The organism is Nocardia sp. NPDC056541 (assembly GCF_042794235.1).
In the GTDB taxonomy this organism is placed as follows: domain Bacteria; phylum Actinomycetota; class Actinomycetes; order Mycobacteriales; family Mycobacteriaceae; genus Nocardia.
Map to the genome: position 1 here is coordinate 176514 of NZ_JBHTUD010000005.1, position 56160 is coordinate 232673.

54 protein-coding genes (1 of these 54 cut by a window edge) are annotated in these 56160 nt (G+C 69.2%); 29 read left to right on the top strand and 25 right to left on the bottom strand.

The genetic code is table 11. From position 1 onward, the window contains the following. Positions 1 to 123 precede the first annotated feature (123 nt). The 4 genes from ACFQ9R_RS10730 to ACFQ9R_RS10745 are packed head-to-tail and all read right to left on the bottom strand — an operon-like array spanning position 124 to position 3607. Positions 124 to 624 (bottom strand): hypothetical protein, encoded by a 501-nt coding sequence (locus ACFQ9R_RS10730; RefSeq protein ID WP_067444912.1) that lies wholly within the window; start codon positions 622 to 624, stop codon positions 124 to 126. Positions 625 to 653: 29 nt separating this feature from the next. Next, positions 654 to 1436 (bottom strand): enoyl-CoA hydratase, encoded by a 783-nt coding sequence (locus ACFQ9R_RS10735; RefSeq protein WP_378990211.1) that lies wholly within the window; start codon positions 1434 to 1436, stop codon positions 654 to 656. 10 nt (positions 1437 to 1446) lie between these two features. Then, a complete protein-coding gene (locus ACFQ9R_RS10740) occupies positions 1447 to 2625 on the bottom strand; it encodes an acyl-CoA dehydrogenase family protein (protein ID WP_378990212.1) in 1179 nt (392 codons plus the stop codon). After that, positions 2609 to 3607: an acyl-CoA dehydrogenase family protein gene (locus ACFQ9R_RS10745; protein ID WP_378990213.1), complete on the bottom strand. Its 999-nt coding sequence runs from the start codon at positions 3605 to 3607 to the stop codon at positions 2609 to 2611. Before ACFQ9R_RS10745 ends, ACFQ9R_RS10740 begins: the two co-directional genes overlap by 17 nt. A gap of 175 nt (positions 3608 to 3782) precedes the next feature. Between ACFQ9R_RS10745 and ACFQ9R_RS10750 the strand changes: the two genes are divergently transcribed. Continuing rightward, the gene (locus ACFQ9R_RS10750) at positions 3783 to 4436 is read left to right on the top strand and encodes a TetR/AcrR family transcriptional regulator (RefSeq protein WP_174551036.1); all 654 of its coding nucleotides are present in this window, start codon (positions 3783 to 3785) and stop codon (positions 4434 to 4436) included. Between the two features lie 36 nt (positions 4437 to 4472). On the opposite strand, the gene ACFQ9R_RS10755 is transcribed toward ACFQ9R_RS10750, so the two are convergent. Next, complete coding sequence (locus ACFQ9R_RS10755) at positions 4473 to 5618, bottom strand: thiolase family protein (RefSeq protein WP_378990214.1); 1146 nt, start codon at positions 5616 to 5618, stop codon at positions 4473 to 4475. Next, the gene (locus ACFQ9R_RS10760) at positions 5611 to 7047 is read right to left on the bottom strand and encodes a class I adenylate-forming enzyme family protein (RefSeq protein ID WP_378990216.1); all 1437 of its coding nucleotides are present in this window, start codon (positions 7045 to 7047) and stop codon (positions 5611 to 5613) included. The genes ACFQ9R_RS10755 and ACFQ9R_RS10760 overlap by 8 nt, the downstream gene beginning before the upstream one ends. Positions 7048 to 7100: 53 nt before the next feature. On the opposite strand from ACFQ9R_RS10760, the gene ACFQ9R_RS10765 reads away from it, so the two are divergent. Next, positions 7101 to 7865, top strand: coding sequence for an SDR family NAD(P)-dependent oxidoreductase (locus ACFQ9R_RS10765; RefSeq protein ID WP_378990217.1), 765 nt, complete (start codon positions 7101 to 7103; stop codon positions 7863 to 7865). Positions 7866 to 8031: 166 nt separating this feature from the next. Here the strand turns inward: ACFQ9R_RS10765 and ACFQ9R_RS10770 are convergent, their stop codons facing one another. Genes ACFQ9R_RS10770 through ACFQ9R_RS10785 form a run of 4 tightly spaced genes read right to left on the bottom strand, consistent with a single transcriptional unit; the run spans position 8032 to position 12141 of the window. Then, on the bottom strand, positions 8032 to 8799 hold the full coding sequence (locus ACFQ9R_RS10770; RefSeq protein WP_067444890.1) for an enoyl-CoA hydratase-related protein: 768 nt from the start codon (positions 8797 to 8799) through the stop codon (positions 8032 to 8034). Continuing rightward, a complete protein-coding gene (locus ACFQ9R_RS10775) occupies positions 8799 to 10070 on the bottom strand; it encodes an acetyl-CoA hydrolase/transferase family protein (protein ID WP_378990218.1) in 1272 nt (423 codons plus the stop codon). The genes ACFQ9R_RS10770 and ACFQ9R_RS10775 overlap by 1 nt, the downstream gene beginning before the upstream one ends. Continuing rightward, on the bottom strand, positions 10067 to 10957 hold the full coding sequence (locus tag ACFQ9R_RS10780; RefSeq protein ID WP_378990219.1) for an HpcH/HpaI aldolase/citrate lyase family protein: 891 nt from the start codon (positions 10955 to 10957) through the stop codon (positions 10067 to 10069). The genes ACFQ9R_RS10775 and ACFQ9R_RS10780 overlap by 4 nt, the downstream gene beginning before the upstream one ends. Then, positions 10954 to 12141 (bottom strand): CaiB/BaiF CoA transferase family protein, encoded by a 1188-nt coding sequence (locus ACFQ9R_RS10785; RefSeq protein ID WP_378990220.1) that lies wholly within the window; start codon positions 12139 to 12141, stop codon positions 10954 to 10956. Before ACFQ9R_RS10785 ends, ACFQ9R_RS10780 begins: the two co-directional genes overlap by 4 nt. A gap of 168 nt (positions 12142 to 12309) precedes the next feature. Between ACFQ9R_RS10785 and ACFQ9R_RS10790 the strand changes: the two genes are divergently transcribed. From ACFQ9R_RS10790 to ACFQ9R_RS10810, 5 genes are all read left to right on the top strand, one after another. Beyond that, a complete protein-coding gene (locus ACFQ9R_RS10790; RefSeq protein WP_378990221.1) occupies positions 12310 to 13848 on the top strand; it encodes an AMP-binding protein in 1539 nt (512 codons plus the stop codon). 10 nt (positions 13849 to 13858) lie between these two features. Beyond that, positions 13859 to 14647 (top strand): SDR family NAD(P)-dependent oxidoreductase, encoded by a 789-nt coding sequence (locus ACFQ9R_RS10795; protein ID WP_378990222.1) that lies wholly within the window; start codon positions 13859 to 13861, stop codon positions 14645 to 14647. 56 nt (positions 14648 to 14703) lie between these two features. Beyond that, the gene (locus ACFQ9R_RS10800; protein WP_378990224.1) at positions 14704 to 15708 is read left to right on the top strand and encodes an MDR family oxidoreductase; all 1005 of its coding nucleotides are present in this window, start codon (positions 14704 to 14706) and stop codon (positions 15706 to 15708) included. Positions 15709 to 15721: 13 nt separating this feature from the next. Next, on the top strand, positions 15722 to 16918 hold the full coding sequence (locus ACFQ9R_RS10805; RefSeq protein ID WP_067444876.1) for a MaoC family dehydratase N-terminal domain-containing protein: 1197 nt from the start codon (positions 15722 to 15724) through the stop codon (positions 16916 to 16918). A 79-nt stretch (positions 16919 to 16997) separates the two neighbouring features. After that, positions 16998 to 18659, top strand: a complete 1662-nt coding sequence (locus ACFQ9R_RS10810; protein ID WP_378990225.1) for a class I adenylate-forming enzyme family protein — start codon at positions 16998 to 17000, stop codon at positions 18657 to 18659. Positions 18660 to 18674: 15 nt separating this feature from the next. Here ACFQ9R_RS10810 and ACFQ9R_RS10815 read toward each other — a convergent pair whose 3' ends face one another. Genes ACFQ9R_RS10815 through ACFQ9R_RS10835 form a run of 5 tightly spaced genes read right to left on the bottom strand, consistent with a single transcriptional unit; the run spans position 18675 to position 23833 of the window. Then, positions 18675 to 19778 (bottom strand): acyl-CoA dehydrogenase family protein, encoded by a 1104-nt coding sequence (locus ACFQ9R_RS10815; protein ID WP_378990226.1) that lies wholly within the window; start codon positions 19776 to 19778, stop codon positions 18675 to 18677. Continuing rightward, positions 19778 to 20947, bottom strand: a complete 1170-nt coding sequence (locus tag ACFQ9R_RS10820) for an acyl-CoA dehydrogenase family protein (RefSeq protein WP_378990227.1) — start codon at positions 20945 to 20947, stop codon at positions 19778 to 19780. The genes ACFQ9R_RS10815 and ACFQ9R_RS10820 overlap by 1 nt, the downstream gene beginning before the upstream one ends. Next, positions 20944 to 21726, bottom strand: a complete 783-nt coding sequence (locus ACFQ9R_RS10825; protein WP_067444867.1) for an enoyl-CoA hydratase/isomerase family protein — start codon at positions 21724 to 21726, stop codon at positions 20944 to 20946. The genes ACFQ9R_RS10820 and ACFQ9R_RS10825 overlap by 4 nt, the downstream gene beginning before the upstream one ends. Further along, the gene (locus tag ACFQ9R_RS10830; protein WP_378990229.1) at positions 21723 to 22685 is read right to left on the bottom strand and encodes an acyl-CoA dehydrogenase family protein; all 963 of its coding nucleotides are present in this window, start codon (positions 22683 to 22685) and stop codon (positions 21723 to 21725) included. Before ACFQ9R_RS10830 ends, ACFQ9R_RS10825 begins: the two co-directional genes overlap by 4 nt. Next, positions 22682 to 23833: an acyl-CoA dehydrogenase family protein gene (locus tag ACFQ9R_RS10835; RefSeq protein ID WP_378990230.1), complete on the bottom strand. Its 1152-nt coding sequence runs from the start codon at positions 23831 to 23833 to the stop codon at positions 22682 to 22684. Before ACFQ9R_RS10835 ends, ACFQ9R_RS10830 begins: the two co-directional genes overlap by 4 nt. A gap of 118 nt (positions 23834 to 23951) precedes the next feature. On the opposite strand from ACFQ9R_RS10835, the gene ACFQ9R_RS10840 reads away from it, so the two are divergent. The 11 genes from ACFQ9R_RS10840 to ACFQ9R_RS10890 all read left to right on the top strand — a co-directional run bounded on the left by ACFQ9R_RS10840 (position 23952) and on the right by ACFQ9R_RS10890 (position 37213). Beyond that, positions 23952 to 24755 carry a FadR/GntR family transcriptional regulator gene (locus tag ACFQ9R_RS10840; RefSeq protein ID WP_378990231.1) on the top strand — a complete coding sequence of 268 codons (804 nt, stop codon included), beginning with the start codon at positions 23952 to 23954 and terminating at the stop codon, positions 24753 to 24755. A gap of 476 nt (positions 24756 to 25231) precedes the next feature. Beyond that, positions 25232 to 26830, top strand: a complete 1599-nt coding sequence (locus ACFQ9R_RS10845; protein WP_378990232.1) for an SMP-30/gluconolactonase/LRE family protein — start codon at positions 25232 to 25234, stop codon at positions 26828 to 26830. Further along, entirely contained in the window at positions 26827 to 27684 is an 858-nt protein-coding gene (locus ACFQ9R_RS10850; RefSeq protein WP_378990233.1) for an SDR family NAD(P)-dependent oxidoreductase, read from the top strand. The genes ACFQ9R_RS10845 and ACFQ9R_RS10850 overlap by 4 nt, the downstream gene beginning before the upstream one ends. Before the next feature lie 8 nt (positions 27685 to 27692). Continuing rightward, on the top strand, positions 27693 to 29066 hold the full coding sequence (locus ACFQ9R_RS10855; protein ID WP_378990234.1) for an SRPBCC family protein: 1374 nt from the start codon (positions 27693 to 27695) through the stop codon (positions 29064 to 29066). Positions 29067 to 29115: 49 nt separating this feature from the next. After that, on the top strand, positions 29116 to 30957 hold the full coding sequence (locus ACFQ9R_RS10860; RefSeq protein WP_378990235.1) for a flavin-containing monooxygenase: 1842 nt from the start codon (positions 29116 to 29118) through the stop codon (positions 30955 to 30957). A gap of 24 nt (positions 30958 to 30981) precedes the next feature. Further along, positions 30982 to 31908, top strand: a complete 927-nt coding sequence (locus ACFQ9R_RS10865; RefSeq protein ID WP_378990236.1) for an SDR family NAD(P)-dependent oxidoreductase — start codon at positions 30982 to 30984, stop codon at positions 31906 to 31908. Further along, complete coding sequence (locus tag ACFQ9R_RS10870; RefSeq protein ID WP_378990237.1) at positions 31898 to 33604, top strand: thiamine pyrophosphate-binding protein; 1707 nt, start codon at positions 31898 to 31900, stop codon at positions 33602 to 33604. Before ACFQ9R_RS10865 ends, ACFQ9R_RS10870 begins: the two co-directional genes overlap by 11 nt. Positions 33605 to 33611: 7 nt before the next feature. Next, the gene (locus ACFQ9R_RS10875) at positions 33612 to 35042 is read left to right on the top strand and encodes an aldehyde dehydrogenase family protein (RefSeq protein ID WP_378990238.1); all 1431 of its coding nucleotides are present in this window, start codon (positions 33612 to 33614) and stop codon (positions 35040 to 35042) included. A gap of 10 nt (positions 35043 to 35052) precedes the next feature. After that, the gene (locus tag ACFQ9R_RS10880) at positions 35053 to 35880 is read left to right on the top strand and encodes a TauD/TfdA dioxygenase family protein (protein WP_378990239.1); all 828 of its coding nucleotides are present in this window, start codon (positions 35053 to 35055) and stop codon (positions 35878 to 35880) included. After that, complete coding sequence (gene fabG / locus ACFQ9R_RS10885; protein ID WP_378990240.1) at positions 35877 to 36620, top strand: 3-oxoacyl-ACP reductase FabG; 744 nt, start codon at positions 35877 to 35879, stop codon at positions 36618 to 36620. The genes ACFQ9R_RS10880 and fabG overlap by 4 nt, the downstream gene beginning before the upstream one ends. 56 nt (positions 36621 to 36676) lie before the next feature. Then, positions 36677 to 37213, top strand: a complete 537-nt coding sequence (locus tag ACFQ9R_RS10890; protein ID WP_378990241.1) for a carboxymuconolactone decarboxylase family protein — start codon at positions 36677 to 36679, stop codon at positions 37211 to 37213. Between the two features lie 21 nt (positions 37214 to 37234). Here ACFQ9R_RS10890 and ACFQ9R_RS10895 read toward each other — a convergent pair whose 3' ends face one another. Next, positions 37235 to 37951 (bottom strand): enoyl-CoA hydratase/isomerase family protein, encoded by a 717-nt coding sequence (locus tag ACFQ9R_RS10895; RefSeq protein WP_067444827.1) that lies wholly within the window; start codon positions 37949 to 37951, stop codon positions 37235 to 37237. A 90-nt stretch (positions 37952 to 38041) separates the two neighbouring features. Between ACFQ9R_RS10895 and ACFQ9R_RS10900 the strand changes: the two genes are divergently transcribed. Then, positions 38042 to 39589 carry an AMP-binding protein gene (locus tag ACFQ9R_RS10900; protein ID WP_378990242.1) on the top strand — a complete coding sequence of 516 codons (1548 nt, stop codon included), beginning with the start codon at positions 38042 to 38044 and terminating at the stop codon, positions 39587 to 39589. A 349-nt stretch (positions 39590 to 39938) separates the two neighbouring features. Then, positions 39939 to 40151 carry a DUF2283 domain-containing protein gene (locus ACFQ9R_RS10905; protein WP_378990243.1) on the top strand — a complete coding sequence of 71 codons (213 nt, stop codon included), beginning with the start codon at positions 39939 to 39941 and terminating at the stop codon, positions 40149 to 40151. Positions 40152 to 40314: 163 nt separating this feature from the next. Here ACFQ9R_RS10905 and ACFQ9R_RS10910 read toward each other — a convergent pair whose 3' ends face one another. Both ACFQ9R_RS10910 and ACFQ9R_RS10915 read right to left on the bottom strand, forming a co-directional pair. Beyond that, positions 40315 to 41493, bottom strand: coding sequence for a beta-ketoacyl synthase N-terminal-like domain-containing protein (locus ACFQ9R_RS10910; RefSeq protein ID WP_067444820.1), 1179 nt, complete (start codon positions 41491 to 41493; stop codon positions 40315 to 40317). After that, positions 41490 to 42680, bottom strand: a complete 1191-nt coding sequence (locus ACFQ9R_RS10915) for an OB-fold domain-containing protein (RefSeq protein WP_378990244.1) — start codon at positions 42678 to 42680, stop codon at positions 41490 to 41492. Before ACFQ9R_RS10915 ends, ACFQ9R_RS10910 begins: the two co-directional genes overlap by 4 nt. A gap of 126 nt (positions 42681 to 42806) precedes the next feature. Here ACFQ9R_RS10915 and ACFQ9R_RS10920 point away from each other — a divergent pair, with 126 nt between their 5' ends. Beyond that, positions 42807 to 42998: a hypothetical protein gene (locus ACFQ9R_RS10920; protein WP_378990245.1), complete on the top strand. Its 192-nt coding sequence runs from the start codon at positions 42807 to 42809 to the stop codon at positions 42996 to 42998. Further along, positions 42995 to 43888, top strand: coding sequence for an alpha/beta fold hydrolase (locus tag ACFQ9R_RS10925; RefSeq protein ID WP_378990246.1), 894 nt, complete (start codon positions 42995 to 42997; stop codon positions 43886 to 43888). Before ACFQ9R_RS10920 ends, ACFQ9R_RS10925 begins: the two co-directional genes overlap by 4 nt. Positions 43889 to 43952: 64 nt before the next feature. Here ACFQ9R_RS10925 and ACFQ9R_RS10930 read toward each other — a convergent pair whose 3' ends face one another. Genes ACFQ9R_RS10930 through ACFQ9R_RS10960 form a run of 7 tightly spaced genes read right to left on the bottom strand, consistent with a single transcriptional unit; the run spans position 43953 to position 50602 of the window. Beyond that, positions 43953 to 45101, bottom strand: coding sequence for an acyl-CoA dehydrogenase family protein (locus tag ACFQ9R_RS10930; protein WP_378990247.1), 1149 nt, complete (start codon positions 45099 to 45101; stop codon positions 43953 to 43955). Positions 45102 to 45118: 17 nt separating this feature from the next. Next, on the bottom strand, positions 45119 to 46264 hold the full coding sequence (locus tag ACFQ9R_RS10935) for a thiolase family protein (RefSeq protein WP_378990248.1): 1146 nt from the start codon (positions 46262 to 46264) through the stop codon (positions 45119 to 45121). Between the two features lie 17 nt (positions 46265 to 46281). Continuing rightward, the gene (locus tag ACFQ9R_RS10940; RefSeq protein ID WP_378990249.1) at positions 46282 to 47112 is read right to left on the bottom strand and encodes an enoyl-CoA hydratase/isomerase family protein; all 831 of its coding nucleotides are present in this window, start codon (positions 47110 to 47112) and stop codon (positions 46282 to 46284) included. After that, complete coding sequence (locus tag ACFQ9R_RS10945) at positions 47112 to 48332, bottom strand: CaiB/BaiF CoA transferase family protein (RefSeq protein ID WP_378990250.1); 1221 nt, start codon at positions 48330 to 48332, stop codon at positions 47112 to 47114. The genes ACFQ9R_RS10940 and ACFQ9R_RS10945 overlap by 1 nt, the downstream gene beginning before the upstream one ends. Beyond that, positions 48332 to 49099 carry an SDR family NAD(P)-dependent oxidoreductase gene (locus ACFQ9R_RS10950; protein ID WP_067444796.1) on the bottom strand — a complete coding sequence of 256 codons (768 nt, stop codon included), beginning with the start codon at positions 49097 to 49099 and terminating at the stop codon, positions 48332 to 48334. Before ACFQ9R_RS10950 ends, ACFQ9R_RS10945 begins: the two co-directional genes overlap by 1 nt. A 1-nt stretch (position 49100) precedes the next feature. Next, positions 49101 to 50279 carry an acyl-CoA dehydrogenase family protein gene (locus ACFQ9R_RS10955; protein ID WP_378990251.1) on the bottom strand — a complete coding sequence of 393 codons (1179 nt, stop codon included), beginning with the start codon at positions 50277 to 50279 and terminating at the stop codon, positions 49101 to 49103. A gap of 14 nt (positions 50280 to 50293) precedes the next feature. Beyond that, on the bottom strand, positions 50294 to 50602 hold the full coding sequence (locus tag ACFQ9R_RS10960) for a hypothetical protein (protein ID WP_378990252.1): 309 nt from the start codon (positions 50600 to 50602) through the stop codon (positions 50294 to 50296). 157 nt (positions 50603 to 50759) lie between these two features. Between ACFQ9R_RS10960 and ACFQ9R_RS10965 the strand changes: the two genes are divergently transcribed. The 7 genes in view from ACFQ9R_RS10965 to ACFQ9R_RS10995 are tightly spaced (at most 51 nt apart) and all read left to right on the top strand, a layout consistent with a single transcriptional unit that may run on beyond the window. After that, positions 50760 to 51293 carry a carboxymuconolactone decarboxylase family protein gene (locus ACFQ9R_RS10965; RefSeq protein WP_067444787.1) on the top strand — a complete coding sequence of 178 codons (534 nt, stop codon included), beginning with the start codon at positions 50760 to 50762 and terminating at the stop codon, positions 51291 to 51293. Between the two features lie 4 nt (positions 51294 to 51297). Next, the gene (locus tag ACFQ9R_RS10970; RefSeq protein ID WP_378990253.1) at positions 51298 to 52569 is read left to right on the top strand and encodes an aromatic ring-hydroxylating dioxygenase subunit alpha; all 1272 of its coding nucleotides are present in this window, start codon (positions 51298 to 51300) and stop codon (positions 52567 to 52569) included. After that, entirely contained in the window at positions 52550 to 52876 is a 327-nt protein-coding gene (locus tag ACFQ9R_RS10975; protein ID WP_378990254.1) for a hypothetical protein, read from the top strand. The genes ACFQ9R_RS10970 and ACFQ9R_RS10975 overlap by 20 nt, the downstream gene beginning before the upstream one ends. 2 nt (positions 52877 to 52878) lie before the next feature. Then, a complete protein-coding gene (locus ACFQ9R_RS10980) occupies positions 52879 to 54090 on the top strand; it encodes an amidohydrolase family protein (RefSeq protein WP_067444766.1) in 1212 nt (403 codons plus the stop codon). Next, complete coding sequence (locus ACFQ9R_RS10985) at positions 54086 to 54493, top strand: nuclear transport factor 2 family protein (protein WP_378990423.1); 408 nt, start codon at positions 54086 to 54088, stop codon at positions 54491 to 54493. Before ACFQ9R_RS10980 ends, ACFQ9R_RS10985 begins: the two co-directional genes overlap by 5 nt. Then, on the top strand, positions 54490 to 55593 hold the full coding sequence (locus tag ACFQ9R_RS10990; RefSeq protein ID WP_378990255.1) for an acyl-CoA dehydrogenase family protein: 1104 nt from the start codon (positions 54490 to 54492) through the stop codon (positions 55591 to 55593). Before ACFQ9R_RS10985 ends, ACFQ9R_RS10990 begins: the two co-directional genes overlap by 4 nt. Positions 55594 to 55644: 51 nt before the next feature. Beyond that, positions 55645 to 56160 carry the 5' portion of an acyl-CoA dehydrogenase family protein gene (locus ACFQ9R_RS10995; protein WP_378990425.1) on the top strand. 234 nt of this gene lie beyond the right edge of the window, so the window shows 516 of its 750 coding nt (coding positions 1–516); the start codon lies at positions 55645 to 55647; its stop codon lies off the right edge, out of view.

Consider the following 56160-nt stretch of genomic DNA (forward strand, 5'->3'; position numbering starts at 1 on the left):
AACAAATTTTAAAAAATATTATAAAAAAAATATAAATAATTCAAAAATATAAAAAAAAAAAAACATTCAACCCGGGGGCCCCCCCCCCCCAACCCGCCCCCCCCCCACACTGTTTCGACTACCTCAACAGGCGGGCGAGGTGCCGCCCTGAATAGCCATCAGCGCGCAGTAGGTGGCCGCGGCCACCTTCCACTGGCCGCCCTGACGCACTGCCTGACCGGTCTGGTCGGGCAGTACCGGCGTGCCGTTCATGAGCAGCGAATAGGTGACGTCGGCGTTGTCCGCGTCGATCAGCTTCACCCCACCCACGGTGACCGAGGTGCTCTGGGCCTGCGGGTTGGCCGCTTGCGCCTGCAGCAACGGGGTGAACTCGGCACCCTTCTCGACGACCGCGACCTTCTTGTCGGCCCCCGCCTTGCCGTCGAAGAACAGCACATAGGCATCGGTGATGGACTTGACCGCCGCCGGGTCGGCCGCCGCGGCCTTGGCCGAGGAGGTGGCCGCCGACGTGGTCGACGAACTACTCGAAGCCTCGTCGTCGGAGCCGCAGCCGGTGACCGTGACGAGGGCGATCGCCACGAGACCACAACAGGCCATTGCCTTGCGGCGCAGTGTATTTCGCATTGGTGGTACCTCTCTTCATGAGCGACGAATCACTCGATCTTCTGTTTCATCTCGTCCAGCGCCATCAGGATCGGAAAGCCGTTCACGCTCAACGCGTTCCCGTGACCGGTCGAGTGCACGTCGAAGACGGACTGAATGGCGGCGTAGAAGCCCTGGACGTCGAGTGTCTGATTGACCGCGCGTTTGGCCTGCCGCAAACCGAACGACGGCATGGCCGCGATCCGGGTGGCCAGCGCGCGGGTCTGCTCGTCGAGCTCCGCGCGCGGCACCACCTTGTTCACCATGCCGACCTGCTCGGCCTCGGTCGCGGTCACCGCGCGACCGGTGAACAGGATCTCCTTGGCCTTGCGCGCGCCGAGTTCCCAGGTGTGCCCGTGGTATTCGACGCCGCCGACGCCCATCAGCACCACCGGATCGGAGAACAGCGCGTCATCGGCGGCCACGATCAGATCGCACGGCCAGCACAGCAGCAGTCCCCCGGCGATGCACCGCCCCTGAACCGCGGCGATGGACGGCTTGGGCACATTGCGCCAGCGCAGCGAGTACTCGAGGTAGCGGCGGCTCTCGTTCTGGTAGATCCATTCGAGGGTGATGTCCTGCGGCGAAGGCCAGCGATCCTTCAGATCGTGACCGGCCGAGAAGTGCTTGCCCTCGCCGCGCAACACGATGACCGCGACCTCGGGGTCCTGGGCCGCGCGGGTCCACGCGCCGTCGAGTTCGTCGAGCAGGTCCGAGTTCTGGGCGTTGGCCGCCTCGGGCCGATCCAGGGTGATGGTCGCGATCTTGTCGGCGACCTCGTAGCGGATGTACACAGCGAGCTCCTCAGCTCCGAGGGAGACCGAGCACACGCTCGGCGATGATGTTGCGTTGGATTTCGGACGTGCCGCCCGCGATGGTCCCCGCGAAGCTGCGCGCGTAGCGCTCGAACCAACTGCACGAGAAGTTGTCCAGATTCAGCGGATTGAACGGCGCGGTGACGGCCGGGTGCACCAGCCCGTCCGCGCCCGCCGCGAGCAGCGTCTGCTCCGCGGCGCTCTGCACCGCCTCCGAACCGAACACCTTGAGCACCGACAGCGCGGCCACATCCTGATCGCCGCGGGCCGCGCGGGCCAGCGCCGCCGAGCCGAGCAGGCGCAGGGCCTGGTTGTCCATGACCATGGTCGCGTAGGCATCACGCTCGAGCACGGTCTCGGGGCGGAAGTCCTCGATCAGTTCCCGCAGGCGGTCGGCGAAACTCAGCCACAGCAGCGTGCGCTCGTGCCCGAGGGAACCGTTGGCCACGCCCCACCCGCCGTGCAGCGGGCCGACCAGGTTCTCCGCCGGCACCACGACGTCCTCGAAGAACACCTCGTTGAAGTCGAGATCGTGCGGACCGCAGATCGACGCGAACGGGCGTCGGGTCACGCCCGGGGTGTCGGTCGGGATCAGCAGCACGCTGATGCCCTTGTGCTTGGGGACGTCGGGGTCGGTGCGGACGAAGGTCAGCAGCACGTCGGCGTCGTGGGCCCCGGAGGTCCAGACCTTCTGGCCGTTGACGACGAAGTGGTCACCGTCGAGCACCGCGCGGGTCCGCAGTCCGGCCAGATCGGACCCGGCGCCCGGTTCGCTCATGCCCAGCGCCGCGGTGATCTCGGCGCGCAGGATCCGCACCGCCCAGTTCTGCTTCTGTTCCTCGGTACCGAACGACAGCAGCGAGGCGGCGATGATGCCGAGCCCCTGGGGGTTGAAGCTGTGATACATGTGCCGCTTGGACAGCTCCTCGAGGTGCACGTACTGCTGCACGAGGGTCGCGTTGCGGCCGCCGTATTCCGGGGCGTTGCCGGGAAGCAGCCAGCCGCTGTCGAACTGGAGGCGTTGCCATTCGCGAGCCCAGCCGGGAATGTCGGCGCTCGACGCCGCCCGGTCCGCGCCGGCGACCGCCGCGTCGGGCAGGTTCTCGTCCAGGAACGCCACGAATTCGGCCCGGAAGGCCTCGACGTCGGCGTCAAAAGTCAGTTGCACGGTACTCCTCGGCGATCAGCGCCCGATGCGTGTGCGCGCCGCCGAGCAGCAGCTCGCCGGCCTTGGCCCGCTTCAGCGCGAATTGCAGGTCGTTTTCCCAGGTGAAACCCATGCCGCCGAACAACTGCACGCCGTGGCGGAATACCAGGGACTGGCACTCGCCGGACGCGGCCTTCGCCATCGAGGCGGCGATCCGGCGGCGTGGATCATCGGTGGCGATCGTCAGCGCCGCGAAATAGGCCAGCGCCCTGGCCCGTTCGATCGCGATCTGCATGTCGGCGGCCTTGTGTTTGACCGCCTGGAAGGAACCGAGCGCGACGCCGAACTGCTGACGCGTGCGCACATGCTCGAGCACCAGGTCCAGAATCCGCTGACACGCACCGACTGTGGTCAACGCCAGCCCGGTCAGCGCGAGGTGGCGCGCGCGTTCGGGCACCGAGGCGACGCGCCGGTCGTCGCGCACGCGCACCCCGACGAAGCTCACCTCGGCGAGGTGCAGGACCGGGTCGAAAACCGCTGTGCGCCGGGCGATCACCTCGGCCGCCTCGACGACGAACACCCCGGCATCGGTGACGACCGCGTAGTGCTGCGCGCGGTCACCGTCGAGGACATGGTGCGCGGTGCCGTCGAGCACCCAGTCCGCACCCTCGCGCCGCACCGTGACGCCGGTGAACACGGCCGTTCCCGAGCGCCCACCCTGCGCGAACTCCGGTGCGAGCGGGGCGAACTGGCTCATCGTCGCCAGGTACGGCGTGGGATCGGTCGCCCGGCCCAGCTCCTCGAGCACGATGGCCAGTTCCACCGCGTCGCCTGCGTCGACCAATTCGGTCCAGCCCAGCTCGACGTAGGTCTGCCACAGCGGGTCCGGATCGGCGTCCTGGTCGGCGACCGCGCGAATCAGCGTGGGCGGACATTCCTTGGTGAGGACGGCGCGCACAGTTTCCTGCCACAGCCGTTGATCGGAGTCGAACTCCACGAGCATCCGGAGGGCCTCCTTGCCAGCAACCGTCAGTTTCGATACGGAGAATAACATTCTCGTCAGAAGAAAGTAATAGTCTCCAAGATCGCGGACACGCGGGGCTGGTAGCCCTTGGATATGACGTTCTCCGGTACAGTGCATGCATGTTCTGCACACCTGACCGAGGATGGAGGCAACCGTGACCAGCGTCAGCGAAGAGCCCGCGTGGAAACAGCGGGCCGTCGAGCGGTCCATCCGCGGGGCGAAACTGCGCGCCGAACAGCGGGTGCAAAAATTCCTCGACGCGGCGCAGGCGATCATCACCGAGAAGGGCACCACCGACTTCACCGTGCAGGAAGTCGTCGACCGCTCGCGCCAGTCGTTGCGCAGCTTCTACCTGCAGTTCGACGGTAAGCACGAGCTGTTGCTCGCCCTGTTCGAGGACGCGCTGAGCCGGACCGCGGATCAGCTGGCGGCGGCCGCCGAGGGCAAGACCGAGCCGCTGGATCGGCTGCGGGTGACCGTGGAGCTGCTGTTCGAATTATGCAGGCCCGACCCGGTCGCCCAACGGCCCCTGTTCACCGATTTCGCGCCGCAGCTACTGGTCTCGCACCCCGCTCAGGTCAAGGTCGCGCACGCGCCCCTGCTGTCGCTGTTCACCGACCTGATGGAACAGGCCAAGAAGGCGGGTGCGCTGCGCGCCGACCTCAACCCGCACCGCATGGCCGCCGTCGTGATGCAGACGGTCATGTTCACCGCCCAGTCGGCGGGCGGCGCCGACGAGGACAGCGCACACCCCATCACCGCGGGCGAAGTCTGGGACTTCTGCGCGTTCGGGTTCGCCGAATCCTGAACGACCGGGTGGCCGCGGAGGCCACCCGGTATCACCTCAGGGCGCGGCTACCTCGATGACCGTCGCCGAGCCCATGCCACCACCGGCGCACAGCGCCGCGATGCCGAAACCGCCACCACGGCGCCGCAATTCGTGCACCAGGGTGGCGATCATCCTGGCCCCGGTCGCCGCGACCGGATGCCCCAGCGAGCACCCGCTGCCACTGACGTTGACCAGTTCCGGGTCGATGTCGAGCGCCTTGATCGCGGCCAGCGGCACCACCGCGAACGCTTCGTTGATCTCGATCAGACTCACCTGCGACAGCGAGATCCCCGCCCGCGACACCGCTTTCGCGATCGCCTCGATGGGCGCGAGGCCGGTGACGGCGGGGTCGACCGCGACCGACGCCCACGACCGGATGACACCGAGCGCGGGCAGCCCGAGCCGATCACTGGCGATGGCCAGGGCCGCGGCCCCGTCGTTGGCGCCCGCGGCGTTGCCCGCCGTGATGCTGAAACCCTCGATCTCGGGGTGCAGCACCTTCAACCCGGCCAGCTTCTCGATGGTGGTGTCGCGGCGCGGGTGCTCGTCGACCTCGAACAGGCCGTGCGGGGTCTTGATCGGCACGATCTCGTCGGCGAAGCGCCCCTCGTCGATGGCGGCGATGGCGTTGCGGTGCGAACGCAGCGCCCAGGCGTCCATCTCCGCACGCGAGATACCGGCTTTGACCGCCGCGTTCCAGCCGACGGTGATGGACATGTCCAGATTCGGCGCATCCGGACGATCGGGATGCGTCGGCGAGGTCCACGGGTCGAGCCATTCGTCCTCGCCGACCCGGAAACGCAGGCGCGGCGCGGTGGAATCGGCGTTCACGCCACCGGCGATGATGAGCCGGTCCATACCCGCGCGGATGCTCGCCGCGGCGGACTGCACCGCCGCCATCCCCGCCGCGCAGTGCCGGTTGGTGGCGAGGCCGGGCACCGTGATGAGCCCCGAGGTGACCGCGGCGTGCCGGGCCAGCACGCCGCCGCCGTAACGCCCCTCGCCCAGGATGACATCGTCGATCTGATTCGGATCGAGGTCGGCCGCCACCGCGGCGACCACATGATCGGCCAGCGTGAAGCCGTCGGTGTCGCGCAGCGTCCCCTTGCGCGCGGTCCCGATGGGCGTGCGCAGCGCGGAGACGATGACTGCTTCAGGCATGGGTGCCCTCCATTTCGGCGACAAGGGTGCGTCGCAATAGTTTTCCGGTGTCGGTCTTGGGCAGCTCGGTACGGAACACGACGGCGTCGGGCGTCTTCGACGAACGCAGCCGGTCCTTGACCCACTGCTTGACCTGCGCTTCGTCACCGACCCCGACGACCACCGCGACCAGGCGCTGACCCCATTCCGCATCGGGAACGCCGATCACCGCGGCCTCGGTGATGCCGGGGCATTCGAGCAGCACGTCCTCGATCTCGGCCGGTGCGATGTTCTCCCCGCCCCGGATGATGGTGTCGTCGGCGCGACCGTCGATGAACAGGTAGCCGGCGGAGTCGAGCCTGCCGAGATCACCGGTGGGGAACCAGCCCTCGGCGTCGAGGGCGCTGCGGCCGCCGTATTCGCCCGAGATCTGATCACCACGGACGAAGACCAATCCGGTCTCGCCGACCGCGACGGGTTCGCCCGCGGCGCTGCGGATCTCGAATTCGATGCCGGGCAACGGGCGGCCCACCGAGCCGAGACGATCGCGCACGAGCTCGTCGGCGGAGGCGGCGGCGGCCCGGTGGTCCTCCGGTCCGAGGACCGCGACCGAGGACGCGGTCTCGGTGAGCCCGTAGGCGTTGACGAAACCGGTCTCGGGGAACACCCGCAGTGCGCGATCGAGCACCGGGCGCGGCATGCGCGAGCCGCCGTAGGCCAGCGTCGCCAAGGTCGGGGTGCTCGCGTCGGGTCCGTCGACCGCGGCGACGATGCGCGCCAGCATGGTCGGCACCAGCATCGCCTGGGTGATCTGTTCCCGGCGTACCGTCGCCAGCCACTCGGCGGGGTCGAACGCGGGCAGATAGACCACCCGGCGGCCGGCGTAGAGATTGGAGAGCAGGTTCGTCAGCCCCGCGATGTGATACGGCGGCACCGACACCAAGGTCGCGTCGGTGGTCGCGGCGGCACCGAACTCCACGGTGTTGAGCAGGTAGGCCATCAGGTGCCGGTGGCGCAGCAGCGCGGCCTTGGGCGCGGAGGTGGTGCCGCTGGTGTAGAGGATCACCGCCACCGAGTCGGCGTCCCACGGCGTCGCCACCTCGGGCGCGTCGGGCTGCGCGGGGTCGACCACCACCAGGGCGTCGAGGTCCTCCGGTCGCAGGACCAGCGCGCCGGGGTGGCGTTCGAGCAGCGCGCTCAGCTGGGCGTCGCCGAGCCGGTAGTTCAGCGGCACGAACGGCACACCGGCCAGCACGGCGCCGAACAGGGCGATCGGATAGGCCAGGTGGTTGGCGCCCAGATACAGCACCGCGGAGTGCTCCTGGAAGCGCGGGGTCGCACGTCGGGCGCGGTCGAGCAGGTCTGCCGCGGTCAGCGAGCGGTCGCCGACCGTGATCACCGATCGGCTCCCGGCCGAGGCGGCCATGTCTAGGATCATGCCAATGTTCATGAGAACATTATTCTCACAGCAAGAGAGTGTTGATTTCAAGAGAGGAAAACAACATGGATATAAGTGGTAGTTCCGCCATCGTGGTCGGCGGTACCGGCGGGCTCGGGGAGGCCACCGTCCGTCGCTTGCACGCCGCGGGGGCGAAGGTGGTCGTCGCCGATGTCGCCGACGACAAGGGCAAGGAACTGGCGGCCGAACTCGGTATCCGCTACGTGCACACCGACGCCACCAGCGAGGAGTCCGTTCAGGCCGCCATCGACGAGGCGCAAACCCTGGGCCCGCTGCGGATTTCGGTCGATACGCACGGCGGCCCCGCCAGCGGCGGACGACTGGTCGGCAAAGACGGCAGCCCGCTCGCGCTCGACGGCTTCCGCACCACGATCGAGTTCTACCTGACCGCTGTGTTCAATGTGCTGCGGCTCTCGGCCGCCGCGATCGCCAAGCAGGAACCGCTCGACGAAGGCAGTCGCGGCGTCATCGTCAACACCGCCTCGATCGCGGCCTACGAGGGGCAGATCGGGCAGCTCCCCTACGCCGCGGCCAAAGGCGGCGTGGTCGGCATGACCTTGGTCGCGGCCCGCGACCTGTCCCCGCTCGGCATCCGGGTCGTCACGATCGCACCCGGCACGTTCAACACCCCCGCCTACGGCAAGGCCGCCGATCGCTTGGAGGCCCACTGGAGCACGCAGGTCCCCCACCCGAAGCGGATGGGGCAGTCGCCGGAGTACGCGCAGCTGGCGCAGTCCATCATCGAGAACGACTACCTCAACGGTGAAGTGATCCGCCTCGACGGCGCGCTCCGCTTCCCGCCGAAGTGACCACGGTCGGCACGCATTGACGCTCGCGACGGTCGATGCGACGACCACCGAGGGCATCCGAACCGGGCCGAGGCAAGCGCATTCCCCTCGCCCGGATTCGGCCCACGGGCACGAGCCGACGTTCCCGGCGCACCCACCGAATCGGTCGTGGCGGAAGCCGAATGCCTCAGCGGCCCAGCCAGATCGGGGTTCGCTTCTCCGCGAACGCGCGCGGCCCTTCCTGCGCGTCGGCACTGTCGTAGCACTCGACGGCGGCAGCTCTGGCGGCCCCCAGCGCGTCGGAACGGCCCATCTCGGTGGCGAGCATCACCGTATCCCGCGCCGCCCGCACCGACAGCGGTGCGCCGCGCAGGATCTCGGCAGCCAGCTCCAGCGCCGCCGCCAGGACCGCGCCCGGCTCGGCGAGGCGATTGACCAGGCCCACCTCGTAGGCCCGGCGCGCGGTGATCGGCGCGCCGGTGAGCAGCAGCTCCATCATGATCCGCTGGGGGATCATATGAATCAGCGGCGCGGCCCACGGCGAGCTGCGCCCCACCTTCACCTCGGTGATCGCGAACGTCGCCGCCGTGCTCGCCACACACAGGTCGCAAGCCTGCGCGATCATCCACCCGCCGGCGAACGCGGCGCCGTTGACCGCGGCGATCGTGGGCTTGGACAGCTCGATGGTGTCGTAGGGCAGCGGGAACATCTCCGGCGGGGGCACCCGCATCCCGGTGTCCACCATCTCCTTGAGATCGCCGCCCGCGCAGAACGCCTTGTCACCCGCACCCGTGAGCACGGCCACGCGCAGCGCGGGATCGTGCTCGAACCGGTCCCACGCGGCGTACAGACCCGCGCGCACATCGGCGGCCAGACAGTTGCGGGTTTCCGGCCGGTTCAGGGTGATCACGGCGATGCCGTCGGCCCTGGCGTCGAAGAGCACGGCGTCGTTCATCAGAAACCTCGCTGCTGGATCAGGTGGGCGGCTCGGTCGAGCTCGGCCCGGAAGTCGGGATGGGCGATGGCGATCAGTCGGCGCGTGCGCTCGGCGACCGATGCGCCCGCGAGTTCGGCGGCGCCGAACTCGGTGACGATCACATCCACATCGCTACGCGCGGTCGTCACCGGCCCGGACAGACTTGCGGTGATCCGGCTGAGGGTGCCGCCTTTCGCGGTGGCGGGTAGCGCGATCACGGCGTGCCCGCCCGGTGAGCGCAGGCCGCCGCGAACGAAGTCGACTTGACCGCCGGTCCCGCCCAGATAGGCCGAACCGCTCTGTTCGGCGTTCACCTGGCCGGTCAGATCGACCTCGAGCGCGGAATTGAGCGACACCAGATTGTCCAGGGTCGACAGCACGCCCGCGTCGTGGGTGTAGGAGGTGGCGCGCATGCCGATCAGCGGGTTGTGATGGGCGAAGGAGTAGAGCCGTTCGGTGCCGATCAGCGCCCCGGTGATCGACACACCTCGATCGATCCCTTTGCGCGCGTTGGTGATCGCGCCGGACTCGATGAGATCGACGACACCGTCGCCGATCATCCCGGAGTGCACACCGAGATCGGTGCGATCACCCAGCAGCCGCAGGACCGCGTCCGGCACCGCACCGACGCCGACCTGCAGCACGGCGCCGTCGCCGATGTACTGGGCGGCGTGTCGGGCGATGGCGTCGTCGGTCGGGTCGGCGGCGGTCGGCGCGACGGCGACCGGTGGCTGCGAAACCGTGACAGCACAGTCGATGTCGGCGCTCGCGAGCAGCGCGCCGTGGGTGTAGGGCACCCGCTCGTTCACCTCGGCGATCACGACCCGCGCCTTCGTGACAGCGGCCCGGACGTAGTCGCTGATCAGCCCGAGGCTGTGGTTGCCGTGCGCGTCGGCGGGGCTCACCTGGACGAAGGCGACGTCGCAGCCGAGCGTGCCCGCCGCGATCATCGGCGCGACCCGGCTCACGTGGCACGGGATCACGGTCAGTTTGTGCGCCTTGGTCATCGACCGCAACGTGCCGATCGCGCCCATGCTCGACAGCGCGAAACTGTCGGCCGTCTCGGGGGTGAACAGTCCGGAGAAGCTGGTGGCGATGAACGCGGAGAGCCCGCCGATCTCGCGACCATCCGCGATCAACGCCTCGACGAGGGTGGTCGGCTCGCCGCACGCCTGACCGATGACGATGCGGTCGCCGTGGCGCAGGTAGCGGCCCAGATCCAGCTCTGTCGCCGCGACCGAGACGCTCACGCCCGTCCGCCCGATGCCAGCAGCGCCTGCGCGCGGGCCAGGTGCGGACGATCGAGCATGGCGCCGCGATGACCGAGGGCGCCGACACCGGGATGGGCGGCGAACAGGTCGACGATCTCCTGGGCCGCGGCCAATTCCGCGAGCGTGGGGGTGAACGCCGCGTTGATGACCTCGACCTGGTCGGGATGGATGGCGAGCATGCCGCTGTAGCCGTCGCGACGCACCCGCTCGGCTCTGGCGCGCAGCCCGGCCAGGTCGCGGAAGTCGCCCTGGATGGTCTCCACCGCCGCCACCCCGGCGGCGGTGGCACCGAGCAGACACAGACTCCGTGCCAGCTCGTAGGTGAATCCGTAACTCCCGTCCGGATTTCGGTTCTCGGCGGCGCCCACCGAATCGGCGAGGTCCTCGGCGCCCCAGGTCATCGCGACCACCCGGGGCGCGCCGCGGTAGGAGCCGGTGGTGAACATGGCTTCGGCGGTCTCGGTCACCAACACGATGACCTTGGTGGAGCCCTGTTCGATTCCGGCGGCCACCTCCAGCGCGCTCAGATAGTGGTCGAGACGTTCGACATCGGCGCGACCGCGCGACTTGGGCAGCATGATGCCGCCGGGCCGAGCGGCGACGACGGCCGCCAGATCGGCCAGGGTGTGTGGTCCGTCGAGCGGGTTGACCCGCACCCACAGCCGGCTCGCGTCTGCGGGCCGCGTGGTGAGCAGATCGGCGATCATCGTGCGGGACTGCGCTTTCGCCGCGTCGAGGACGGCGTCCTCCAGATCGAAGATGACGATGTCGGCCGCGCTGGCCGCCGCCTTCTCCATCTTGCGCCTGCTGTCGCCTGGCGCGAAGAGCCAGGAACGCGCGCGAAAGGCTTCTCCGAGACTGGTCATTGCTGCTCCGATGCTGCGGTGGTGTGATGGGTCGCTATCTCGTCGAGTACTTCCGTGGTGTGGGCGCCGAGTCCGGGCGCGCCACCGGCGACCCGACCGGGGGTACGGGAGAACCAGGTCGGCGGGCCGGGAAAGCGGACCGCGCCGTGCTCGGTCTGGACCGTCTCGAAGAAACCCGCCGTGTTCAGGTGCGGATCGTCGAAGAGTTCGTCGAGGGTGCGCACCGGGGCGGCCGGGATATCGAGCGCGCGCAGCAAATCGAGCCATTGCTGGGTCGTGCGCTCGGCGAACGTCTCGCTCAGCAGGCCGTAGACGGTGTCGATCCGGGCCGCGCGCTGGGCGAGGGTGGCGAATTCCGGTCCGGCCCACGGTGGTCGGACCGCGTCGACGAACGCCGACCACTGCTTGTCGTTGTAGACCAGCGCGCTGACACAGCCGCCGTCGCTGGTCCGGTAGGGCTTGCGGTTGGGCGTGACGGCGCGGGGGTACACGGCGGGGCCGAGCGGTGGGCTGAACAGCGCGCCGTTGGCGTGTTCGACCAGCATGAACGCGGCCATGGTCTCGAACATGGCGACCTCGACCTCCTGCCCCTCCCCCGTCCGCTCCCGATCGAACAGCGCCATGGTGGTGGCGTAGAGCGCCGTCAGCCCGGCCACCTTGTCGGCCAGGATGGTGCCGACGTAGCCCGCCGTTCCGGTCAACTGCTCCTGCGCGGAAAGCAGGCCGCTCTCGGCCTGGATGGTGTCGTCGTAGGCAGTGAAGTTCGCGTAGGGCCCGCGCCTGCCGTACCCGTAGCAGTTGGTGTAGACGATCGACGGATTGATCGCCGACACCGCGGCGTAGTCGAAGCCGAGTCCGGCGATCGCGGTGGCGCGCATCGAGTGGATGAACACGTCGGCGTCGGCGATCAGCGCGCGCAGCGCCTGCTTGCCCGGCTCCGAGCGCAGATCCAGGACCACGCTGCGTTTGCCCCGGTTCACATTGACGAACACCCCGCTCATCGCCGGGTCGGGGCCGACCGAGATGTAGCGGGTGTTGTCCCCGGCGGGCGGCTCGATCTTGATCACGTCCGCGCCCATGTCGGCCATGATCTGGGTGCAGTAGGGGCCCATGACCATCGCGGTCAGATCCAGGACACGCAGCTCGGACAGTGGTCCCGAGCGCGTCGTTGTTCGAGGTGCCATCACGGCTCGACCTCTCCTCCGTCACAGGGATCCGGCAGCCGAGCGATGTTGGCGGCCGGGCGGATTCGGCATCGGCGGAAGCCACATCCAGGAGCTCGCGCGTGCTCCGGGACAGCGGGACCGAGCCTATAGTATGAATCATTACAAGGATAGTGAGGGGAAGAAGTCGTGGACGACATCGACAACAGCGACCCATCGGGCTCGCACCCACCTCGGCACGCGACCGTCGCCGGGGTATTCGACACCGCCCTGCGCGAGCGCCCGGACGCCACCGCGGTGGAGGCGGTGTCGGGCGTCTGGACCTATGCCGAACTCGACGAACGGGCCGACCGGGCGGCGGGGGCACTGTGGTCGCTGGGCGTGCGGCCCGGCGACCGGGTCGCCGCGTGCCTGCCCAACGACCTCGACATCGTCGCCGCGTTTCACGGCGCGCAACGGATCGGCGCGATCTGGGCGGGGATCGGCGAGGCGCTCACGGCGAATGAGCAGCGCTACCTCGACGAGCTCTGCGCTCCGATGGTCGTGCTCGCAGGGGAGCACTGCCGATTGACCGCGTCCACGTGCGTCGATTCCGATCGATGGGCGGACCTGATCGCCGCCGGGTCGGTCGCGCCGCGGGTCGAGGCCGACGTCGACGCGCCCGCCGCCATCGCCTTCACCAGCGGCACGTCGGGACAACCCAAAGCCGTAGTGCACAGCCAGCGCAACCTGCTCCTGCCCGGCGCGACGCTCGTCGCCACACGTGGCTGGGGCCCCGAACTGCGCAAGGGCGACAGCTTTCCGCTCACCATTCTCAACCTCATGGTCCTGTCCACCCTGCTCACCGCCCAGGCGGGCGGATGCGCGGTGGTGATGAACCGGCGCGACGTCGACGGTGTCGCCGAATGGATCGCCACGCGACAGGTCACCGTGTGGAACGGCGCGCCCGCGCAGCTCTACGACCTCGCCCGCCGCCCCGACCTCGATCTCAGCTCGCTCACCGAGGTGTGGAGCGGCGGCGGCGACACCCCGGAATCGCTGCGACAGGCGTTCCACGCGGCGCACGGGCTCGTGCCCCGCGTCACCTACGGCCTGACCGAGGCACCGACCGTCGTCTCCATCGACCCGCCGCGCGCGGCCCCACGCCCCGGAACCTGCGGGCAGGTACTGCCGCAGTACGCGGTCGCGGCCTACGACGACGACGGCCATCCGCTCCCCGCGGGTGAGCTCGGTGAATTGCGCCTCGACGGCGTCACCACCGGACCGTGGGCGCACCGGTGGCGACCGATGCTGGGTTACTGGGAACCCGAAGGCATTCGGGCACCGGCCCCCGGCCCGATCCCGACCGGTGACATCGGGACCGTCGACGCGGACGGCTGGCTGACCGTGCTCGACCGTAAGAAGCTCGTCATCATCCGTGGTGGCGCGAACGTCTATCCGCTCGAGGTGGAACGTGTCATCGCCGCCCACCCCGGTGTCGCCAAGGTCGCGGTCTGCGGCATCGCCGACGACCGGCTCGGCCATCGCGTCGCCGCTGTGCTCGAGCGCGCCGGCGCCCCGATCGACATAGCCGAACTCACCGCGCTGTGCCGCCGGGAGCTCTCGCCGTACAAGGTGCCCGAGATCTGGTCGGTGGTCGATGCCCTGCCGGTCAATGCGATGGGCAAGGTCGAACGCACGAAACTGCCCGCGCTCGCCGCCCGGCGACCACACTCCACCGAAGCCTGAGGGAACCACCATGACACCCGAGCGCGACACGACCGCACAGCTTTTCGACCTCGACGGACGGGTGGCGATCGTGACCGGCGCGTCGTCGGGGCTCGGCGCCGCGGTGGCGACGGCCCTGGCCGACCTGGGCGCCCGGGTGGCGGTGGTGGCCCGGCGCCGGGATCGATTGACCGAACTCGCCGCGCGCATCGACGGCCTCGCCATCGCGTGCGATCTGTCCGATCTCGACGGCAGCGGCGAGGGGCTCGAGGCGATCGTGCCCGCGGTCGTCGCCGCGCTGGGTCCACCGGAGATCCTGATCAACGCCGCGGGCACGATGTTCACCACCGAACGCGCCGAGGACGAACCCCTCGACGCCGTCCGTCGCACGATGGATCTCAACCTCGTCGCGCCGTTGCGGCTGTCGCAGCAGGTGTTTCCGCAGATGCGCGCGCTCGGTCGCGGCACGATCGTGAACATCTCCTCGATCAGCGGGCGGGTCGGCATCCCCGGCATCCCGCAGGCGTCCTACGCCGCGAGCAAGGCCGGGTTGTCCGGGCTTACCGCCGAACTCGCGGTGCAGTGGGCGCGGCATTCGATCCGGGTGAACACGGTCGCGCCGGGCTTCTTCCGCAGCGAGATCACCGGGCCGCTCTACGAGAGCGAGCGCGCCACGGAGTATCTGCGGCGCAATACGCCACTGCCGAAGGAGGGCACCGCGCAGGACATCGTCGGGGCCGTGCTCTGGCTGGCGGGCGACGCGGGCAGCTACGTCACCGGCCAGACGATCGTGGTCGACGGCGGCTGGACCACCCGCTGATCCATTGAACAGTCAAGCATTGCTATCCTTAATAGGATTGACGTAATGTGCTCGCCATGGACGACACGACGACGGCGAAGTTCTCCGCGGTACTGATCGAAAAAGACGATGCGGGACGAAGAGTCGCGCTGACCAGCGTGGCCGAGTCCGCGCTTCCGGACGGCACCGTCGACATCGACGTCGAGTACTCGACGCTGAATTACAAGGACGCCCTGGCGATCACCGGCGCCTCCCCCGTGGTGCGCAGCTTTCCGATGGTGCCCGGCATCGACCTCGCCGGCGTCGTCACCGACAGCGCGCACCCGGACTGGGCCAAGGGCGACCGCGTGGTACTCAACGGCTGGGGTGTCGGGGAGACCCATTGGGGTGGCCTCGCCCAGCGCGCCCGGCTCGACGGCGACTGGCTCGTGCCGCTACCCGAGGCGTTCACCGCCCGGCAGGCGATGGCCATCGGCACCGCGGGCTACACCGCGAGTCTGTGCGTGAGCGCGTTGCTCGACCACGGCGTGCGACCCGAGCAGGGCGAGGTCCTGGTCACCGGCGCGACCGGCGGAGTCGGCGGCATAGCGATCGCCCTACTCACCGCGGCCGGCTTCACCGTGGCCGCCGCGACCGGAAAGACCGACGAGGCCGACTACCTGCGCCGGCTCGGTGCGGCCACGGTGCTCGACCGCGCCGAACTGGGTGCGGGCGGCAAGCCGTTGCAGAAGGAACGCTGGGCGGGCGTGGTCGACTCGGTCGGCAGTCACACCCTGGCCAATGCCTGCGCCCAGACCCGCTACGGCGGCGCGGTCGCCGCGTGCGGGTTGGCCCAGGGCATGGATTTCCCGTCCTCGGTCGCGCCTTTCATTCTGCGCGGAGTGACCCTCTACGGCATCGACAGCGTCATGGCGCCGCGCTCGCGACGCGACGCCGCCTGGTCCCGGCTCGCCCGCGACCTCGCCGCCGACACCATCGAGGCGATCGTCGAGGAGATCACGCTGGCCGACACCATCGCCGCCGCCGAACGGCTCATCGCGGGCACGGTGCGCGGTCGCATCGTCGTCGACGTCAATCGATAATTCAGGAGCAGCTGTGAGCACGAAGCCGGACCGACCCGCGACCGCCCAACTCGATCTGTCCGATGTCGACCATCGGGTCGGTCAGCCGATCGGCGGCGGCCAACTGTGGGACCCGTGCAGTACCTCCGACATTCGCCGCTGGGTGATGGCGATGGACTACCCCAATCCCGTGCACTGGGATCACGAGTTCGCCAAGGAATCCCGCTTCGGCGGACTCGTCGCGCCGCAGTCGATCGCCGTGGCCCTGGACTACGGGCACGGTGCGGCGCCCGCCTGCGTCGGCCACATTCCCGGCAGCCACCTGATCTTCGGCGGCGAGGAATGGTGGTTCTACGGCTGCCCGGTGCGGCCCGGCGACACCCTGTTCCAGCAGCGCCGCTTCCACGACTACAAGGTCGCCGACACGAAATTCGCCGGACCGACCATGTTCTCGCGCGGCGACACCACCCACACCAACCAGCACGGCGTCCTGGTGGCGCGCGAACGGTCCACCGCGATCCGCTATCTCGCCGCCGAGGCCGCCGAACGCGGGCTCTACGAGAACCAGTTCGGCGCGGTGAAGAGCTGGACCCCGGCCGAACTCGGCGCGGTCGACGCGCTGCGCAACGACTGGCTGCTGTCCAACCGCCACGGAATCTCGCCTCACTTCGACGAGGTGAAGGTCGGCGACACCCTGCCGCGCCGCGTGATCGGACCGCACACGGTCGCCAGCTTCACCACCGAGTACCGGGCGTTCCTGTTCAACATCTGGGGCACCTTCGGCTGGGTCGCCCCGCCGGGCATCGCCGACCCGTGGGTGTATCAGGACCCGGGCTGGGTGGAGGGTTTCGCCTTCGACGAGGAGGGCGCCAAGATCGACCCGCGCAAGCGGGACGGACTCTACGTCGGCCCGTCGCGCGGGCACATCGACGCGGACAAGGCCAGCGAGGTCGGGATGGCGCGCGCCTACGGCTACGGCGCCACCATGGGCGCCTGGTGCACCGACTACCTCGCCTACTGGGCCGGATACGACGGCATGGTCCGCCACTCCAAGGCGAACTTCCGGCTGCCCGCCTTCGAGGGCGATGTGACCTACTTCGACGCCGAGGTGATCGGCAAGGACGCGGAGTCGGCTTGGGGCGTGCCGATCGTGCAGATCAAGCTGCGCCTGACCAATCAGGACTTCGGTGTGCTGGTGGACTGCACCGCCGAAGTCGAGCTGCCGTTCTAGCGGCGCCGAGACGAATCCGCGAGAGAGGCCGATGATGGGCGTGGAGTCCGAAACCGTATCCGCACAGGCTGTTTCGCTCGTGACGGGACCCGACCTGGGCAGCGAGCCCGGCCTCGGGCCGCTCACGCTGCCCGGGTTCCTGCGCACGGTGACCCAGAAGTACGGCGATCGCGAGGCCGTGATCGCCGCGTCCGCACAGGGCGAGATCCGGTGGACCTACACCGATCTGTGGGAGCGCGCCGTCGAGGTCGCCACGGCGCTGCGCGCCACCGGCCTCGGCAAGGACGGCCGGGTCGGGGTGCTGATGACCAACCGGCCCGAATGGATCGCGGCGATGTTCGGCGCCGCGCTCGCGGGCGGGGTCGCCGTGGCCCTGAGCACCTTCTCCACCCGCGCCGAACTGGAATTCCTGCTGCGCGAGTCCAGCGTCTCGGTGCTGCTGTTCGAGCGGACCGTGGCGGGCAAGGACTTCGCGGCGATCCTGGCCGAGCTCGAACCCCGCATCGCCACAGCCGAGCCCGGCGCGCTGGATTCGACCGAATTCCCCTTCCTGCGCAGGCTCGCGATGATCGGCGAGCCGACACCGAGCACCGCGATCCAGATCTGGACCGACTTCCTCGCCGAAGGCCACGGCACCCCCCGCGCGCTGGTCGAGGCCACCGCCGCGGCGGTGCGGCCCAGCGACGCGGCGGTGCTGTTCTTCTCCTCCGGCTCGACCAGCACGCCCAAGGGCATCCTCAGCGCGCACGCCGGGGTGACCATCCAGATGTGGCGCTTCCAGCGCATGTTCGCCTTCACCCCCGCCGACAATGTGCGGTGCTGGGCGGCCAACGGCTTCTTCTGGTCCGGCAATTTCGGTCAGGCGCTGGGCTCGACGCTCGCGGCGGGCGGGGTCCTCGTGCTCCAGCCGACCTTCGACGCCGCCGAGGCACTGGATCTGATGGCGGCGCAGCGGGTGAACTTCCCGGTCGCCTGGCCGCACCAGTGGGCCCAGCTCGAAGCCGCCCCCAACTGGGCCACCGTCGATCTGAGCAGCATGCGGTTCGTGGACTACGACACCCCCATCGCCCACCATCCCACCGTCTCGACCAGATGGTACGAGCCCGGCCACGCCTACGGCTGCACCGAAACCTTCACGATCGCCACGTGTTTCCCCGCCGACACCCCGCCCGAGGTGCACGCGGGCAGTAGCGGCCTTGCCCTGCCCGGCATGACGATCAAGATCGCCGACGCGCTCACCGGCGAGATCGTCGCGCGGGGTGCGCGCGGGGAGATCTGTGTGAAGGGCCCCACCCTGATGCTCGGCTATCTCGGGGTCCGGCGCGAGGACACCTTCGACCCCGACGGGTACTTCCACACCGGCGACGGCGGCTACCTCGACGACACGGGCCGGCTCTACTGGGAGGGCAGGCTCACCGACATCATCAAGACCGGCGGGGCGAACGTCTCACCGCTCGAGGTCGACGCGGCCCTGAACAACCATCCCGGCGTGAAGGTCACCCGCACGGTCGGCGTCGCGCATCCGACCCTCGGCGAGGTGGTCGTCGCGTGCATCGTGCCGCACGCCGGGGCGGAGCCCGCGGCCGAGGAGATCCGCGCCTTCCTCAAGGCGCAGCTCGCCAGCTACAAGGTGCCGCGCCACGTGCTGTTCTTCGACGACGCCGATATCGCGCTCACCGGCAGCGCCAAGATCAAGTCCAGCGATCTGCGCGAACTGGCCGAAGCCCGGCTGCGGGGGTAGCCGGGCCGGTTCCGTTCAGGCGCCCGCCCGATGCGGCGCCTGAACGGAATACCGCCGGGCCAGCGCGGCGCGATGGCGCGCGGGCGAACCGAACAGCGAACGATTGAGCGCGGCCCGCTTGAGATAGACGTGGATGCCGCTCTCCCAGGTGTAGCCCATCCCCCCGTGCAACTGCATCGCCTTACCCGCGATGTCGACCGCCGCCGCGCACGCGTAGGACTTGGCCATCGACGCCGAGGTCGACGCGTCGGCGGCTTCACGCGCTTGGTCCCGGACCGCGGCCTCGACGAGTTTGCCCGCGACCCGCACCTGCACGAGCATGTCGGCGCATGCGTGTTTGACGGCCTGGAACGAGCCGATCGGTCGGCCGAACTGTTCGCGCGTACCGACATGGGCGACGGTGGCGTCGAGCATGGCCCGGCTCAGGCCGAGACTGTCACAGGCCACCGCGACGGCGGCCCGGTCGCGCAGCTGATCGAGCACCCGGACGGCATCGTCATCGGCGAAGGGCCACAACGACTCCGGGGCCACCGCCACCCCGTCGGCGACGACGCTGCCGAACCGGCGGGTGGCGTCGAGCACCGGCTGTTCGGCGATGAGCAGCCCCCGCGCGCGGGGATCGACCTCGACGAGCACCCCTCGGCCCGCCCGATCGAGTGCGGGGACGAGCAAATGTCCGGCGGCCGGTGCGTCGAGGACGAAATCGGCTGTGCCGTGCAGCAGCGGCCCCCGCGTCGACGGCTCGATCCGGAACCGCGTCGGTCCCGTCGCCTCACCCGCGAGCACGAGGATCGGGACGGCCGCGCCCACAGCGGTCTCGCGCAGGAGCTGGTCGCGCCGCGGCGTCGCGACGACGCGCGTGAGCGCGCCGACGCCGAGCGCCGCGACCGCCGGATACGCGCCGCTCGCGGCGGCCCGGCCGATCTCGGCGAGGACCACCGCGACCTCGGCGAAGGTGGCCTCGGCGCCGTCGAAGGCGGCGGGGATCTCGAGGCCGGGCCAGCCCGCGTCCGCGATCGCCGTCCAGTCGGGCGCGGCGGCGGATCGGCGCAGCAGCTCGCGCGCCACCTCGGCCACCTCGTGGTGTAGGTCGGCGAGGTCGTGCTCGTCGGAGGTCATCATTTTCCCCTGGGTTCTCGAGGCAGGCCGAGGCCGCGCTCACCGATGATGGTGCGCTGGATCTCGCTGGCGCCGCCCGGAATCGTCCATTCCCACGAGCCGAGGAAGTCCAGCATCCAGGCGCCGGACTCCCAGCCGCTCGACAGCGGTTTGCTCAGCTCGGTGTGGGTGGCCAGCCCGGCCATCTCGGTGCCGAAGTCGGTCATCCGTTGCAGCAGTTCGCTGTAGAACAGTTTCACGATCGAGGCGTCGGCCGGGCCGGGCTGATCGTCGGCAGCCGCGATATCGGCGCACAGCGCGCGCAGCCCGGTGAGTTCGATCTCCAGTTCGGCGAGGCGGTCGGCGACCAGCGGATCGTCGAGCGGACAGCTCTCGACCAGGCGGCGGAAACCGTTGTTGCCCAGCCGTTCGGCCAGTTCGAGCATGGTCATGCCGCGTTCGGCGCCGAGGGTGCGCTGGGCCACCTGCCAGCCTTCGTTCTCCGCGCCGACCAGCCGATCGGCGGGGATCACCACCTCGTCGAGGAAGATCTCACAGAAGTGCGACTCCCCTGTCGCCTGCCGGATGGGCCGCACCTCGACGCCGGGGGCGCGCATGTCCAGCAGGAAGTACGAGATGCCGTGGCGCGCGGGCGCGTCGGGGTCGGTGCGGGCGAGCAGCAGACACCAGTCCGCGTGCCGCGCGCCGCTGGCCCACAGCTTCTGTCCGGAGACGACGTAGCCGTCGCCGTCGCGGCGGGCGGTGGTCGCGAGTGCCGCGAGGTCCGAGCCGGCGCCCGGCTCGGAGAAGCCCTGGCACCAGATCTCGCCGTCGAGGATCGCCGGCAGGTGGCGACGGCGTTGCTCGTCGGTGCCCGCGGCGAGCAGGGTGGCGGCGGCGTGGTGGATCGAGACGAAGGCCAGGACCAGTCGGGGCGCGTCGTGGGCGGCGAGCTCCTGATAGAGCACCACCTGCTCGGCCGCCGACATGCCGCCGCCGTATTCCTCCGGCCAGTGCGGGACCGCGAAACCGGCCTCGCGCAACGTCTGGAACCAGGACTGCTGGAAATCGACGAACTCGCGCTCGGAGACTCCTGTCTGCGCCTGCCGCCAGTCGGCGGGAATCCGCGTGCGACACCACTGTCTGACCTCGGCGCGGAAGGCGTCGATGGTCCGCGCGGTCGAGGTCATCGGGGGCGCGCGTTCTCGTGCAGGGCCAGCAGCCGATCGCGGTGCGCGGCGGACTGCATGGTGGCGACCTCGGCCGCGAAACCGGCCTGCATCGGACCGCCGAGCGCCTGGGACAGATACATGTTCACGATCCGCTTGGTGCCGCGCACGGCCTCGGGCGGCAGCGCGGCCAGCCGGTGCGCCAACGTCCGTGCCTCGTCGAGCAGGGCGTCGGGGGCGACGCTGCGGGTGGCGAGCCCGAGTTCCACGGCGGTGGCCGCCGAGATGCGGTCACCGGTGAACAGGAATTCGCGCGAGCGCAGGATCGGGGTGAGCAGCGGCCAGAACGCCGCCCCGCCGTCCCCGGCGATCAGCCCGACCGCGACGTGCGGATCGGCCAGATGCGCCCGCTCGGAGATCAGCGCCACGTCGCAGAGCACCGCGAGGCTGGCCCCGAGCCCCACGGCGGGGCCGTTGACCGCCGCGATCACCGGCAGCGGGAAACGCAGCATCTCCTCGATGATCTGCGCGCCCTCCCGGATGCTCTCGTCGCGGCCGACGGGGTCGTCGAGGAAGGAGGTGATCCAGCCCAGATCGCCGCCCGCGCTGAACGCGCGACCCGCCCCGGTGAGGATCACCACCGAGGCTTCGCGGTCGGCGGCCAACTGCCGCCACACGTTCGCCAGCGCCCAGTGCAGCGCCTTGTTCACCGCGTTGAGCTCGTCGGGCCGGTTGATCACCACCGTGCGGATCGGGCCGTCGCATTCGACGATCAGTTCGTCGGGCAAGTCGTATTTCACCGCGCCACCTCCGGGTACTCGTCGGCATGGCCCACGCCGAACAGCCCGGTCAGCCCGGTGCGGCCGAGGCGGTCGGTGAGGACCTCGCTGGTCGCGGACAGGCCCAGCGGCAGCCGCCGCAGCGGCAGGCTGTAGCGCGAGAGCCACGACAGCGGCGACTCGTCGCAGAAGCCGATGGCGCCGTGCAACTGGTGCGCGACCCGGAAGACGATCTCGGCGGCCTCGATCGCGGCCGAGCGCAGCGCGAGCGCGTCGTCGAGCGCCTCGGGCCGCCCGGCCTGGATGCTCCACAGCGCGTACTTGGCCAGCATGTCAACGCCGCCGCGCTCCACCTCGGCGTCGGTGAACTGGAACTGCACGCCCTGCAACTGCGCCAGCGGCTTGCCGAACTGCTCGCGCAGCAGCACGTGGGCGCGAGTGAGATCCAGGGCGCGGTCCAGCATGCCGAGCAGCGTCCAGCACGGCAGCACCAGCCCCAGCGCCACATCGGCGGCGCCGTCGTCGTCGAGGTGGCGCAGCGCGAGCGAGGTGACGAACGCCGAGGTGCGGGGCGCGTGCGCGGGCCCGACCTCGACGGCGGCGCGTCGACCGGTGATCGTGACCGCCGCCCAGCGCAGCGCGAGGTCGGCGACGGGCGCCGCCGAATTGGTCTCGGCGACGACGAGCAGTCCGTCGACCGCGAGATCGGTGGGCCGGGCCAGCCGTTCGGCCAGCGGATAAGGCAGCGCCCAGTAGCCCGCGCTGCGGCACAGGGCCGCTGCCGCCTCCAGCTCGTCGGCGTCGCCGCGCGGATCCAGATCCCACGCACCCAACCGCGCGAGCACCGGCGCGAACACGCTCTCGCGCCGCGCAGGTTCGCGTTCACCGAGCTGGACCAGTTCGTCACCGCCCGCCGCTGCCAGCGCCAGCGATGCCTGTCGGCCGAATTCGAGCGCGTCCGCGCTCAGCTCGATGTTCACGACGCCGCCAGCAGCGCGCGGGCCAGCAGAATCCGCTGCATCTCGATACTGCCCGAGGCGACGGTGGCGGCCTGGGAGTAGCGCCAATGTTCCTCGGCCTCGCGCCGGAACCGATGTGGCCCGTCGGCGCAGGCCGGGTCGAGGTGGGCGGCCAGTTCCACGAGTACCTCCGCGCTGTCCTGGTCGAGGGTGGTGACCGCGATGCGGTAGGCGGCGGCGTCGCTGGGTCGTACCTGGCCCAGGCGTTGCAGCGACAGCACCCGGTAGGCCAGTAATCGCGCGCGGCGACAGTGGGTCAGCATGCGGGCCCATCGGCCACGCAGTTCGGCGGGCAGCGCGTCCCAGCGCTCGCCCAGCGCCGACGGCGCGGCGAGCAGCAGCCGTTCGCAGCGGGCGTAGCGGGCGATGCCGACCCGTTCGAAGGCCAACACCTCCTGCACCACCTTCCAGCCCTCGTCGACCGGGCCGAGTACATCGGCTTCGGTCACCCGCAGGTCGTCGAAGAAGACCTCGTTGAGGTGGTGCGGGCCGATCATGGAACGGATCGGGCGCACCTCGATAGCCGGGTTGGACATCGGGACGAGGAAGATCGTCAGGCCGGCCTGTTTGCGTTCGCCGGTCGAGGTGCGCGCGAGCAGGAAACACCACTGGGCCATCGCGGCGTAGGAGGTCCATACCTTCTGTCCGGTGATCCGCCAGCCGTCGCCGTCGCGGCGCGCCGCGGTGCGCAATGACGCCAAATCAGAGCCCGAGTCCGGTTCGCTGAAACCCTGGCACCAGATCACCTCCCCCCGCGCGATCGGCGGTAGATGGGTCCGCTGCTGGGCCTCGGTGCCGTGGCGCATGATGGTGGGCCCCACCCAGTTCACGCCCATGTATTGCGCACCGCGCGGTTCGTGGTGGGCCCACATCTCCTCGCGCACCACGGTCTGTTCCCAGATGGAGGCGTCGCGGCCGCCGAACTCGGCGGGCCAGGCCAGGCAGAGCAGGCCGCGTTCGGCCAGCAGGCGGGAGAACCGCTGGGCGGCCTCGAAATCGGCCGGGTCGTCGGTGAAGGCCCCCAGAAAATCAGCCGGGACGTGCTCGTCCACCAGACGACGCAGCTCCCCCCGCAGGTCCGCGGCGGCCGTTCCCATCGTGAAATCCATGATCGGACTGTAGTTAATCCTCATAAGGATAGCAATATTTGACATAATAAGGATAGCAATACTTGAATGGTTGACCCGCGATCAATTACACTCCCGCCATGGATGATCGGCGGGTTCGTTGACCACCCCGAGACGGGGCCGAGTTCCGCAGCGTCGCATCGCGGAGACCGTCGCGGCCGAACTGCGCGACCACATCCTCTCCGACGACAACTACCGCCTCCCCACCCAGGATCAGCTGGTCAAGGACTTCGGCGTCAGCTATCCCTCCATCCGGGAAGCGCTGCGCATCCTCGAGACCGAGGGCCTGGTCACGGTCCGGCGCGGCAACGTCGGCGGCGCCGAGGTACACCGGCCCGACGAGGTCTCCGCGGCCTATCACCTCGGGCTCGCCCTGCAGGGCGCCCGCGTGACGCTGGGCGATCTCGCGTCCGGACTCCAGGCGCTCGAGCCGATGTGCGCCGCCGCGTGCGCCCGGCGCGAAGACCGCGCCGAGGCGGTCGTCCCAGCCCTCGAGGCCGCCGTCGACGACTCGGCCACCAAGGTCGGCGACGGCGTGGCCTTCACTCAATCCGCCCGCGAGTTCCACGATCTCGTCGTCTCGTTCACCCCGAACGTGACCATTCGCTACGTCGTCAGCACGCTCGTGGCCCTGTGGTCGGCACAGGAGCAAGCCTGGGCGGAAGCGACGACCCGGCGGGGCGAGTACCCGTCCGAGGCCGACGCGCGCGACGCCGTGCGCTTCCATCGCCGACTCGTCGAGCAGATCGCCGCGGGTCAGGCCGAGGAGGCCGAGCGGTTGGCGCGCGCGCACCTGGCGGCGACCCAGTCCGTGGTGCTCGAGCGATTCGACGGCGGTGTCGTCAACGCGTCGTCGGCCATGTCGCGCCAGTCGATCCAGTCCGGCCACCGCGCACGCCTCTAGCCGAGTCCGGCCGAACCCCCGGACTTCGCGCGACTCTCCGCATCCTGACCGCACCACGCCGATAGTCGAATCACGGCAGGGCACAACAATATTCAGTCGCCGCGTGCCGTAGCCCCCCGCTATGCGCCGACCGGCAGTACGCCACCGCGTTCACCCCCGCTGACGGAGCCGAATCGCGCGACCCACCCCGTGCGACCCAGCGCGAGGCTTCTTCGTGCGCGGATCACCACGCGATTCCCCACAAAACCGCACGTCATCAGCGGTAGAGTTTGCCTTGCTTCAGAAGAGATTGCAATTCTCACTCTTCGCGCATGCTAGCTAATCCTTACAAGGATAACAATACTTGCAATGCTCACCGCTTGCTGGCAGGCTCCGAGCCACCGATGAAGTGGTCCGCATCACCCTCCGGCGATCCGCAGGACTGCGACGCCACCCCATCGCGGACCCCGACGCACTCACCCGGAGGAGGCCCCACCTTGATACAAGGGGCGCGCTACATCAGCACCACAGCAACGAGCCTCGCCGAAGGGTGGAGCCTGGAACGCCTCACGCCGCCGAGCCGGCTCTTCGGCGCCAACGGCCTGCGCACCGGCCCCGACGGCCGCATCTACGTCGCCCAGGTGACCGGCAGCCAGATCAGCGCCCTCGACGTCGCCACCGGCGGACTCGAGACGATCAGCGCCAAGGGCGGCGACATCATCGCCCCCGACGACCTGGCCTTCGACGACCACGGCAACCTGTTCGCCACCGAGGTGATGGACGGGCGGGTCAGCATGCGCGGCGCCGACGGCCAGACCAGGGTGTTGCGCGACGATCTGCCGAGCGCGAACGGCATCACCGTGCACCAGAACCGGTTGTTCGTCAACGAATGTCGCGTCGGCGGACGGCTCATGGAGCTGTTCACCGACGGCAGCGAGCCCCGGGTCCTGGCGGAGAACCTGGCCATGCCCAACGCCATGGAGGTCGGTCCCGACGGGCTCCTCTACTACCCGGTGATGGGCACCAACGACATCTGGCGGATCGACCCGCGCGGCGGCGAACCCGAACGCGTCGTCGGCGATCTCGGCGTGCCCGACTCGGTGAAGTTCGACGCGGCGGGCAACATCGTCTCCACCCAGGTGAGCACCGGCGAGGTCCTGCGCATCGATCCCCGAACCGGACAGCGCACCGTCCTGGCCACCCTGAACCCCGGCCTGGACAACTGCACGTTCGTCGACGGCCGGCTCTTCGTCTCCAACTTCACCGGCGAGATCACCGAGGTCCTCGACGGCGGCGAGACCAGAACCACCCTGCCCGGCGGCCTGAACTGGCCGCTGGACCTCACCGTCGGCAGCGACGGCGAACTCTACGTCGCCGACGGCACCTACTTCTACGTGCTGCGCCCGGGACAGGCCCCGGAAACGGTCGGCATGCTGTTCAGCCCCGGCTATCCCGGCTTCATCCGGGGCGTCACCGCCGTCGGCGCGGGGGAATTCGTGGTCACCACCTCGGGCGGACAGATCACGCGGTGGCGGCCGGCAAGTCAGGAGAGCGAGGTGCTGGCCGACGAACTCGACCAGCTCTACGGCGTGGCGCTCGGACCCAACGGCGACATCGTCGCCACGGAGTTCGGCCGTGGCCGGGTGCTGGCCGTGCGGTCCGGCGGCCGGGTCGAGGAGCTGGCCTCGGGCCTGAACCAGCCGATCGGCGTCGCGTTCACCACCGGCGGGACCTGCCTGGTCGCCGAAGCCGGCGCGGGCCGCATCGTCTCGGTGAGCAGCGCCGGGGTCGACACGGTGGTCGACGCGCTCGAGCAGCCCCAGGGCATCCTGGTGCGCGGCGACACGCTCTACGTCGTCGACGTGGGCAGCAAGTCGCTGATCAGCGTGGATCTGGCAACCAAGGTGCGGACCACCCTGGCCCGGAATCTGCCGGTCGGCGCGCCTCCCGGCGTCACGCCCAAGCCGCTGCGCGGGCTGCCGCCGTTCTCCGGTCCGCAGGGCCCCTTCGCGGGGATCACCGCCGGACCCGACGGGACCCTGTACCTGTCGGCCGACGCCGAGGGCAGCGTGCTCGCGCTGCGCGCCACGGCATGAACCCGGCGGTGGCGGCCGGGTCGATCGACCTGAGCGGACGCGTCGTCGTGGTGTCCGGGGCGGCGGGCGGCGGCATCGGCACCTCGGTGGTGGAGATGGTCGCGCGGGCCGGGGCCACCGTGATCGCGGTGAGCCGTTCGAAGGACAACCTCACGACCCACATCGACCCGCTGATCGAGCAGGGGCTCGCGGTGGTGCCGGTGGCGGCCGACGCCGCCACCGACGACGGCATCGCCACGGTGCTCGCGACGATCCGCGCCACCGAGGGCGACCTGCACGGTCTGGTCAACGTGGCGGGCGGCGCGGCCCCGGCGACCTGGATGCCCGCGCTGCGGGTGAGTCGCGCCGATTGGCGAGCGCTGTTCACCCAGAACCTCGAAACGATGTTCTTCATGAGTCAGGCCGTCGCCGCCGAATTGAAAACGCGGCGACGGCCCGGCTCGATCGTCTCGATCTCCTCGATCAGCGGCATGAACACCGCGCCGTTCCACATCGGCTACGGCACGGCCAAAGCCGCGTTGGTGGCCGCGACCCGGACCATGGCGGTCGAACTCGCCGCCGACGGCATCCGGGTCAACGCCATCGCGCCCGGGGTGACCAAGACCCCCGCTTCGGCGACCTATGTCGGCGAGGCCGCCGACCGGGACCGGCGCGCCATCGCCATGGGTCGGCGCGCGCGGCCCGAGGAGCAGGCGGGCGCGATCCTGTTCCTGCTCTCGGACCTGTCGACCTACATCACGGGTCAGACGCTGCTGGTCGACGGCGGACTCGACCTCAAGTGGACCCACCTCGACGCCGACCACACATCGCTGTTCCTCGAGGACGACGCGTTCCGCACCGCCATCACCCGCTAGGAGAGGTCATGACCGACACCACAGAGTCCGCGCTCACCACTACCGAGGAGGCGCTGTCGACCCCGCGCTCGATCGGCGTGGAGGCCTATCTGTCGCCGGACTACGCCCGCGCCGAACGCGACAAGCTGTGGACCAAGGTGTGGCAGCAGGTCGGTCGGGTCGAGGAACTGGCCCAGGTCGGCGACTTCCTCACCTACGACATCCTCGACGACTCGATCATCGTGGTGCGCTCGGCGCCCGACACGCTGCGCGCCTACTACAACGTCTGCTCGCATCGGGGCCGCCGGCTGATCGACACTCCCCCGGGCGCGCGGGAGGCGCACGGCCGCCGCAAGCAGTTCGTCTGCGGGTTCCACGGCTGGCGCTACGACCTCGAGGGCCGCAATACCTTCGCGGCCGAGCAGCAGGACTGGCCGTGCGGGCTGACCCCGGACCGCACCCGGCTCGGCGAGGTGCGGGTCGACACCTGGGGCGGCTGGATCTGGATCACCATGGACCCCGAGGCCGAGCCGCTGCGGGAGTACCTGGAGCCCGCGGCCGGGCTGCTCGATCCGTTCCAGCTGGAGAACATGCGCTATCGGTGGCGGCGCTGGCTGGTCTTCGACTGCAACTGGAAGGTCGCGTTGGAGGCGTTCATGGAGACCTACCACGTGCCCTACACCCACCCCGAGTTCATGAACTTCGGCAACTTCCTCGGGTGGTCGCGCGCGCAGGGCAAGCACAGCAACATCGGCTACGACGCGCCAAAGGGCATGGAGGAGAACCAGGCCAAGCTGCGGCTCGGCGCCGGACCCGACGCCCGCATGTCCACGGCCGAACTCCAGAACTTCACCTGGGAGAACGCCAACACCAACACCACCCGAACCCTGGTCGACGCCGCGAATCGGCTGGTCGCGGAGCTGCCCGAGGGCACCCCGGCCGATCAGGTGCTCAAACACTGGCTGCAATCGGCCCGCGAGTACGACGCCGATCGCGGGGTGGTGTGGCCGACGGTGGACCCGCAGGTCGTCGCGGCGGCGGGGACCGCGTGGCAGATCTTCCCCAACTTCCAGATCGGGCACGCGCTCAACAACATGCTCTGCTACAGCGCCCGGCCCTACGGCTACGACCCCGACAAGTGCATCTTCGAGGCGGCCGTCTACGAACTGTTCCCGGCCGGCCAGGAACCGAAGACCGAGTGGGAGTACACCGCGGCCGACGATCCGGCCTGGCGCACCGTCCTGCCCCAGGACTTCTCGAACATGGCCGCTGTGCAGCAGGGCATGAAGACGCGTGGCTTCGCCGGGCCGATGCCCAATCCCTACCGCGAACGCAGCGTCGTGAACCTGCACCACAACCTGGCCACCTACATGGGCACCGGCGCACCGCGCGACCTCGCCTGAGTCCCGTGCCCTGATCACCCGAAACACCGCACCACACCGAGGAATTCGCATGCAGAACTGCGCACCAACGCAGACACCCGAGGTCGATCACGAAGCGCTCCGGGCGAAGTATCTCGCCGAACGCGACAAGCGCATCCGCCCCGAGGGCCAGCAGCAGTACGTGACGGCCGAGGCGGACTTCGCCGAGTATCACGAAGCCGACCCGTACACCCCGGTCCAGCCGCGACCGCCGATCTCCCAGGACATCGACGTGGCGATCCTCGGCGGCGGGCTGGCCGGACTCGTCACCGCAGCCCGGATCAGCGAGGCCGGGGTGGCGGACTTCCGGATCATCGAGCACGCCGGCGATTTCGGCGGCGCGTGGTACTGGAATCGCTACCCCGGCATCCAGTGCGACACCGACTGCTACTGCTATCTGCCGTTGCTCGAGGAGGTCGGCTACGTCCCGAAGCAGAAGTACTCCTACGGCGACGAGGTCTTCGAGCACTGCCAGCGCATCGGCAGGCACTTCGGTCTCTACGACAAGGCGATCTTCGGCACGCTCACCCGCTCGATGGCGTGGGACGAGTCGATCCAGCGCTGGCGGATCGGCACCGATCGGGGCGACGAGATCCGCGCCCGCTTCGTCGTCATGTGTCAGGGCCCGTTCAACCGGCCCAAACTGCCCGGCATCCCCGGTCTGGGCGATTTCGCGGGACACACCTTCCACACCGCGCGCTGGGACTACGAGTACACCGGCGGCGACATGCGCGGGGGCCTGGACAAGCTCGCCGACAAGCGGGTGGCGATCATCGGGACCGGCGCCAGCGGCGTGCAGTCCATCCCCCACCTGGCCCGCTCGGCGCGCCATCTCACCGTCTTCCAGCGCACCCCGTCCTACATCTACGAGCGCGGCAACGTGCCCACCGACCCCGCGTGGGCCGAGAGCTTGCAGCCCGGCTGGCAGGAGGAGATCCGCCGCAACTTCCACACCGGCGCGTTCGAAGCCTACGGTCCCGGTCAGGACGATCTGGTCTGCGACGGCTGGACCGAGGTCAGCCGCAACGTGCGCGACCACCTCGACAGCACCGGCGGCTGGGCGGAGCTGACGCCGGAGAAGTTCATGGAGCTGCGCGAGCTGGCGGACTATCGGGCGATGCAGCGGGTGCGTGACCGGGTCGACGAGATCGTCACCGACCCGGCGACCGCCGAGGCGCTCAAGCCCTACTACCGGTTCCTGTGCAAGCGGCCGTGTTTCAACGACGAGTACCTGCCGACCTTCAACCGCGACAACGTCACGCTCGTCGATGTTTCCGGCACCAAGGGCGTCGAGCGGATCACCGCCACAGGCATCGTCGCCGACGGCGTCGAACACGAAGTGGACTGCATCATCTTCGCCAGCGGTTTCGAGATCACCACCGACCTCGACCGACGCTTCGGCATCGCCCCCTACGTGGGCCGCGACGAGCTCTCGCTCTACGACCACTGGGCCAAGGGCTACCGCACCCTGCACGGCACGATGACCACCGGTTTCCCGAACCAGTTCTTCACCGGGTTCGTCCAGGGCGGGGTGACCGCGAGCACGACGGCCATGTTCGAACAGCAGGCCCGCCACATCGCCTTCATCATCGAGCAGACGATGAGCCGGGGCGCGACCACGGTGGAACCCACCGCCGACGCGCAGGAACAGTGGTGCGCGACCGTGCGCGAGAGCGCGATCGACAACAGCAACTTCCAGCGCGAGTGCACCCCCGGCTACTACAACAACGAGGGCGAACAGCAGATCCGCTCCCATCTCGGCGACCCGTACTGGCCCGGCTTCTACGCCTTCGAGGATCTGCTCCAGGCGTGGCGCCACACCGGCGAGCTGCCCGGCCTGGCGCTGGGCACCCCGACCGAACCGGCCCGATGAGGCGCGCGGCGAGCGGAGCCCACCATGTCTGAACTCGGGTTCGAGGGCAGAGTCGCCGTGATCACCGGCGCCGGACGCGGATTGGGCCGCGCCTACGCGCTGCTGCTCGCCGCGAAGGGGGCCAGGGTGGTCGTCAACGATCCCGGCGCCACCATCAGCGGGGACAGCGGCGACGCCGGGGTCGCCGCGGCGGTGGTCGAGGAGATCACCGCCGCCGGCGGCATCGCGGTGGCCAGCACCGCTTCGGTGGCGACGGCGCAGGGCGGGCGCGCGATCGTGGCGACCGCGATCGAGGCCTTCGGCCGGATCGACATCATCGTGCACAACGCGGGCAACAACCGGTACGCACCGCTGGCGCAGATGTCCTACGAGGATTTCGACGCCGTCCTCGACGTCCACCTGCGCGGCGCGTTCCACGTGGTGCGCCCGGCGTTTGCGCTGATGTGCGAGGCCGGATACGGCCGGGTGGTCCTCACCTCCTCGATCGGCGGGCTCTACGGCAACCACCGCGTCGCCAACTACGGCGCCGCCAAGGCGGGGCTGATCGGACTGTCCAACGTGATCGCGCTCGAGGGCGCCGAACACGGCGTGCGCTGCAACGTGATCGTGCCCGCCGCGCTCACCCGCCTCGCCGAGGGCATCGACACCTCGGCCTATCCGCCCATGGACCCGGAATTGGCGGCGCCGGTGGTGGGGTGGCTCGCGCACGAATCCTGCTCGATCACCGGGGAGATGCTGGTGTCGATCGCCGGACGCGTGGCGCGGGCGTTCATCGCCGAGACCCCCGGGGTTTACCAGCCGAGCTGGTCGATCGAGGAGGTCGGCGCGCGGATCGACGACATCCGGGCGACCGAGGATCCCTGGATCCTGCCGGTCGTCCCCTCCGGACACATCGACCACATCACCAAGAGCTTCGCGACAGCTATGAAGGGCAGCACGCATGTCGGTTAAAGTCTACGAACGCATTCTGCAACTCTTCGAAGCCGAGGGCATCAACACCCTGTTCGGCATTCCCGACCCCAACTTCGTGCACATGTTCCATCTCGCCGAAGAACGCGGTTGGACGGTGGTGGCCCCGCACCACGAGGAGTCGGCCGGTTTCATGGCCGAGGCGGTGTCCCGGATGACCGGCAAGGCCGCGGTGTGCATCGGCACCCTCGGCCCCGGCGTCGCCAACCTGGCCGGGGCCATGATGTGCGCCAAGGTCGAGAACTCGCCGGTGATCTTCCTGGGCGGGCAGCGCGCGCGGATCACCGAACAGCGGGTGCGGCGCGGTCGCATCCAGTTCGTGAAGCAGGCGGAACTGTTCGAGCCGTCGGTGAAGTACTGCGCCAGTATCGAATACGCCGACCAGACCGACGAGGTCATCCGGCAGGGTCTGCGCAAGGCGCTTTCGGGCACCCCCGGCCCGGTGTACATCGAGTACCCCTCGCACGTGATCCAGGAGGAACTCGAGGTCGGGCCCGCGCTGGCGCCGTCGGCGTATCGCCTGGTGGGACAGACCGCCGGTGCGGACCGGATCGCCGAGGCGGTCGACTACATCCGCGCGGCGAGCCAGCCCGTGCTGCTCGTGGGACACGGCGTGCACACCACACGCGCCGGCAAGTCGGTCCGCGCGCTGGCCGAGGCCATGGCCTGCCCGGTCATCCAGACCTCGGGCGGCACCTCCTTCATCCCCGGGCTCGAGGACCGCACTTTCCCGTACGGGTTCTCGGCGGCGGCGATCGACGCGGTCGTGAAATCCGATCTGTGCCTGGCCATCGGCACCGAACTGGGCGAACCGGTGCACTACGGGCGCGGACGGCACTGGGTCGCCAACGAGGCCAACCGCAAGTGGATCCTCGTCGAGCAGGACCCCGAGGCCATCGGGGTGAACCGATCGGTGGACGTGCCGCTGGTCGGTGACCTGCGCGCGATCGTCCCGCAGCTGGTCGAGGCGCTGCGCGAGACCCCGCGCACCGCCACCCCCGAGCTCGCGGGCTGGATCGAACAGGACGCGGCCCAGCTCGCGGAACTGGCCGAGACCGCGCCGTCGGGGATGTCGCCGGTGCACCCGGCGCGGCTGATCGTGGAGGCGACGCAGGCGTTTCCGGCCGACGGCATCATGGTGCGCGACGGCGGCGCCACGACGATCTTCGGCTGGACCTACTCGCAGGCCAAACCCCATGACGTCATGTGGAATCAGAACTTCGGGCACCTGGGCACCGGCCTGCCCTACGCGGTAGGCGCGGGCGTGGCCGACGGCGGCAAACGACCGATGATGCTGATCACCGGCGACTCCTCGTTCCAGTTCCACATCGCCGAACTCGAAACCGCGGCGCGCCTGAATCTGCCCCTGGTCTGCGTGGTCGCGGTCGACTACGCCTGGGGGCTCGAGGTCGGCGTCTACAAGCGCACCTACGGGCAGGGCTCGCTCGAGACCGGCGTGCACTGGAGCAAGAACACCCGGCTGGACAAGGTCGCCGAGGGCTTCGGCTGCTACGGCGAATACGTCGAGCGCGACGAGGACATCGCCCCCGCCATCAAACGCGCCTACGCCAGCGGGCGACCGGGCGTCATCCACGTCGCGGTCGACCCGAAGGCGAATTCGGAAGAAATGCCGAGCTACGACGAATTCCGCACCTGGTACGCGGAAGGCACTCAGTGAGGAAATCATGCGTGAATATCTGAAGCTCTACATCGACGGGCAGTGGACCGACCCCGCCGAGCCCCACACCATCGACGTGGTGAATCCGGCCACCGAGCAGGTGTGCGGCACGGTGGCCGTCGGCACGGCGGCGGACGTGGACCGCGCGGTCGCCGCCGCGCGCGCCGCGTTCGACGGGTGGTCGAGCACCGAGCCCGCGCAACGGCTCGCGCTGCTGCGCGCGGTTCTCGCCGAATATCAGAAACGCGCCCCCGATCTCGGGGCGGCGCTGATCGAGGAGCTGGGGGCACCGGCCGCCCTGGCCAACGGCTTCCAGGTGGACCTGGGGACGGGCCACCTCAGCACCACGATCGAGGTCCTCGAGGGATTCCGCTTCGAGGAACAGCGCGGCGCGTCACTGATCGTGAAGGAGCCGATCGGGGTCTGCGCCCTGATCACCCCGTGGAACTGGCCGCTGAACCAGATCGCGGTGAAGGTCTTCCCCGCGCTGGCCACCGGCTGCACCATGGTGCTCAAGCCCTCCGAACTCGCGCCGTTCTCCGGACAGATCTTCGCCGAGATCCTCGATGCCGCCGGTGTTCCGGCCGGGGTGTTCAACCTCGTGCAGGGCGACGGCCTCGCCGTCGGCGTGCCGTTGGCGAGTCATCCCGACGTCGACCTGGTCTCGTTCACCGGCTCGGCCAGGGCGGGCATCGACATCGCGCGCAACGCGGCGGCCGGGGTCAAGCGGGTCACCCAGGAGCTCGGCGGCAAGAACCCCAACATCATCCTCGATGACGACGCCTTCGCCGAGAACGTCGGCAAGGGCGTGGTGAGCATGATGCTCAACTCGGGCCAAACCTGTAGCGCGCCCTCGCGCATGTTGGTGCCCGCCGCGCGGATGGCCGAGGCGATCGAGGTCGCCCGCGGTGCGGCCGAGGGGGTCACCGTCGGCGATCCGCACGGCGAGTTCGCCATCGGCCCGGTGGTCTCGGCCAACCAGTTCGACAAGATCCAGACACTGATCGCCAAGGGCATCGGAGAGGGGGCCACACTGGTGGCAGGCGGGCCCGGCAAACCGGACGGTCTGAGCATCGGCTACTACGTGCGGCCCACCGTCTTCGCCGAGGTCACCAATGACATGACGATCGCCCGCGAGGAGATCTTCGGGCCGGTCCTGACGATCCTGGGTTACGACGATCTCGACCACGCCGTCGAGATCGCCAACGACACCGAGTACGGCCTGGCCGGCTTCGTCGCCGGCACCGACCTGGCGCAGGCGCGCGCGGTCGCCCGCCGGATCAGGGCGGGGTCGATCGCGATCAACGACGGGTTCGATTTCCACACGCCTTTCGGCGGCTACAAGAAGAGCGGCAACGGCCGCGAGTGGGGCGATTTCGGCTTCCACGACTACCTCGAGATCAAGGGCGTGCTCGGTTACGCGCCGCCGGAAGAATGAGAGGCGACCGATGCCTACCCTGGCCACGAAGAAACTGAGCGACGCCGTCGGCGTGGAGGTGCTCGACGCCGACGCCGACCGGCTGCTGCACGACCCCGACATTCCGGCCGCGTGCATGGCGGCGCTCGAGGAGCACGGCGTCCTGCTGTTTCGCGAACTGCACATCGGCGACGAGGCGCAGGCGGCGTTCGGGCGGCGGCTGGGCGAGCTGGTGCAGTTCCCGCTCTACGCCAACCCCGATGTCATGCAGATCAGCTTCGACCCCGACAATCCCAACGCGGAGTACTTCGCGAGCAACGATTTCTGGCACCTCGACGGCGCGTTGGACGCCATCCCGGCCAAGGCGTCGATGCTCAGCGCGCACGTGATCGCCACCGAGGGCGGCGAGACCGAGTTCGCCAGCACCTACGCGGCCTACGACAACCTCTCCGACGACGAGCGGCAGCGCTTCGCCGACCTGCGGGTGGTGCACACCTTCGCCGCGATCCAGCGACTGACCTACCCGGACCCCACCGAGGAGCAGCTCACCGAATGGGCCTCGCGCACCGTGCGCGAGCATCCGCTGGTGTGGCAGCACGACACCGGGCGGCGCTCCCTGGTCTTCGGGGCGACCACGTCCCACATCGTCGGCATGGACCCCGAGCAGGGGCGCGCACTGCTCGACGACCTCCAGGCGCGCGCCACCGCCCCGGAGCGCGTGCTGCGCCACGCCTGGTCGGTGGGCGATCTGGTGATCTGGGACAACCGGGGCCTGGTCCACCGGGCGTGCGAGTTCGACCGGCGTGAACCGCGTCGGATGCACCGCACCACCCTCGCCGGCGACGAGGCCATCAAATGAGCGCCCGCACCGCGATCGTCACCGGCGGCGCGTCGGGGATCGGCGGCGCGATCAGCGCGCGGCTCGCCGCCGACGGGGCATCCGTCGCCATCTTCGACCTCAACGGTGACGCGGCCAAGAACGCCGCCGCCGCGATCGAGAACGCCGGCGGTCGGGCGATCGGCCTGCCGGTCGACGTCACCGACCGCGCGGCGATCGACGCCGGGGTCGCCGAGGTCCGCGCCCGGCTCGGTCGACCGGCGGTGCTGGTGAACAGCGCAGGTCTCACCCTGGACGGTCCCTTCCTCGAGATCAGCGCCGAGACCTGGAACCGGGCCCTGGCGATCAATCTCACCGGGACCTTCGACTGCTGCCAGGCGGTGATCCCGGACATGATCGAGCAGGGCTGGGGACGCATCGTCAACATCTCGTCGTCGAGCGTGCACAGCGGCGCGGCCGGGCTGGCCGGGTACGTCGCGGCGAAATCGGGCGTGGTGGGTCTGACCAAGGTGCTCGCGCTCGAGTTCGCCAAACGCGGCATCACGGTGAACACCATTCCGCCGGGCTTCATCGACACCCCGATGCTGCGCCACACCGTGGACAAGGGGTTCATCGACGTCGAGGCGCAGATCGCGCGCACTCCGGTCGGCCGGATCGGCACACCGGCCGACGTGGCCGCCACCTGCGCGTTCCTGGTGAGCGAGGAGGCCGGTTATCTCACCGGTCAGATCATCGGCGTCAACGGCGGGCGGAACACGTGACAGCGGCGCAAGAGCCCCGCATCGCGCCGTTGCCGAAGGCGGAATGGTCCACGGAGATGACCACGTTCATGGCCGAGTATCGCAGCGCGGCGATCGGCGACAAGCCGTCGACCGGGCGGCAGAGCGGGGCGAACCTGCTGGGCACGCTGGCCAGATATCCGGCGCTGGCCAAACCGTTCCTCACCTTCAACGGGCACTTCCTCTACGGCTCCACGCTCTCGGCCCGGCAGCGCGAGCTGCTGGTGCTGCGGGTGGCGGCGGTCCAGCGCTGCGGCTACGAGTGGGCCCAGCATTCGATCCTGGCCGCCGACGCGGGCCTGGAGCCCGAGGAGATCGCCCGAATCGAACGGGGTCCGAGCGCGCCCGGGTGGTCGGCGATCGACGGCGCGCTGCTGGCCGCCGTCGACGAACTGCTCGGCGACGGGGCCGTGAGCGGCCCGACCTGGACCGCCCTGGCGACCGAGTTCGACGAGCACCAGCTGATGGATGTGGTGTTCACCGTGGGCATGTACGCGATGCTCGCCATGGCTCTGAGCTCGTTCGCCGTGGCGGCCGAAGCCGCGCTGGTGCCGTACCTGCCCGCACCGGAGTGAGCGCGGGCAGGTGGGCGCGGATTATCCGCGGCGGGTGAGCACCGCGTCGGCGGCGGCCCAGTGCTCATCCGCCACCCACAGGCGCGCGAAGGCCGCGACGGCTTCCTCGGCCGACACCCCGCCGACGACGCGCTTGATCTCGGCGGCCTGCGGGGTGGCCAGCGATCGGGCCAGCGCGCGCCAGCCGTCCTCGAACTCCGCGCGCGGCAGCACCCGATCCACCAGGCCGAGTCGCTGCGCCTCGACGACGTCGAGGATCGCGCCGGACCCGGCGAGCAGCAGCGCGCGGCTCTTGCCGACGAGGGCGGCGAGTCGTTCCGCGCCGCCCCAGGCCGGCATGATCGCCAGCGCGGACTGGTTGAAGCCGATCTTGATATCGTCGGCGGCGACGCGGATGTCAGCGGCCACCGCGAACTCGGCGCCGCCGCCGAGCGCATGCCCGTTGAGCGCGGCGATCACGGGGGCGGGGAAACTCGCCAGCCGGTCGCAGATCGAGCGCATCCGCCAGGCCATCGCGGCGGCCTGTTCCTCGGTGCGCAGAGCGCTGAGTTCTTTCAGGTCACCGCCGGAGACGAACGCGCGCTCACCGGCTCCGCGCACGACGAGAGCACGCGCACCCGCCGCCTTGTCGAGCGCCTCGTCGAGCTCGTCCATCGTGACGGGCGCGATGGCGTTGCGCGCGTGCGGTCGATCGATCGTGATGACCGCGACGCCCTCGTCCAGCTCGAGCTCGACCATCTAAGATTCTCCCATCACGAGATTGTCATTCTTGTTTTCAGAGAATAACATCAGCGCCGCAGAACTTCGGATCGGGCATTGGAGTCTCACGTGCGCAGCATTCCCGCCGACTTGGTCGAGCGTTACCGAACGCAGGGCTGGTGGACCGGCGAACCGATCGGCGAGCTGCTGACGCGCGGCCTCGCCGCCGCCCCGGACACCGAATTCCGGGTGCACTCCGCCGAGCGTCCCTGGTCGGGCACCTTCGGCGAGGTCGAGCACCGGGCCCGTCGCCTCGCCGCGGGCCTGCGCGCTCGCGGCGTGGGACCCGGCGACGTCGTGGCCTTCCAATTGCCCAACTGGATGGAGGCCGCCGCCACCTTCTGGGCGTCGGCCTTCCTCGGCGCGGTGGTGGTGCCCATCGTGCACTTCTACGGCGGCAAGGAACTGACCTACATCCTCGAGGCGACCACGCCACGGGTGTTCATCGGAGCGGAGCGCTTCGGGCGCCTCGAGTTCCAGGCCGATCTCTGCGCCGACATCCCGATCGTCGGCGTGGTGGGACGCGACTTCGACGACCTGCTCGCCGACGAACCGATGCCCGGATTCCTCCCGACCGATCCGGGCGGCCCCGCACTGATCGCCTTCACCTCGGGAACCACCAGCGCGCCCAAGGGCGTCATACACAGCCATGAGACCCTCGGTCACGAAACCCGGCAGCTGTCCGCCTGGTACCCACCCGACCGCGGCAAACAACTCACCGCGGCGCCCGTCGGGCACTTCATCGGCATGGTGAACGCCTTCCTGATCCCGGTGCTGGACGCGACGCCGGTGAACCTGGCCGATGTGTGGGATCCGCAGCGCGTCCTCGCGCTGATGCACAGCGACGGACTCACCGTGGGCGGCGGCGCGACGTACTTCGTCACCAGCCTGCTCGACCACCCCGATTTCACCGCCGCGCATCTGCCCCGGATGCGGTACGCGGGCCTGGGCGGGTCGTCGGTCCCCGCGGCGGTCACCCGCAGGCTCGACGAACTCGGCATCACGGTCTTCCGCTCCTACGGCAGCACCGAGCACCCGTCGATCACCGGGTCACAGATCACCGCGGCCTCGGACAAACGCCTGTTCACCGACGGCGATGCCCTACCCGGCGTGGAGATCCGCCTGGCCCCCGACGGCGAAATCCTCAGTCGCGGACCGGAATTGTGCCTCGGCTACACCGACGACGCCCTCACCGCCGCCGCCTTCGACGCCGACGGCTGGTACCGCACCGGCGACATCGGCGAACTCGACGCCGACGGCTACCTCACGATCACCGACCGCAAGGCCGACATCATCATCCGCGGCGGCGAGAACATCAGCGCCCTCGAAGTCGAGGAGGTCCTGCTGACAATGCCCGGAATCGCCGAGGCGGTCGTCGTCGCCGCACCGGATGCCCGCCTCGGCGAGCACGCCGCCGCCGTGGTGCGACTGCGCACCGGCCACGAGATGCCGACCATCGACGAGATGCGTACGCACTTCGACAAAGCCGGTGTCGCCAAACAGAAGTGGCCCGAGGAGCTGCACCAGGTCGAGGATTTCCCCCGAACTGCCAGCGGCAAAGTGCAGAAGTTCCACGTCCGACGAAACATCGCCGACCGCCAACCGTTGCACGGCTGAACTCCCGCGCCCAGACGTAGAGCCGCGAAAGCCCACGCAGCGACCACGTACAGGCTCGCATCAGCGCGCCGATGGTGCCGAACCGACGCCATCGGCGCGCAGCTCGAGAACGCTTGGCCACCCTCGATTTCCAGCAAAGTCGATACCGGGCGATCAGGTCTCAACTCGCCCGCTGGCCTGTACGGCTACGACCTCCTGCGGATCGGCCATCGAAGTCGTCCGACACGCTGGTACCCATCGCTCATTTCCAGCGACGCCCGCGCCAGTACTAGTGCGTGATCCGATCACGAATCAACGACAATGGGCAACTGAAGTCGGAACCAACTCGGCAGGAGTTGTCCTTGTGCGGATGACCTACGATTCGACGGCAAACGCCGCGATGATCTACCTCGCCGATCGCATCGGCCCCGGACAAGCCGCCCGGCAACAAGCAGTGCTACTCGATGGGGCCGAGATGGTCCTGGATTTCGATGGCGATGGCGTGCTACTCGGCATCGAGGTGATCGGCGCACGCGAAACCATCTCGGCCGACGTACTCGACGCGGCTGAACAAATCGGATGATCCCCGCCGGTTCGGGCTACTCGGCACACGCTGCGGGTAGCCCGAACCGGCGGCTCGATCTGATGACCGCATCAACCCGAAGCGAGATGCGATCACCTGGCATTGCTGCCAATACTGTGCTGATCGACTCAGCGATCGCGGCCACCGTCATCGACGGACCCGCCTACGACTGAGCCGTGTCTCGCGCGTCGGGCCCGGCCAGGATCGTCACGGCCGCGACCGCGGTGGGGCCACCGATGGAGTGCGCCAACCCGATTCGGGCCCGGTCGACCTGGTTCACCGCGTCGCCGCGCAACTGCTCGAACAACTCTACGCACTGCGCCACCCCGGTGGCGCCCGGCGGATGTCCCTTCGACTTCAAGCCGCCGCTCGGATTGACCGGTAGCGCGCCGCCCACGCTGGTGACGCCGGCTTCGACGAGCTTGTGGGCCTCGAACCGATCGGCGAACCCGAGATCCTCGTAGCTCATCAACTCGATGCCGGTGAAGAAGTCGTGCACCTCGGCGACATCGATGTCCGACGGGGTCAGCCCGGCCATGCCGAACGCCTGGCGCGCGGCACGGACCGTGGCGGGGAATGTCGTCATGTCCCGCTTGTGCTGGTGCATCACCGAATCCATGCCGAGTCCGACCCCGCGGATCCACACGGGGCGGTCGGTGTAGCGATCAACCACGTCCTCAGCCACCAGCACGAGCGCCGCCGCCCCGTCGCTCTGCGGCGCGCAGTCGTAGAGCCCGAAGGGCGTGACCACCGTCGGCGCCGCGAGGGCTTCCTCGATACTGATCTCGAAGCGCAACCGCGCCTTGAGGTTTCGGACACCGTGCCGATGGTTCTTCACCGCGACCATGGCCATGTGTTCGCGTGTGGCAGGTGATTCGTGCAGGTACCGTGCCACGTGCAGCGCGAACCCGGCAGGCGCGACCAGCCCGAGCGGGTAGTCCCAGGCCATGTCCCGGGTCATCGCCTCCCACTCCCACAGCATGTCCTTGGATGCCGACTCACGCAGCTTGTCCGCGCCGACCACCAGGGCCACGTCGATAGCGCCGGAGGCGATCGCGAGCAGCGCGTTGCGGACCGCGTCGTGCCCGGTGGCGCAGGCGTTCTCGACGCGGGTCACCGGAATGTCGGGCAGCCCGAGGGTGTCGGCGAGAATGCCGGAGGCGAACCCGTCGGCGGTGCCGAGCTCACCGAACCACGCCGCCTGGATGTCGGATTTTCGGAACCCCTTGTCGATGGTGCGCGCGCAGTCGGCGAAGGCCATCGGCACCAGATCTTTGATGCCGAGTGCGAAATGCTCGGCGAAGGGCGTCATTCCGGCGCCGACGATGGCGACTCTTCTCATGCTGCCGACTCCTGTCGTTCGGGGGTTTCCGGTTCGAAGGCGTAGCCGTAGTCCGGCACGCCGGAGCGCACCGCCACGCGTCGCAACACCATGCGGCCGCGATCGCCGATGTCCACCGAACCCGGTTCGGCGCTGGTCACTTTCACCAGCGCGCGCACGCCGACCTCGTCGAGTTCGACGATGACCAGCGAATACGGCGTTTTCAGCCCGGGCACCGGCACGTGCACGGTCACCGACGTGTACACGGTGGCGGTGCGGGGCAACGGCACCAGCGTGTAGTCGGTGCGCAACGTGCCGTCGTCGTCCACCCGATAGCGGGGTGGGAAGTCCAGTTCGTCGGTGCCCTCGTGGCGTCCGGCCGCCCAGCGCACTTTCGCCTCGAACGCGCGCTCATAGGCGGCCAGCGAGATCGGGATGTCGGCCCCGGGCACGAAGCTCGTCACCGGTTTCTCCCGCGGCGGCGGTTCGCGCCGATGCACCGGCACCGCGCCCGCCGCGACCGTGACGCCGGACAGACTGCCCTGTTCCACCCCGACCAGCGGGCCGGCCTGTCCCGCGTCCACCATCGCCGCCAGCGCGAACAATCCAGAACTCGCACCCAAGGTGGGCAGCGGCGGCGGAGTACCGATACAGAGGTCGGTGGCCTGTTCGTGATCGACACCGGCCACCGCGACCGGGGTGTCGAGCCAGGACGCGGCCAGTGACCCGAGAAGTCCGCGTTCGCGCAATAGTCGGGGGTCGCCGTAGTCGTGCACGACACCGGTGGCGTAGCGGGTCCGGACCGGCAGGCTCCGGGCGACGCGCGCCGCGGTGCGCACCTGCAGTCCGCGTTCGCCCGTGACGGCGGCGGCCGCGCCGGCCGGATCGAGGTCGACGCCGATCACCAGGGTTCGCGGCCGCGCCGAGCCGAGGGCGTCGAGGGTCGCGGGTGCGCCGCCGAGCCGTTCGGTGACCTCGAGCTCGGAATCCAGACCGAGGCCTGCCAGCAGTACCGCGGCGTTGCCGCCTTCCAGCAGCGGCAGATCCCGGCTTACCAGCACGACGTGCTCCACCCCGGCCCCCGAGGCAATCGCGGCCCGGCCCGCTTCGACGGCGAGGGTGATCGCGTCCTCGTCGTCACCGGGTACGCGCTGTTCGGCGGTACCCCAGCACGGCAGATAGGTACCGACCGAAGCGATCAACGGCATCGTGCTCTCCCGACCTAGGTGATAATGTGATTCTCATATTAGAGAATGCAGTCTAGCAACAGGCCGGAATCGGTGACATCGCGATCCCGCTTCTAGATCTTTCCGACAATTGAATGGGGAGTCTCCATGACTGGGACAACTCTCCCGCTGCCCAGCGGCGGCATCACCGTCATCCAGCGCCTGCGCGCGTACGCCTACCACTACGGCACGGCGGTGCTGCCGGATCTCACGATCGCTGCCTGTGCCGTGCTCGTCTCCGCGGAGGCGGGCCATCTCACCCTCACCCCCACCGAGTCCGAAGGCGACCCCACACCATGACCAGTGCCGGTTCCGATCTGGTGCGGCTACCGCACGAGGTACCGATCAGCTCCTACGTCGTCGATATCGACGGAATCCCGATGTCGGCCACGGTCGCCGAGGCGGCCGACCCGCGCGCCGTCATCATCGCCGTCCACGGCGGCGTGACGACCTCCGCCTACTTCGACTGCCCCGGCCACCCCCGGCTGTCGCTGTTGCGTACCGCGCCCGCGCTCGGGTTCACCGTGGTCGCGATCGACCGACCCGGCTACGGCAGTTCGGCCCCGCACGCGGCCGACATCGCACCGGCCGCCCGCCGCGTCGACCTCGCCTACGCCCTGGTGGAGCGCATGCTCGGTACGCGCGAGCGCGGAGCGGGGATGTTCATCCTCGCGCACTCGGCCGGGTGCGAGCTGGCCGTCCGGATGGCCGCCGACGAGCGCGGCGCGCAGTTGCTCGGCATCGAACTCGCCGGCACCGGCAGAAAACACCACCCCGAAGCCATCAGCAACCTGACAGCGGGCGGGCCGGGGCGCGGCGAACGTCTGCGCGAGCTGCTCTGGCAGCCGAGCCGCCTGTATCCCACCGAGGTCTTCGGCGGCGCGGCGATCGCGTCGCCGGGCCCGGCGTACGAGGCCACCATGATGCCGCAGTGGGTGGCGCACGATTTCGAGCACACCGCCGCGCAGGTCCGCGTTCCCGTCCAGTTCACCGTGGGCGCGTACGAAAAGGTTTGGCGCACCGACCCACTCGCGTTGGGCGAGATCACCGCGCTGTTCACGGCCGCGCCGCGCGTGCTGCTCCACGAGCAGGCCGACGCGGGCCACAATCTGAGCATGGGGCATTCGGCGACCGCCTATCACCTCCGGGTGATGTCGTTCATCGAGGAATGCGTGATCGCGCGCCGCTGAGATCGCCGATCAACGAAATCCGCCCCACGACAAGGATTGTCGTGGGGCGGATTTCGTCGGTGTCTCAGAGGCCGAGGGATTTGGCGATGATCACCTTCATGACCTCACTGGTTCCGGCGTAGATCCTGGCCACTCGCGCGTCGGTGTACAACCGTGCGATCGGGTACTCGCTCATATAGCCGTAACCACCGAACAGCTGCAGACACCGATCGACCACGCGGCCTTGCACTTCGGTGGTGAACAGCTTCACGCGTGCCGCGTCGGGGCCGGACAGTTCACCGTCGACCAGATCCAGCACGGCACGATCCACCATGGCCTGCGCCGCCTCGACCTCGGCCGACATCGCGGCGAGTTCGAACTTGGTGTTCTGGAAGGACGCGACCGGTTTCCCGAAGGCCTTGCGTTCCTTGACGTAGTCGATCGTGGCGGTGATCGCGGCCCGCGCCTGGGCGACCGAGCCGACCGCGACCGTCATCCGTTCCTGCGACAGATTGTTGCCGAGGTAGCCGAAGGCCTCGCCTTCGGCCCCGAGCCGATTCGCCACGGGAACCCGGACCGCGTCGAACGACAACTCGACCGTGTCCTGCACCTTGCAGCCCATCTTGTCCAGCACCCGCCCACGCTCGAAGCCGGGCATGCCGTCCTCGACCACCAGCAGGGTCAGACCCGCGCGCCGGTTCTCCGGATCGGTCGAGGTCCGCGCCACCACGATCACCAGATCGGCGAGCAGGCCGCCGGTGATGAACGTCTTCGCGCCGCTGAGCAGATAGTCGTCGCCGTCGCGCACCGCGTAGGTGCGCATCCCGGCCAGATCGGAGCCGGTGCCGGGTTCGGTCATCGCGATGGCGGTCAGCAACGAACCGCTCGCCAGCCCGGGGAACCAGCGTTCACGTTGCTGTTCGTCGGCGTAGGCCAGGAAATACGGGAGGATGACATCGAGCTGGGTGCGCACCGTGCTCAGCGTCACCAGCGCTCGCGCCGCTTCCTCCTGCAGGACGGCGTTGTAGCGGTAGTCCCGCAGGCCCGCTCCCCCGTACTCCGGTGGGATGGCGACGCCGAGAATGCCGAGGGCACCGAGCTTTTCGAAGACCTCGCGCGGCATCTGCCCGGCCTTTTCCCACTCGGCGTAGTGGGGCGCGATCTCCTTGTCGATGAATTCCCTGGCCAGCCCGCGGAAGGCTTCGTGGTCCTCGGTGTAGATGTCTCGGCGCACCGATGTCTCCTTGTTGCTCAGGCGACCAGTTCGACGATGGCGGCGTTGGCGGTGCCGCCGCCCTCACACATCGTTTGCAGGCCGTAGCGAATTCCGTTGTCGCGCATGTGATGAACCATCCGGGTGAGCAGACCCGCCCCCGAACCACCGAGCGGATGACCGAGCGCGATGGCACCGCCGAGCGGGTTGAGCAGCTGTGCGTCGGCGCCGGTTTCGGCGAGCCAGGCCAGCGGCACCGACGCGAACGCCTCGTTCACCTCGAAGACACCGATCTCGGCGAGATCGAGACCGGCTTTGCGCAGGACCTTCTCGGTCGCCGGAATCGGACCGGTCAGCATGAGTACCGGGTCGGCGCCGGTCACCGCGCCCGCGCGGTAGCGCACCAGCGGTGTCAGCCCCAGTTCGCGGGCCCACTCCGGTGTCGTCACCAGCACCGCGGCGGCACCGTCGGAGATCTGGGAGGAGTTACCCGCGTGGATTACACCGTCGGCCTGGAAGGCCGGCTCGAGTTTGGCCAGGGTCTGGGGTGTCGTCCCGCGGCGCACGCCTTCGTCGGCGGTCACCGTCCCCGCCTCGGTCTCGACGGGCACGAGCTGGGCGTCGAACGCGCCACGGTCCTGGGCGGCCGCGGCCAGTTCGTGCGAGAGCGTGGCGAATTCGTCGAGCCGATGGCGATCCAGCCCCCACTTCTGGGCGATCAGCTCCGCGGAAATGCCCTGGTTGAACGAGAAATCCTGGTAGCGCGCACGGGCTTTCGGACCGTAGGGGGCCCCACCCTCCTTCGCCGCGCCGAGCGGGACCCGGCTCATCACCTCGACCCCACCCGCGACGACGACATCCTGCTGCCCCGACATCACCGCCTGCACAGCGAAATCCACCGCCTGCTGGCTCGAGCCGCACGCCCGGTTCACCGTCGTGCCGGGAATGCTCTCCGGCCATCCGGCGGCCAGCACCGCGTAACGCCCGATATTGCTCGACTGGTCACCGACCTGGGAGACACAGCCCCAGATCACGTCGTCGATCACGGCCGGGTCGATCCCGGTGCGCTCGATCAGGGCGTTGAGTACCACCGCGGACAGATCCGCCGGATGGGTGCCCGCCAGTCCGCCGTTGCGTTTGCCCCACGGCGTGCGTACCGCCTCGACTACTACTACCTCACGCATGGCGCTCTCCATTCGAACTAGTCATCGTTGTGTTCGGTCTGCCGGGCGATCGCCCAGCGGCCGGTGAACTCCGGTTCCCGGGCGGCCGCGAACGCCGCGAAGGCCTCCGGTGCGTCGGCGGTCGCGAAGTTCACCCCCTGCGCCCGAGCCTCATTGGCCAGCGCGTCGCGCAGGGTGCGGTCCGCGCCCTCGTTCAGCAGTGCCTTGGTCTGGGCCAGCGCCACCGGCGGTCCGGCGGCGAGCCGTTCGGCGAGCTCGACGACGAAGGCGTCGAGCTCGGGTTCGGCGACGACCCACGTCACCAGGTTCAGCGCGTGCGCCCGCTCGGCGTCGATCGTCTCGGCCAGCAGCGCCAGCCGCTTGGCCTGTTGCAGTCCCACGAGTTTGGGCAGCAACCAGGACCCGCCGAGATCGAGCGAGAGCCCGCGACGGGTGAAGATCTGCGAGAACCGCGACTCCGGCGTCGCGACCACCAGATCGCAGCCCAGTGCCAGATTCCAGCCCGCGCCCACCGCCACCCCGTGCACCTTGGCGATGGTGGGAATCGGCAACTCGTGCAGCAGCAGCGCGACATCGGTGAGCGCGCGCAACTTGTGCAGCGGATGGCTGGGGTCGGGTGTGGCGATATCCGCACCGGAGCAGAAGGCCCCGCCCGCGCCGGTGAGCACGAGGGCGCGGACGTCGCGATCGCGGCCGGCCGCGTCCAGTGCCTCCCGCAGCGCCGCCCACAGTTCGCGATTGATCGCGTTCTTGCGGTGCGGACGATGCAGGGTCAGCGTGCGCACGCCGTTGCGGTCTTCGGTCAGCAGGATCCGTTCATCGCGGATGTCTTTGTCCCCCAACGTCATCAGGGCACGGCCGTGGCGATGAGACGGTGCAGGCGCAGCAGGGCGATCTCGTCGTCGGTGAGACCGAACTCCGCGAGCACCGCGTTCGTGTGTTCGCCCAGCGCCGGCACCGCGCCCATCGGCGGATCGAACCCGCTGATGATCGGGGGCGGGAGCAGCGCCGGGATCTGCCCGACCGGGGTATCGATCCGACGCCAGCGATCGCGCTCGGTCAGCTGGGGATGATCCAGCACTTCGCTCGGGGTGTTGTAGCGGGCGTTGCCGATGCCCGCGGTGTCGGCGGCCTGCTGGATGTGGGCCAGGTCGTGGCCGGCGCACCACGCGCCGATCTCGGCGTCGAGCACCTCGCGATGACGAACCCGGTCGGAATTGCTCCGGAATCGTGGGTCGTCGGCCAGATCCGCTCGCCCCAGCAACTCACGCGAGAGCCGTTGCCATTCCCCGTCATTGGTGGTGCCGAGCACCACGGTCTGCCCGTCACCGGTCGGGTACGCGCCGTAGGGCGCGACCGCGGGAGAACTCATACCGAGCGGCTGCTGATCGATGCCGGAGTGCCGCGTGTAGGTGAGCTGGTAGCCCATCACCTCGGCCATCGTGTCGAACAGGCTGACCGTGACCGCCGCCCCCTTCCGGGTGCGCCGGTCGCGCGCGGACAGCATGGCCAGGATCGAGATCGCCGCGTACAGACCGGAGCAGACATCGGCGACCGGTGGACCGGGCTTGGCGGGCGCGCCCGCCGAACCGGTCACCGCGCACACTGCCGATTCCGCCTGTACCAGTAGGTCGTACGCGCGTTTGCCCGATAGCGGACCGCCCGCGCCGAAGCCGTCGATCTCGACCGCGATCAGGTCGGGATGGCTGTGCTCGAGGTCGGCGGGGGTGATGCCGAGCCGCGCGGTGGCGCCGGGAGCGAGATTGGAGACGAGCACGTCGGCGTGGTCGAGCAGCCGGTGCAGCACCTCCATTCCGGCCGGCGATTTCAGGTTCAGCGCCACCGATTCCTTGCCACGATTCACCCAGACGAAGTGCGCCGCGAGGCCGTCGACCACGTCGTCGTAGTACCGGGCGAAGTCGCCCCCGTCCGGGTTCTCGATTTTCAGCACCCGTGCACCGAGATCGGCCAGGGTGCGCGTGCACATCGGCGCGGACACCGCCTGCTCCAGCGCCACCACTGTGACGCCGGCCAACGGCGCGGGGTCCGCCGCCGCGTGTGCGGCCATCACATCACCATGCCGCCGTCGACCGGCAGCACCTGCCCGGTGACGAAGGAGGCCGCGTCGGAGGCGAGGAACACGAAGGCGCCCGCCACCTCGTCCGGTTCCGCCCAGCGGCGCAACGGGATTCGGTTCAGCATCTGCGCGGAGAACTTCTCGTTGGTGCGCAGGGTGCTGGTCATCGGTGTCGCCGCCAGCGGGGCGAGCGCGTTCACCAGGATCTGCTTGCGGGCCAGCTCGCGCGCCAGCGATTTCGTGACGCCGATGATGCCGGCCTTGGCCGCGGAGTAGTTCACCTGGCCGAGCGTGCCGACGATGCCCGCCGACGAGGTGACATTGATGATCCGGCCGGTGCCATCGGTCGCCAATTTCGCCAGCGCGGCCTGCGAGCACCGGAACGTGCCGAGCAGGTGGATGTCGAGCAACAGCGACACCGATTCCTCGCTGGTCTCGGCGAACATGGCCGGAGCGGTCACACCGGCGTTGTTCACCAGAATGTGCAGCACCCCGTCGGCCAGCTCGGCCGCCGCGGCGACGGCCGCGTCCGCGGACGCTCGGTCGCGCACGTCGAGCGCCGCGCTGCGAGCGGTGCCGCCCTCGGCCACGATCTTCTCCGCGACCACGGCCGCGGCGGCGCCGTCGACATCGGTGACCAGCACCGCGGCGCCCGCGGTGGCCAGGGCCCGCGCGACAGCGGCACCGATGCCGCCTGCCGCACCCGTGACCAGTGCCGATCGTCCGGTCAGATCGAACAGTGCTGTGTTGACGGTCATTTCAGTAGCTCCTCGGCATTCCCAGCGTGTGCGATCCCAGGTAGTTCAGGATCATTTCCTGACTGATCGGCGCGATTTTCATCACGCGCGCCTCGCGGAAGTAGCGGGCGACGTTGTACTCCTCGGCGTAACCCATCCCGCCGTGGGTTTGCAGCGCGCGATCGGCGGCGGTGAAACCCGCCTCCGCGCACAGATACTTGGCGGTGTTGGCCTCGCGACCGCACGGTTGGCCGTTGTCGTAGAGCCAGGTGGCCTTACGCAGGACCAGCTCGGCGGCGTCGAGATGGGTCAACGAGTCGGCGAGCGGGAACTGGATGGCCTGGTTCATCCCGATCGGCCTGCCGAAGACTTCGCGGTCGCCCGCGTAGCGCACAGCCCGGTCCAGGGCGACCCGGCCGATGCCGAGTGCTTCGGCGGCGATCAGCATCCGCTCGGGATTGAGCCCGTCCAGCAGATACCGGAAACCCATGCCCTCTTCGCCGACCCGGTCCTCGACCGGAATCCGCAGGTCGTCGATGAACAGTTCGTTCGAGGTGACGGCGTTGCGACCCATTTTCGCGATCGGCCGGATGTCGACCTTGGTGCGGTCGAGATCGGTGAGGAACAGGGTCATGCCGTCGGTCTTCTTCTCGACGTCCTCGTACCGGGTGGTGCGCGTGAGCAGCAGGATCTTCTCCGACTCCATGGCCTTGGAGATCCACACCTTGCGCCCGTTGACCACGTAGTGATCGCCCTCGCGCCGGGCGAAGGTACTGATCCGGGTCGTGTCGAGACCCGCACCCGGTTCGGTGACCCCGAAACACACGTGCAGATCACCGCTGACGATGCGGGGCAGGGTCCGGCGCTTGAGCTCCTCGGATCCGTGCACCACCACCGGATGCATGCCGAAGATCGACAGGTGAATCGCGGTGGCCGCGTTCATCCCACCGCCGGAGCGGGCGACCTCCTCGAGCAATATCGACGCCTCGGTGATCCCCAGCCCGTGCCCGCCGTACTCCGGCGGAATCGTGATGCCGAGCCAGCCGCCCGCGGCGATGGTGTCGTAGAACGCCGCCGGGAACTCGTGGGCCTGATCGCGCTCCATCCAGTACTTGTCGTCGAACTTCTTCATCAGCTCGGCGACCGAGTCGCGGATCAGCTGCTGATCCTCGCTCAGCGCGAAACTCATCCCACCGGCCATGCGTACTTCCCCCATCAATCCGAGGCGGGCAGCGCTTTGGCCGCCTTCACCGTCATCGGCTCGCCGTCGCAGCTCAACGAGCCCGCGCCCGCCGCGATGCACAGCACCTCGACGTGCTCGGCCACATCCACATATCGCTTGCCGATCACCGTGCTCGGCGCACCACTCGCGGCGACCGTGGGGGCATTGACGGCAGGGATCATCGGGCTCGCGCCGCAGGTGATCACGGGCGTGCGGTTGGCCGGTACCCGGATCACCACCACTCGCGTACCGCAGACGGTGCTGGCGAGTTGATCACCGGGACGCAGTGGCACTGCGGTCATGGTGGATCTCCCTTCCTGAGGTTACGTCACTCTCTCTCAATGAAAACTAGCTTCTCATTCAGCGAGAATCAATGACCCGTTGACTATCCGCCCAACCCGTGGAAATCTTACAGTTCAAATACGAGAACGTGATTCTCCGAATCGAGAGGAGGCAGTGATGCGCCTACCCCCGCTGCCGGCGGACCAATGGGACGAGCAGGTTCAGCGCGCCCTGTCCGGCCTGCTGCCCCGGGACCGGCAGAACCCGGCGGACGCCGGAAACGCACTGTCCACCCTGGTCCGCCATCCGGACCTGACGAAGGCCTACCTGAGCCTCGGTGTGCACCTGCTGTTCCGGTCGACACTGCCGGCGCGGGTACGCGAACTGGCGATCCTGCGCGTCGCCCATCGACGCGGCTGCGCCTACGAGTGGGCCCATCACGTGGAGATGGCCCACGAGTCCGGCGTGAGCGCCGCCGATATCGCGGCGGCGCAGGGCGGGCCCCCCACCGACGAGTTCGATCGCGTGATCTTCACCGCGACCGACGAACTCGACACCACAGCGAACCTGTCCGATTCGACCTGGGCCGCCCTCGGCGCGCACCTCGACGAGCGGCAGTGCATGGATCTGGTCTTCACGGTCGGCGGCTACGGCATGTTGGCCATGGCCTTCAACACCTTCGGCGTCGAAGTCGAACACACGGAAAGGTAATCCTTTGGCCCACTTCACCAAGCCGACAGCGGGTAGCTGGACGGAGCACTACCCCGAGCTCGGCACCGAGCCGGTGGACTACACCGACTCCATCGACCCCGACTTCTACGAGGACGAGCGCAACGCCATCTTCAAGAAGACCTGGCTCAATATCGGTCGCGTCGAACGACTTCCGAAGGTCGGCAGCTACTTCACCAGGGAACTGCCCTCGGTCGGCACCTCGCTCATCATCGCCAAGGGCAACGATCAGGTCGTGCGGGCGTTCCACAACATCTGCCGCCACCGCGGCAACAAGCTGGTCTGGGACGACTTCCCGAACGAGGAGACCTCGGGCACGTGCCGCCAGTTCACCTGCAAGTACCACGCCTGGCGCTACAGCCTCGAGGGTGAGGTGAACTTCGTCCAGCAGGAGAAGGAGTTCTTCGACCTCGACAAGCAGCTCTACGGCCTCAAGTCCGTGCGCTGCGAGGTGTGGGAGGGCTTCATCTTCGTCAACCTCGACGAGGACGCCCCGCCGCTCACCGAGTACCTGGGCACCCTCGTCGCCGGCGTCGAAGGCTACCCGTTCCACGAGTTCACCGAGGTCTACAGCTACCGCGCCGAGATCGGCAGCAACTGGAAGCTGTTCATCGACGCGTTCGCCGAGTTCTACCACGCGCCGATCCTGCACATGAAGCAGGCGGTCAAGGACGAGGCCGACAAGCTGGCGGGCACCGGTTACGAGGCGCTGCACTACGAGCTGCAGAGCCCGCACTCGATGATCTCCTCGTGGGGCGGCATGGCCCCGCCCAAGGACCCCAACATGGTCAAGCCGATCGAGCGCGTGCTGCGCAGCGGTCTGTTCGGACCGTGGGACAAGCCCGACATCGAGGGCCTGGACAAGCTGCCCGAGGGCATCAACCCCGCCCGCCACCGGGCCTGGGGCGTCGACGAGTTCGAGATCTTCCCGAACATGTCGCTGCTGTTCTGGGAGCCCGGCTGGTACCTCACCTACCACTACTGGCCGACCGCGGTGAACAAGCACATCTTCGAGGCGAACCTGTACTTCGTGCCGCCCAAGACCGCGCGCGAACGCCTGGGCCAGGAGCTGGCCGCGGTCACCTTCAAGGAGTACGCGCTGCAGGACGCGAACACCCTCGAAGCCACCCAGACGATGCTGGCCACCCGCATCGTGTCCGATTTCCCCCTCAACGACCAGGAGATCTTGCTGCGCCACCTGCACAAGGTCGCCAAGGACAAGGTTCAGGAGTACCGAGATGCCACTGCTGCCCGCTGAATTCGCTGATCTGGAGCAGTTCTCCGACTGGGTCCTGCCCACCGAGCCGCAGCGCTACACCAAGCGTCTCGCCTCGAGCATGCCCGACATGCAGGAGTTCTACGACACGGCGTTCCCCCGGCTGGAGGACGCGATCACCTACTGCGACAAGTTCCCGCTCGACGACCTGCCCGAGGATGCCCGCGCGCTGCTGCATCTGATGCAGTCGCTGGTGAACGTGTCCTTCCCCGTCGAGGTCTGGAAGCAGGCGCGGGTGCCCGACTCCGGCGCCGCCATGGTCCACCTCATCCGGGAGCCGGTGGTCTGATCATGCTGACGCTGTTGGCCGCCGGGTACCTCGATATCGACACCGGCGAGATCGTCCGACCAGGAGTCATCCGGATCGAGGGTGATCGGATCGTCGGCCTCGGTGGCGAACCCGAGGGCGAGATCATCGACCTCGGCGACGCCGTCCTGCTGCCCGGCCTGATGGACATGGAGGTCAACCTCCTGATGGGCGGGCGCGGCGAGACCGGGCTGGCCTCCAGCGTTCAGGATGATCCCCCGCTGCGAATGCTGCGTGCGGTGGGCAATGCCCGCCGCACGCTGCGGGCCGGTTTCACGACCGTGCGCAACCTCGGTCTGTTCGTCAAGACCGGCGGGTATCTGCTCGATGTCGCGCTCGGCAAGGCCATCGACGCCGGCTGGGTCGACGGGCCGCGCATCGTGCCCGCCGGGCACGCGATCACCCCGACCGGCGGGCATCTCGATCCGACGATGTTCGCCGCGTTCGCCCCGCACGTGCTGGAACTCAGCATCGAGGAGGGCATCGCCAACGGTGTCGACGAGGTGCGCAAGGCGGTCCGGTACCAGATCAAGCACGGCGCGCAGCTGATCAAGGTCTGCGTCTCCGGCGGCGTCATGTCACTCACCGGAGCGCCTGGGGCGCAACACTATTCATCCGAGGAACTGCGGGCGATCGTCGACGAGGCGCACCGGCGCGGGTTGCGGGTCGCCTCGCACACCCACGGCGCCGACGCGGTGCGCGCCGCGGTCGAGGCGGGAATCGACTGCATCGAGCACGGCTTCCTGATCGACGACGACGCCATCGCCCTGATGGTCGAGAAAGGCACCTACCTGGTGCCGACCACCCGCCTGGCCGACGCCATGGACGTGTCGAAAGCGCCGCCGGAGCTCCAGGCCAAGGCGGCGCAGATGTTCCCGCGCGCCCGCACCTCGGTGCTGGCCGCGTACAAGGCCGGGGTGAAGATCGCGGTGGGCACCGACGCCCCCGCGATCCCGCACGGCCGCAACGCCGACGAGCTGGTCGCGCTCGTCGATCGCGGCATGAGCCCGTTGGCCGTGCTGCGTGCCGCGACCACCACGGCCGCCGAACTGATCGATGTCACCGACCGGGGCCGGCTGGCCGAGGGTCTGCTCGCCGACATCATCGCGGTTCCCGGCGACCCACTCACCGACATCACCGTCACCCAGCGGGTGCGGTTCGTGATGAAAGGCGGAAAAGTCTTTGTCCAGAATTGACGACGTGATCGAGCTGGAACAGCTGCTCGCGCGGTACGCGGTCACCATCACCAAGGGCGACATCGAGGGCCTGATCGCGGTGTTCACCCCCGACGGCAACTACAGCGCCTTCGGCGACACCTACCCGCTCGACGAGTTCCCCGATCTCGTCGCCGCAGCGCCGAAGGGGTTGTTCCTCACCGGCACACCGGCATTGGAGATCGACGGCGACACCGCCAGCGGCACCCAGCCGCTGTGCTTCATCGAGCAGTCGACCCACGACATGCGGATCGGCTACTACAGCGATACCTACGCGCGCACCGACGCGGGCTGGCGGCTGCGCACCAGGGCCATGACGTTCATCCGTCGCAACGGCGACCACGACTCCGGCCGTCCGCACGCCTTCGAACGACCGAGTGCGTGAACCGCGCCGACTTCCGGACCGGTCTGCGGTCCTGGCTCGACGCGAACGACCTGTCCGCGGGGCCCGACCATTCGCTCGACGCACAGGTCGAGCAACTGGCCAGGGTCCGGCGCGCGCTCTTCGACGCGGACTGGATGCGGTACGGCTGGCCCGCCGAGGTGGGAGGTCTCGGCGGACCAGCGGTGCTGCGGGCGATCCTCGGCGAGGAGGTCGCGACCCGCGACCTCGCCGAGCCCGGCATCTATTCCATGATCGAGGTGCTCGCGCCGACGATGATCTCCTACGCCGGCCCGCAGCTGGCGGCGGAAATGGTGCCGCGACTGCTCAGCGGCCGGGAACAGTGGTGCCAGGGGTTCTCCGAGCCCGGCTCGGGCAGCGATCTCGCGTCCCTGAGCACCAAGGCCGAGCAGCGCGGTGATCACTGGGTGATCACCGGCCAGAAGGTGTGGACCAGTCTCGCCCAGTACGCGGCGCGCTGTGTCCTGTTGACCCGCACCGGAATCGGCCACGACGGGATCACCGCGTTCTTCGTCGACATGGACTCCCCCGGCATCACCGTGCGGCCGTTGCGCACGATGCACGGCATCGACGAATTCGCCGAGGTGTACTTCGACGAGGTCGTCGTGCCCGCCGACCGTATGCTCGGCCGACCGGGCGACGGCTGGCGGATCGCGATGGATCTGCTCCCACACGAGCGCTCCACCTGCTTCTGGCACCGGATCGCCTATCTCTACACGCGATTCGACCAGCTGCTCGAGCAGACCGCGCACGACGACCGGGCCGGCCACGACGACGCCGAACTCGGCGCCGTCCATCTGGCCCTGCACACCATCCGCTGCCGCTCGCTGGCGACGCAGGAACGTCTGGCGGCCGGCGGCAAGCTGGGCCCGGAGACCTCCGTCGACAAGGTGCTGCTCGCCACGGCCGAGCAGCACCTGTTCGACACCGTCCGCGATCTGCTGCCCGGCGTCATCGAGCTCGCCGATTCACCGTGGCGCGCGGAATACCTGTACTCGCGCGCCGCGACGATCTACGGCGGCACCGCCGAGATCCAACGCAACATCATCGCGCGTCGACTGCTCGACCTGGGGAAAGAGTGAACCGTGGATGCTGCCGAACTAGATCTGCTGGCTCAGACGCTGCGCAAGACCATGCGCGACGTCTCCGGCGCGGAGCTGCACACAGCGCTCGTCGACCTGGGCTGGCAGGAGATGCTGACCGACGCGCCTGATGCCACTGTCCCCCTGGTGTTCCGGTTGCTCGGCGAGACCGGCGCGCACGCGCCGCTGCTCAACGACGTCGTCCGGGCGGCGGGCGGACTGTCCGCCGACGACCCGGTCGCGCTGCCCTGGTCCGGGGGGACCTGGGTGCGCTGGGACCACGCCGACGACGCGTCCGGCGCCGACCGGTCCCCGACCCTGGACGCTGATCTGCCGATCCGCGCGGTCCCGGCGGGGACACCGATTCCACTGGCGCAGGGCCGGCGGGCACTGGGCTGGTGGCTCACCGGCGCGAGCCGGGCCATGCTGACGCTGGCCCGCACCCACGCCGTCGATCGCGTGCAGTTCGGGCGGCCGGTGGCCTCGTTCCAGGCGATCCGGCACCGCCTCGCCGAGACCTTCGTCGCCATCGAGGGCGCCGAGGCCACCCTAGCCGCGGCCACCGAC

What these genes read in the sequence shown, in the direction of transcription:
- ACFQ9R_RS10730 (WP_067444912.1), bottom strand. Translation starts at nt 624, where the DNA reads ATGCGAAATACACTGCGCCGCAAGGCAATGGCCTGTTGTGGTCTCGTG.
- ACFQ9R_RS10745 (WP_378990213.1), bottom strand. Translation starts at nt 3,607, where the DNA reads ATGCTCGTGGAGTTCGACTCCGATCAACGGCTGTGGCAGGAAACTGTG.
- ACFQ9R_RS10755 (WP_378990214.1), bottom strand. Translation starts at nt 5,618, where the DNA reads ATGCCTGAAGCAGTCATCGTCTCCGCGCTGCGCACGCCCATCGGGACC.
- ACFQ9R_RS10760 (WP_378990216.1), bottom strand. Translation starts at nt 7,047, where the DNA reads ATGAACATTGGCATGATCCTAGACATGGCCGCCTCGGCCGGGAGCCGA.
- ACFQ9R_RS10765 (WP_378990217.1), top strand. Translation starts at nt 7,101, where the DNA reads ATGGATATAAGTGGTAGTTCCGCCATCGTGGTCGGCGGTACCGGCGGG.
- ACFQ9R_RS10770 (WP_067444890.1), bottom strand. Translation starts at nt 8,799, where the DNA reads ATGAACGACGCCGTGCTCTTCGACGCCAGGGCCGACGGCATCGCCGTG.
- ACFQ9R_RS10780 (WP_378990219.1), bottom strand. Translation starts at nt 10,957, where the DNA reads ATGACCAGTCTCGGAGAAGCCTTTCGCGCGCGTTCCTGGCTCTTCGCG.
- ACFQ9R_RS10785 (WP_378990220.1), bottom strand. Translation starts at nt 12,141, where the DNA reads ATGGCACCTCGAACAACGACGCGCTCGGGACCACTGTCCGAGCTGCGT.
- ACFQ9R_RS10795 (WP_378990222.1), top strand. Translation starts at nt 13,859, where the DNA reads ATGACACCCGAGCGCGACACGACCGCACAGCTTTTCGACCTCGACGGA.
- ACFQ9R_RS10800 (WP_378990224.1), top strand. Translation starts at nt 14,704, where the DNA reads ATGGACGACACGACGACGGCGAAGTTCTCCGCGGTACTGATCGAAAAA.
- ACFQ9R_RS10815 (WP_378990226.1), bottom strand. Translation starts at nt 19,778, where the DNA reads ATGACCTCCGACGAGCACGACCTCGCCGACCTACACCACGAGGTGGCC.
- ACFQ9R_RS10820 (WP_378990227.1), bottom strand. Translation starts at nt 20,947, where the DNA reads ATGACCTCGACCGCGCGGACCATCGACGCCTTCCGCGCCGAGGTCAGA.
- ACFQ9R_RS10835 (WP_378990230.1), bottom strand. Translation starts at nt 23,833, where the DNA reads ATGGATTTCACGATGGGAACGGCCGCCGCGGACCTGCGGGGGGAGCTG.
- ACFQ9R_RS10850 (WP_378990233.1), top strand. Translation starts at nt 26,827, where the DNA reads ATGAACCCGGCGGTGGCGGCCGGGTCGATCGACCTGAGCGGACGCGTC.
- ACFQ9R_RS10855 (WP_378990234.1), top strand. Translation starts at nt 27,693, where the DNA reads ATGACCGACACCACAGAGTCCGCGCTCACCACTACCGAGGAGGCGCTG.
- ACFQ9R_RS10860 (WP_378990235.1), top strand. Translation starts at nt 29,116, where the DNA reads ATGCAGAACTGCGCACCAACGCAGACACCCGAGGTCGATCACGAAGCG.
- ACFQ9R_RS10865 (WP_378990236.1), top strand. Translation starts at nt 30,982, where the DNA reads ATGTCTGAACTCGGGTTCGAGGGCAGAGTCGCCGTGATCACCGGCGCC.
- ACFQ9R_RS10870 (WP_378990237.1), top strand. Translation starts at nt 31,898, where the DNA reads ATGTCGGTTAAAGTCTACGAACGCATTCTGCAACTCTTCGAAGCCGAG.
- ACFQ9R_RS10875 (WP_378990238.1), top strand. Translation starts at nt 33,612, where the DNA reads ATGCGTGAATATCTGAAGCTCTACATCGACGGGCAGTGGACCGACCCC.
- ACFQ9R_RS10880 (WP_378990239.1), top strand. Translation starts at nt 35,053, where the DNA reads ATGCCTACCCTGGCCACGAAGAAACTGAGCGACGCCGTCGGCGTGGAG.
- fabG (WP_378990240.1), top strand. Translation starts at nt 35,877, where the DNA reads ATGAGCGCCCGCACCGCGATCGTCACCGGCGGCGCGTCGGGGATCGGC.
- ACFQ9R_RS10890 (WP_378990241.1), top strand. Translation starts at nt 36,677, where the DNA reads ATGACCACGTTCATGGCCGAGTATCGCAGCGCGGCGATCGGCGACAAG.
- ACFQ9R_RS10895 (WP_067444827.1), bottom strand. Translation starts at nt 37,951, where the DNA reads ATGGTCGAGCTCGAGCTGGACGAGGGCGTCGCGGTCATCACGATCGAT.
- ACFQ9R_RS10905 (WP_378990243.1), top strand. Translation starts at nt 39,939, where the DNA reads ATGACCTACGATTCGACGGCAAACGCCGCGATGATCTACCTCGCCGAT.
- ACFQ9R_RS10910 (WP_067444820.1), bottom strand. Translation starts at nt 41,493, where the DNA reads ATGAGAAGAGTCGCCATCGTCGGCGCCGGAATGACGCCCTTCGCCGAG.
- ACFQ9R_RS10915 (WP_378990244.1), bottom strand. Translation starts at nt 42,680, where the DNA reads ATGCCGTTGATCGCTTCGGTCGGTACCTATCTGCCGTGCTGGGGTACC.
- ACFQ9R_RS10920 (WP_378990245.1), top strand. Translation starts at nt 42,807, where the DNA reads ATGACTGGGACAACTCTCCCGCTGCCCAGCGGCGGCATCACCGTCATC.
- ACFQ9R_RS10925 (WP_378990246.1), top strand. Translation starts at nt 42,995, where the DNA reads ATGACCAGTGCCGGTTCCGATCTGGTGCGGCTACCGCACGAGGTACCG.
- ACFQ9R_RS10935 (WP_378990248.1), bottom strand. Translation starts at nt 46,264, where the DNA reads ATGCGTGAGGTAGTAGTAGTCGAGGCGGTACGCACGCCGTGGGGCAAA.
- ACFQ9R_RS10940 (WP_378990249.1), bottom strand. Translation starts at nt 47,112, where the DNA reads ATGACGTTGGGGGACAAAGACATCCGCGATGAACGGATCCTGCTGACC.
- ACFQ9R_RS10945 (WP_378990250.1), bottom strand. Translation starts at nt 48,332, where the DNA reads ATGGCCGCACACGCGGCGGCGGACCCCGCGCCGTTGGCCGGCGTCACA.
- ACFQ9R_RS10950 (WP_067444796.1), bottom strand. Translation starts at nt 49,099, where the DNA reads ATGACCGTCAACACAGCACTGTTCGATCTGACCGGACGATCGGCACTG.
- ACFQ9R_RS10955 (WP_378990251.1), bottom strand. Translation starts at nt 50,279, where the DNA reads ATGGCCGGTGGGATGAGTTTCGCGCTGAGCGAGGATCAGCAGCTGATC.
- ACFQ9R_RS10960 (WP_378990252.1), bottom strand. Translation starts at nt 50,602, where the DNA reads ATGACCGCAGTGCCACTGCGTCCCGGTGATCAACTCGCCAGCACCGTC.
- ACFQ9R_RS10965 (WP_067444787.1), top strand. Translation starts at nt 50,760, where the DNA reads ATGCGCCTACCCCCGCTGCCGGCGGACCAATGGGACGAGCAGGTTCAG.
- ACFQ9R_RS10975 (WP_378990254.1), top strand. Translation starts at nt 52,550, where the DNA reads ATGCCACTGCTGCCCGCTGAATTCGCTGATCTGGAGCAGTTCTCCGAC.
- ACFQ9R_RS10980 (WP_067444766.1), top strand. Translation starts at nt 52,879, where the DNA reads ATGCTGACGCTGTTGGCCGCCGGGTACCTCGATATCGACACCGGCGAG.